Origin of the sequence: Agromyces sp. NPDC058104 (assembly GCF_042884835.1) — a bacterium.
Classification (GTDB): domain Bacteria; phylum Actinomycetota; class Actinomycetes; order Actinomycetales; family Microbacteriaceae; genus Agromyces.
Window position 1 is genome coordinate 1 of the sequence record NZ_JBHVTD010000003.1, and the last position, 54,121, is coordinate 54,121.

A 54,121-nucleotide genomic window follows, 5' to 3' on the forward strand; every position below is an offset into this window, starting at 1 on the left:
ACCCTGTGGGAGAGTAGGACACCGCCGGACAAACATTACGAAGAGCCGCCCACCACGTGGGCGGCTCTTCGACTTTAACAACCACGAACACCCGACCGGCAACGGCGGGCGCTCGGTGGCACCGATGAGGGCCCGCTCGAACACGGGCGCCGGCCGCTCGTCCTGGGTGATCAGGTCCGCGGGGAGAGACCCGCAGTACGGTTGAGTCTGACGAGACTCCCAATGACAGGAACAGCGTGAGCGATTCGAGGCAGGACTCGGCCGACCAGAACCGACCCGATCGGGCCAAGCAGGGCGACAGCGCCCGCGGTGCAGCGCGGAAGACGACGAGGTCTTCGAGCGCAGGGGCATCGAGCGGCGATCGGGGGCAGAAGCGCCAGTACGAACAGCGCGACGATCGGAAGTCGCACGGCGACCGTGACCAGAAGCGTTCGTACGGTTCGCGTGACGACCGCAAGCCCTACGGCGACAAGAAGCAGTATGGCGACAAGAAGCCGTATGGCGACCGTGACGGGCAGCGTTCGTACGGTTCGCGTGACGACCGCAAGCCCTACGGCGACAGGAAGCCCTATGGTGACCGCGGTGACCGCAAGCCCTACGGCGAGAAGAAGCCCTATGGGGATCGGAAGCCCTCTGGCGACCGTGACGGGCAGCGCTCGTACGGTTCGCGTGACGACCGCAAGCCCTACGGCGACAGGAAGCCCTATGGTGACCGCGGTGACCGCAAGCCCTACGGCGAGAAGAAGCCTTATGGGGATCGGAAGCCCTCTGGCGACCGTGACGGGCAGCGCTCGTACGGTTCGCGTGACGACCGCAAGCCCTACGGCGAGAAGAAGTCCTATGGGGATCGTGACGGGCAGCGCTCGTACGGTTCGCGTGACGACCGCAAGCCCTATGGCGACCGCGGCGGACGTGATGATCGGAAGCCGTACGGCGACCGCCGGGATGCCCCGCGCTCGGGCGGACGTCGCGACGATGAGGCGCCCCGCGAGCGGCACGGCGCGGCCGATCTCGCGGTGCGCGCACGCCACGACGACCCCTTCGTTCCCGAGCGCATCGACGCGCGCGATCTCGACAAGGGCGCCCGCGCCGAGCTGAAGACGCTCAGCAAGGAGAACGCCGACTGGGTCGCCCGGCATCTCGTCGCGGCATCCGAGCTGCTCGAGACCGACCCCGAACTGGCGCACCGTCACGCGACCTCCGCGGCCCGTCGTGCCGGCCGCATCGCGGTCGTGCGCGAGACGCTCGCCATCACCGCGTACGCGACGGGCGACTTCGCCCTGGCGCTCCGCGAGCTCCGCACGTACCGGCGTATCTCGGGCAGCAACGACCAGCTGCCGCTGATGGTCGACAGCGAACGCGGCGTCGGGCGCCCCGACCGGGCGCTCGAGGTCGGTCGTGCCGTCGATCGCAGCGAGCTGCCGGCCGCGGTGCAGGTCGGTCTGGCCATCGCGATGTCCGGTGCGCGTCTCGACCTCGAGCAGCCCGAGCTCGCGCTCTCCGAGCTCGAGATCCCGCAGCTCGACCCCGACCGCGCGTTCTCGTACAGCCCCGCCCTCTTCTCGGCGTACGCCGAAGTGCTGGAGGAGCTCGGCCGGGGCGCCGAGGCCGCCGACTGGCGTGCCCGCGCCGCCCGTGCCGAAGCCGCACTCGGCGGTCCGGCCGAGGCCGAGCTCGTCGAGATCTTCGAGCTCGAGGACGACGAGTCGGAGTCCGCGGTCGCGGACGAGCCGTCGAGCGAGCGCATGGACACGGCGATCCCCGAGGGTGAGGCCGCGGCGGAGGAGTTCGAGGAGACGCCCGAGGCGCCCGAGCTCGCGGAGCTCGAGGATCCGGGCGCGGTGCTCGAGGACGACGTGGCCGCGGTGCTCGCCGAGGGCGAGGCGCTCGAAGCCGAGGCGAAGTCGGACGGGGGCGACGCCGATGGCGCTGTTCCGGGCGAAGACTGAGCCGGTGACCCCGCTCGACGGCGTCGACGCGGTGTTCGCCGACCTCGACGGCGTCGTCTACGCGGGCGCCGGGGCGATCCCGCACGCCGTCGAGAGCCTCAATCGCGTCAAGCACGACCGCGCACTCGGGTACATCACGAACAACGCCTCCCGCAGCGACGCCTCCGTCGCCGGGCACCTCGCCGAGCTCGGCCTCGACGTCGTGCCCGAAGAGGTCGTGACGTCGCCGCAGGCCGCGATGCAGCTGCTCGGCGGCCAGGTCGACCCCGGTGCGCTCGTGATGGTCGTCGGCGGCGAGGGCATCGAGGTCGAACTGCGCAAGCGCGGATACCGTGTGACCCGGTCGGCCGACGACGCGCCCGACGCGGTCGTGCAGGGCTTCACGCCCGAGATCGGCTGGAAGGAGCTGGCGGAGGCGGCGTTCGCGCTCAACGCGCACGGCGGTCCGGATGCCGCGACGCCGGGAATCCCGTGGATCGCCACCAACATGGACTGGACGATCCCCGTCGCCCGTGGCATCGCCCCGGGCAACGGCACCCTGGTGTCGGCGGTGCACACCGCGGTCGGACGCTTCCCGCTCGTCGCCGGCAAGCCCGAGACCCCGATCTTCGAAGAGGCGCGTCGGCGCTTCGAGGCCGCGACGCCGCTCGTGGTCGGCGACCGGCTCGACACCGACATCCTCGGGGCGAACCGTGCCGGCATGGCCAGCGCCATCGTGCTGACCGGCATCGACCGGGCGAAGCAGTTGCTCGCCGCCGACGCGAAGAGCCGTCCCGACTTCATCCTCGCCGACCTCCGCGGACTGCACGAGCCGTACCCGGCGGTCGAGCAGCGTCGGGGCGGTGCGATCCGCGTTCGCGACGCGAAGGTCCTGGTCGACCGCAATCGCGTCGAGATCCTGTCGGAGGGCGGCGACGCGCTCGACCTGCTGCGGGCCGCCTGCGCGGCGATCTGGGGCTCCGGGATCGCGATCCACGCACTCGACGTGCCGACGCGCCTCTACGCATGATGATCGCCCCGGTGTGGGCGGCCCGGGGTACCGTGGACTCGTGAGCACTGACGACGACACCGACTTCGGCGCCGACGAGCCGGCCGTCGCCCTCGGCGAAGAGGCGCGGGCGGCGCTGTCCGAGATCGACGACCTGCCGCTCGCCGAGCGGGCGCCCGCGTTCGACGCGCTCGCCGCGCGACTGCGCGAGGAGCTCGAGCAGTCCGACCCGTCGCGGGTCGCACCCCGGTGATGACCGAACAACGACTCGACGCCGCACTCGCGAGCCGTGGCCTCGCCCGATCGCGCACGCACGCCGCGACGCTCATCGCCGGCGGGCTCGTCACGGTCGACGGCAGGCCGATCGTGAAGCCCTCGGCGAAGGTCTCGCCCGAGGCCGCGCTCGAGGTCGCGGCATCCGACCACTACGTGAGCCGAGCAGCGCACAAGCTCATCGCCGCGCTCGACGAGTTCGGGGTCGAGCCCGGCGGGCGGGTGGCACTCGACGCCGGTGCGTCGACCGGCGGGTTCAGCCAGGTGCTGCTCGAACGCGGTGCGCGCGCAGTGCTCGCGGTCGACGTCGGGCACGGTCAGCTCGCCGCCGAGCTCGCCGACATCGACGCACTCGTCCTCGTCGAGGGGTGCAACGTGCGCCACTTGACCGCCGAGTCGCTCGCGGCGGCCACGGGCGTCGTCGAGCGCCCCTCGCTGGTCACCGCCGACCTCTCGTTCATCTCGCTCACGACCGTGCTGCCCGCGCTCCGCGAGACGGCGGCGCCCGACGCCGACTTCGTGCTGCTCGTGAAGCCGCAGTTCGAGGTCGGCCGCGGGGGAGTGCGCGAGGGAATCGTGCACGACGCCGCGCTCCGCTCCGAGGCCGTGATGAACGTGCTGTGGGCGGCGCACGACCTCGGACTGCGCACGGCGGGCGTCTCCTCCTCCCCAATCGCCGGGTCGCACGGCAATCGCGAGTTCCTCGTGCATCTCAGCGCTGCGGCCGGGTCCGATCCGTCAGAATGGTCGGGTCGGGTCGACGAGCTGACAGGAGGAGCGCACGGGTGAACGACGCACGGCATTTCCTCGTGGTCTCGCACACCGGCCGACGGGCTGCGCTCGAAGCGACGGGCGAGGTGTGCACCCAGCTGCTCGACGCCGGCGCGATCCCGGTGATCGCCGCCGAGCACTGGGACGACGTGCACAGCTTCGTCCCTGCGCTCAACGGCGGCGTGGTCCGCTTCGAGGACATCGACCCCGGACTCATCGAACTCGTCATCGTCCTCGGGGGCGACGGCACCATCCTGCGGGCGGCAGAGCTGATCCGCGACTCGCCCGTCCCGCTGCTCGGGGTCAACCTCGGCCACGTCGGCTTCCTGGCCGAGAGCGAACGCGACGATCTCGGCTACACGGTCTCCCGCGCGCTGGCGCGCGACTACACGGTCGAAGAGCGCATGACCCTCTCGGTGCGCGCCAAGGTGGGCGACGACGTCGTGTACGAGAGCTGGGCGCTCAACGAGGCGACGGTCGAGAAGGCCGAGCGCGAGCGCATGCTCGAGGTGGTCATCGAGGTCGATCGTCGACCGCTCTCCTCGTTCGGCTGCGACGGGGTCGTGATGTCGACGCCCACCGGGTCGACCGCGTACTCGTTCTCGGCGGGCGGCCCGGTCGTGTGGCCGAGCCTCGAGGCGCTGCTGCTCGTTCCGCTCAGCGCGCACGCGCTCTTCGCGCGTCCGCTCGTCGTCGGGGCCGACTCCTCCCTGGCCGTCGAGATCCTGCAGCGCACCGAGACCTCGGCGGTCATCTGGTGCGATGGGCGACGCACCTTCGACCTGCCGCCGGGGGCCAGAGTGATCGTCCGCAAGTCCGACGTGCCGGTGCGGCTGGCGCGCCTCCACGAGGCGCCCTTCACCGATCGGCTCGTCAACAAGTTCCAACTGCCCGTGACGGGCTGGAGGGGGCCCGCAGGCCGTGAGTGAGGATTCGATGAGCGAGGGTGCCCGATGATCGAAGAACTGGGCATCCGCGACCTCGGCGTGATCGCCGAGGCGACGCTGCCGCTCGGCGCGGGCTTCACCGCGGTCACGGGCGAGACGGGTGCGGGCAAGACGATGGTCGTGACCGCGCTCGGCCTGCTGCTCGGTGCTCGGTCCGATGCCGGCGCGGTGCGCTCCGGCGCGAAGCAGGCCTGGGTCGAGGGCCGCTGGCTCGTCGCCGACGAGGGCGCCATCGCCGAGCGCGTCGCCGACACCGGGGGCGAGATCGAGGCCGGCGAACTGCTCCTCGGCCGCTCGGTGTCGTCCGAGGGGCGCAGCCGCGCGGTGGTCGGCGGTCGCAGTGCCCCCGTCGGCGTGCTGGCCGAGCTCGGCGACGAGCTCGTCGTGGTGCACGGCCAGGCGGACCAGCAGCGGCTGCGTTCTGCCGTCGCGCAGCGCGAGGCGCTCGACCGCTTCGCGGGCCCGAGCCTCGCGGCGACGCTCGACCAGTACCGCGCGGTGTTCGAGTCGTGGCGTGCCGATGCCGCCGAGCTCGCTCGGCTCCGAGACGATCACGAGGCGCGGGCTCGCGAGGCCGAGGCGCTGCGCGCCGACCTCGACGAGATCGAGTCCGCCGATCCCCAGCCGGGCGAAGACGCCGAACTCTCCGAGCGCGCCGATCGGCTCTCGAACCTCGAGGAGCTCCGGCTCGAGGCCGCGCAGGCGCGCGGGCTGCTCTCCGCCGACGAGGTCGTCGACGACGCCCCCGACGCGGTGACGCTCGTCGAGGCGGCCAGGCGCCACCTCGACCGGGTCGTCGCCCATGACGCCGCGCTCGCACCGATCGCCGAGATCCTCGCGAACGCCGGCTTCCTGCTCGCCGATGCGTCCGCCGAGCTCGCGGGGTATCTCGCCGGGCTCGACGCCGACGGGGCTCGCGAGCTCGAGGTCGTGCAGGAGCGACGGGCCCTGCTCGGCGCGCTCATCCGCCGGCACGGCGGCGAACTCGACGAGGTCCTGGCGTTCCGCCGCGACGGCGGGCTTCGGCTCGTCGAGCTCGACGGCGACGACGACCGCATCGCCGTGCTCGAGGCTGCGGTCGAAGCCTCGGCAGCCGAGGTCGATCGGCTCGCGGGTCTGATCACCGAACAGCGCACCGAGGCCGCGGCGCGACTCGCCGAGGCGGTCACGAGCGAGCTCGCCGCCCTCGCCATGCCCGATGCCGTGCTCACGGTGAGCGTGGAGCCGGGTGCCGAGCCGTCGGCGCACGGGCGCGACCAGGTCGCGATCCTGCTGAGCCCGCATCCCGGCGCCGAGCCGCGATCGGTCTCGCGCGGCGCATCCGGCGGCGAGCTCTCGCGGGTCATGCTCGCGATCGAGGTCGTCATCGCCGGCACCGATCCGGTGCCGACCTTCGTCTTCGACGAGGTCGACGCGGGTGTCGGCGGTGCGGCGGCGATCGAGATCGGTCGGCGACTCGCCCGGCTCGCCGAGCGCTCCCAGGTCATCGTCGTCACGCACCTCGCGCAGGTCGCCGCCTTCGCGTCGAACCACTTGAGCGTCGTGAAGGGCACCGACGGCGCGGTGACCGCGTCGAGCGTCAAGCAGCTCGTCGGAGCAGAACGAGAGGCCGAGATGGCGCGCCTGCTCTCGGGTCTGGCCGATTCCGAGAGCGGGCTCGCGCACGCGCGCGAACTGCTCGAGATCGCCTCGGAGCGCGCGGCCTGAGCGGGCCGCCGTGGAGCGGGAACGACGGAGCCGGAGCGGCTTCGAACGAACGAAGGGGGAACGCGTGGGGCAGTCGGGGTCGACGGGTCAGGAACGTGGGTTAGAATATAAGCCCGTGGTGGATGAACGCGGAACAGCGCAGAGCGCAGACAACAACGACACGACCAAGCACATCTTCGTGACCGGTGGTGTCGTTTCTTCATTGGGCAAGGGACTCACCGCCGCGAGCCTGGGCAATCTGCTGACGGCCCGGGGGCTCCGAGTGGTCATGCAGAAGCTCGACCCGTATCTCAACGTCGATCCCGGAACGATGAACCCGTTCCAGCACGGCGAGGTCTTCGTGACCGACGACGGCGCCGAGACCGACCTCGACATCGGGCACTACGAGCGATTCCTCGACATCGATCTGAGCCAGGCGGCGAACGTCACCACCGGTCAGATCTACTCGACGGTCATCGCGAAGGAGCGCCGCGGCGAGTACCTCGGCGACACGGTCCAGGTGATCCCGCACATCACCGACGAGATCAAGCGGCGCATGCGCCTGCAGGCGACCGAGACCCCGAAGCCCGACGTGATCATCACCGAGATCGGCGGCACGGTCGGCGACATCGAGTCGCAGCCGTTCATCGAGTCGGCCCGCCAGGTGCGTCACGAGCTCGGGCGCAAGAACGTGTTCTTCGTGCACGTCTCGCTGGTGCCCTTCATGGGCGCCTCGGGCGAGCAGAAGACGAAGCCGACGCAGCACTCGGTCGCCGCGCTCCGTTCGATCGGCATCCAGCCCGATGCGCTCGTGCTGCGCAGCGACCGTCCGGTCACCGAGGCGAACAAGCGCAAGATCGCGCTCATGTGCGACGTCGACGAGGGCGCAGTCGTGAACGCGGTCGACGTGCCGTCGATCTACGAGATCCCGACGATGCTGCACGAGCAGGGCCTCGACGCCTACATCATCGACGCCCTCGGCCTCGACGAGAAGTCGAACGCGGTCGACTGGTCGGGGTGGAGCGATCTCCTGCGAGTCGTGCACGACCCGAAGCACGAGGTCACGATCGGCCTCGTCGGCAAGTACATCGACCTGCCCGACGCGTACCTTTCGGTCACCGAGGCGCTGCGCGCCGGCGGCTTCGCGAACGACGCGAAGGTCAAGATCGAATGGATCCCGTCCGACGAGTGCAAGACGCCCGAAGGGGCGCAGAAGCACCTCGCCCACCTCGACGGCATCTGCGTGCCGGGAGGCTTCGGCGTGCGCGGCATCGAGGGCAAGCTCGGCGCGCTCCACTTCGCGCGCGAGAACGGCCTGCCGGTGCTCGGCCTCTGCCTCGGCCTCCAGTGCATGGTCATCGAGTACTCGCGCAACATGGCCGGACTGCCCGGCGCCTCGTCGAGCGAGTTCGACCCCGACACCCAGTTCCCCGTCATCGCGACGATGGAGGAGCAGGTCGAGATCATCGCCGGCGGCGACCTCGGCGGCACCATGCGCCTCGGGCTCTACCCGGCGACCCTCGGGGAGGGCACCATCGCCGCCGAGCTCTACGGCTCGACCGACGTCAGCGAGCGCCACCGTCACCGCTACGAGGTGAACAACGCGTACCGCGACCGCATCGCCGAGGCCGGGCTCGTGTTCTCGGGCCTCTCGCCCGACCGCAACCTCGTCGAGTTCGTCGAGCTGCCGCGCGACGTGCACCCCTTCTACGTGGGCACCCAGGCGCACCCCGAGCTGCGCAGCCGTCCGAACGACGCGCACCCGCTCTTCCGCGGCCTCGTGGGCGCCGCCATCGAGCGCCAGCAGGCGAGCCGGCTGTTCGACGTCAACAATGGCTGATTCCCCTGACACGGTCGTCGGCGAGCAGGGCGAGCTGCTGGCCGACGACCGCGTCGCCCTCCCGATCGTCTCGAGCGAGCGGGTGTTCGAAGGCCGGGTGTGGAACATCCGGCGCGAGAGCTTCGAGCTCGCCGGCGAGGAGATCGTCCGGGAGTTCATGGACCACACCGGCGCCGTCGGCGTGCTCGCCATCGACGAGCGCGATCGGGTGCTGCTGATCAAGCAGTACCGCCATCCCATCCGCATGCGCGACTGGGAGATCCCCGCCGGACTGCTCGACGTCGAGGGGGAGTCCCCGCTCGTCGGCGCGCAGCGCGAGCTGGCCGAAGAGGCCGACCTCGTGGCATCCGAGTGGGCGGTGCTCGCCGACTTCGCCCCGTCGCCCGGCGGCAGCGACGAGGTGATCCGCGTGTACCTCGCCCGCGGCCTGCAGGCCGCGCCCGAGGTGTTCGCACGCGAGGCCGAGGAGGCCGAGCTGGAGGTGCGCTGGGTGCCGCTCGACGACTGCGTCGATGCCGTGCTCGCCCGGCGCATCCACAACGGTCCCCTCTCGATCGCCGTGCTCGCGGCCCACGCGGCACGTGCCCGCGGATGGCGGGGGCTCGGCGAACCCGAGGCGCCGTGGCCGAGCCGCACCGCCCCGGTGCGGGGCGCGACGGGGTCATGACGACGGCCGCGCTCGTCGACGGGTACCTGCGGCACCTGACCGTCGAGCGCGGACTCGCGCGGAACACGACCGCCTCGTACCGCCGCGACCTCGCGATCTACGCCGACTGGCTCGAGGCCCGCGGCGCAGAGCCGGCCCGGGTGAGCGAGGGAGACCTCGCCGACTTCGTCCGCTTCCTCGGCGCCGAGCGCGAGCCCGTGCTCGCGACGTCGTCGATCGCCCGGGTGCTCTCGGCGGTTCGCGGACTCCACCGTTTCCTCGCCGAGGAGGGCGAGGTGTCGGCCGACGTGTCGAAGGAGCTCCGGCCGCCGAAGCTGCCGACGCGGCTGCCGAAGGCGATCCCCGTCGAGGACGTCGAGGCGCTGATCGCCGCCGCCGGCGGGGAGGAGCCCGCCGAGCTGCGCGACCAGGCGCTCCTCGAGCTGCTCTACGCGACGGGCGCCCGCGTCTCGGAGGCGGTGTCGCTGAACGTCGACGACCTCATCGACGACGAGGTCGTACGACTGTTCGGCAAGGGCGGCAAGCAGCGCGTCGTCCCGCTCGGCAGCTACGCCCGGCGCGCGGTCGACGCGTACCTCGTGCGCGCGAGGCCGCTCTTCTCCGCGCGCGGGCAGGCGACGCCGGCGCTCTTCCTCGGCGTCCGAGGCCGTCGCATGTCGAGGCAGGCGGCGTGGGACGCGATCACCGCGGCCGCCGAGAAGGCCGGCCTCGAGGCATCCGTCTCGCCGCACACGCTGCGCCACTCGTTCGCGACCCACCTCCTCGAGGGGGGCGCCGACGTCCGCGTCGTGCAGGAGCTCCTGGGGCACTCCTCGGTCGCGACGACGCAGATCTACACGCTCGTCACAGCCGATACACTCCGGGAGATGTACACGGCAGCACACCCGCGTGCTCGCTAGAATCGACCAAGCCCGAATCGACCAGGCACCGCGCCGCCCCAGGAGAGAAGACGACACGTGACGCAGCACCAGCAGGACTCGGCGGTCGGAACCACCTCGCCCGGGCCCGAGCTCGGTCCGACCGGTCGACCTCATCGCGAGTTCCCCGATCCTGCGCCGCTCGCCTCGCACGGCCCCGCGCGCATCGTGGCGCTCTGCAACCAGAAGGGCGGCGTCGGCAAGACCACGACCACGATCAACCTCGGCGCGACGCTCGCCGAGTACGGTCGCCGCGTGCTCGCCATCGACTTCGACCCCCAGGGTGCGCTCTCGGCCGGCCTCGGCGTGCAGACGCACGACGTGCCGACGATCTACGACCTCCTGCTCTCGCGCCAGTTCGAGCCGAAGGACGCGATCCAGCGCACGAGCGTCGACGGGCTCGACGTCATCCCCGCGAACATCGACCTCTCGGCGGCCGAGGTGCACCTCGTCACCGAGGTCGCCCGCGAGCAGATCCTGGCGAGCGTGCTCCGCCGCGTCTCGGCCGACTACGACGTCATCCTCATCGACTGCCAGCCCTCGCTCGGCCTGCTCACCGTCAACGCGCTGACGGCGAGCCACGGGGTCATCATCCCGCTCGAGTGCGAGTTCTTCGCGCTGCGCGGCGTGGCGCTGCTCATCGAGACCATCGACAAGGTGCGCGATCGCCTCAACCCCGCGATCGAGCTCGACGGCATCCTCGCCACGATGTACGACGCACGCACGCTGCACTCGCGCGAGGTGCTCGAGCGCGTCGTCGACGCGTTCGGCGACAAGGTGCTCGAGACGGTGATCACACGCACGGTGAAGTTCCCCGACGCGACGGTCGCCGCGACGCCCATCACCGAGTTCGCTCCCGAGCACCAGGCGTCGAAGGCGTACCGGCAGCTCGCCAGGGAGCTGGTGTTCCGTGGCGCGGTCGCCTGAGGCGTCGGCCTCAGCGCACGAGCCGGTGACGGATGCCCCGGAGGGCGGCTCGGAGCCTGGGTTCCGCGTCGCGCTCACCAACTTCGAGGGTCCGTTCGACCTGTTGCTCTCGCTCATCGCGAAGCACGAGCTCGACATCACCGAGGTGTCGCTGTCGAAGGTCACCGACGAGTTCATCTCGTACCTGAAGGGGCTCGACTCCGAGGAGGAGCTCGATCGCGCGAGCGAGTTCCTCGTGGTCGCGGCGACGCTGCTCGACCTCAAGGTCGCGGGGCTCCTGCCGCAGGGAGAGCTCGTGGACGCCGAGGACGTCGCGCTGCTCGAGGCGCGCGACCTGCTCTTCGCCCGCCTGCTGCAGTACCGCGCCTTCAAGGAGGCCGCCCGCTGGTTCAGCGGAAACCTCGAGGCCGAGTCGTCGCGGCACGCCCGCACGGTGCGCCTCGAGGAGCAGTTCCGCCAGCGCGCGCCCGAGCTCGTGTGGTCGCTCTCCGCCGAGGACTTCGCGGCGCTCGCGACGCTCGCCCTGACGCCGCGCGAGATCCCCGTCGTGGGACTCGACCACCTGCACGCGCCGCTCGTGTCGATCCGCGAGCAGGCCGCGCACGTCGTCGCCATCCTGCGCCGGGGCGAGCCGGTGACCTTCCGACAGCTGATCGCCGGAGTCGGGCGGCCGGGCGTCGTGGTCGCCCGCTTCCTCGCGGTGCTCGAACTGTACCGGCACGCCGCGATCGGCTTCGACCAGCTCGAACCGCTCGGCGAGCTGACCCTGCACTGGGCCGCCGAGAGCTGGTCCGACGCGAACCTCGAGAGCCTGGGGGCCGACTATGACGAATGACGCCGACACCGTGGAGGCGTTCGAGCCGCTCGACGAGACCGTCGACGGCGTCGAGGCCGGCCACCCGGCCGATGCCGTGGCGGACGCCGGCGGCACCGACGACGGGGAGCGGCAGCCGGGCGCCGACGACGACGCCGGCGGCCCCGAGCTCTCGGTCGCGACTCCGCTCGACGTGCCGGGCCAGCCCCGCCTCGACCTCGACCGGGCGATCGAGGCGATCCTCTTCATCGCCGACGAGCCCCAGAGCGTCGTGCACCTCGCGGCGGCGGTCGCCCGCCCGGTCGCCGAGGTGCGGGCGTCGATCGCCCGCCTGCGCGCCGACTACGACGGGGAGGCCGTCTCGGGGGAGCCGCGCACCGATGTTCCCGCCGACGAGGGTGCGGCACGCAGCATCCGTCGCGGGTTCGAGCTTCGCGAGGTGGGCGGCGGCTGGCGCTTCTACGTGCGCGCCGACTACGACGCCCTGGTCACTTCGTTCGTCGTGACGCAGTCGTCGACGAGGCTCTCGCAGGCCGCCCTCGAGACGCTGTCGGTGATCGCGTACAAGCAGCCGATCTCGCGTTCGCAGGTCGCGTCGATCCGCGCGGTGAACGTCGACTCCGTCGTCCGCACGCTGCTCGGCCGCGGGCTCGTCACCGAGGTGTCGAGCGACCCCGAGACCGGCGCCATCCTCTACGGGACCACCGAGCTGCTGCTCACGAACCTCGGCATCAACTCGCTCGACGAACTGCCGCCGATCTCGCCGTTGCTCGACGACGGCCAGGAGGGATTCGACCTTGACCGATGAACGAGGCGCCGTGAACGACGGCGCGGATGCCACGCGGCAGCGCCTGCAGAAGGTGCTCGCCGCAGCCGGCGTGGCCTCCCGCCGCGTCGTCGAGGAGTACATCGTGCAGGGCCGCATCGAGGTCAACGGCGAGGTCGTCACCGAGCTCGGCACGCGCGTCGACCCCGCGACGGACCTCGTCTCGGTCGACGGGGTCGCCGTGCAGCTCGACACGGCGAAGCGCTACTACATGCTGAACAAGCCGACCGGGGTGGTCTCGTCGATGCGCGACGAGCAGGGCCGGCCCGACCTGCGGCGCTTCACCGACGAGCTCGACGAGCGCGTCTACAACGTCGGGCGGCTCGACGCCGAGACGAGCGGGCTGCTCGTACTGACCAATGACGGCGAGCTCGCGCACGTGCTCGCGCACCCGTCGTTCGGCGTCGAGAAGACCTACATCGCCAAGGTGCGCGGGCGGGTGACGCCGCAGACCCTCCAGCAGTTGAAGAACGGCATCGTGCTCGACGACGGCCCGATCAAGGCCGACCGGGCCCGTCTGCTGCAGGCGCAGGGCGATTCGCGGCACTCGATGGTCGAGCTCACGCTGCACTCGGGCAAGAACCGCATCGTGCGCCGCATGCTGCAGGCCGTCGGGCACCCCGTCGTCGAACTCGTCCGCCGTCAGTTCGGCCCGCTGCACCTCGGTACACTGAGGGCCGGCCAGCTGCGCGAGCTGACCAAGACCGAGCGAGGCCAGCTGCTCACCATCGCCCGCGATGCGAAGGCCCCCCGCGGCGAGTCACGAGCCGACGAGGAGAACTGAGATGGTCGAGTCACGACTCACCGGTCCCGTGCGCGTCGTCGGCGCGGGCCTGCTCGGCACGAGCGTCGCGCTCGGGCTCCGGGCGCGCGGCATCGACGTGATCCTCGCCGACGCCTCGCCGACGCACGTGGCGCTCGCCGTCGACCTGGGCGCCGGTCGCCCGGCCGAGCCGGGCGACGCACCCCAGCTCGTCGTCGTGGCCGTGCCGCCCGACGTGACCGCGCGGGTCGTCGCCGACGAGCTCGCCGCCTTCCCCGACGCGATCGTGACGGACGTCGCGAGCGTGAAGGCCGGGATCCTCGCAGAGCTCGAGGCCGCCGGCGCCGACGTCGGCCGCTACATCGGCTCGCACCCGCTCGCCGGGCGCGAGCGCGGCGGCCCGTTGGCCGCGCGCGCCGACCTCTTCGTCGGCCGGCCGTGGGTGGTCGCCGCGCACGACGCGATCAGCTACCAGCGGGCGGGCGCCATCGACGACCTCATCCTCGACCTCGGCGCCACCCTCGTCGAAATGACCCCCGACGAGCACGACCGCGGCGTGGCGCTGATCTCGCACGTGCCCCAGGTCGTGTCGAGCGTGATGGCGCGCCGGTTCATCGACGCCCCGAACGCCGCGCTCGGCCTCGCCGGCCAGGGCGTGCGGGACGTCACCCGGATCGCGGCGAGCGACCCCGACCTCTGGGTGCAGATCCTCGGCGCGAACGCGGCGCCCGTGCGCGACATCCTCGTCGCCGTGCGCGACGATCTCGACCGCTTCATCGACGCGCTCGGCGACCCCGTCGCGCCGGGTGCCCGGCGCCGCGTCGCGGAGGAGCTCACGGGCGGCAACACCGGCGTCGCCCGGCTCCCCGGCAAGCACGGCACCGACAAGCGCTTCACGACGGTGATCGTGATGGTCGACGACCGGCCCGGACAACTCGCCCGGCTGCTCGCCGAGATCGGCGAGATCGGCGTCAACCTCGAAGACCTCCGGCTCGAGCACTCGCCCGGCCGCCAGGTCGGCCTCGCCGAGGTGCAGGTGGTGCCCGAAGCCGCCGAACGACTGACCAACGAGCTGGCCGAACGCGGCTGGCGCATCGCCGGCTGAGTCGGCACAGACGCACAACACCCTGGAGGCAATCCGTGCAGTTCCCCTTCGTCGTGGCCGTCGACGGCCCAGCAGGCAGCGGCAAGTCGAGCGTGTCGAAGGCCGTCGCCCGGCGCCTCGGCTACGGGTTCCTCGACACGGGCGCCGCCTATCGCGCCCTCGCGTGGCACGCCGAGGCCGCGGGAGTCGACCCCGAGGACGCGGCCTCCGTCGTCTCGTGCCTCGCGAGCTTCGACTACCGCATCGGCACCGATCCCTCGGGATATCGGGTGCACGTCGGCGCGACCGACGTCACCGACGCCATCCGCGACCCGCAGATCTCGTCCGTCGTGAGCCTCGTGGCCCGCGTGCCCGAGGTGCGCACCCACCTCATCGAGCTGTTCCGCTCGATCATCGCCGCTGAGGCCCGCCCCGGAATCGTCGTCGAGGGTCGCGACATCACGACGGTCGTCGCTCCCGACGCACCGGTCCGCCTCCTGCTCACCGCCTCCGAAGAGGTGCGGATGTCGCGGCGGGCCGCTGAGCTGACCGGCCACGACGCAGGCAAGACCGGCGAGCAGCTGCGCGCACGCGATCGCGCCGACTCGAAGGTCGTGGACTTCACGAACGCCGCCGAGGGCGTCACCGTGGTGGACTCGACCGAGCTCGACTTCGAGCAGACGGTCGACGCGGTGATCGCGGTCGTCGAGGCGGGCGCCGCCGCCTGACCGCGATGCGGCGGCCCCGGGCGGGAGCCGCAGCATCCGATCTTCACAGCATTCATACGGCAGACTGGGAGTCGCGCGCATTCGCGCCCACGACGTTCTGCAGGAGACAATTCATGACCGATCAGCGCGACGAGTACGACGACGTCGCCGACGACCTGGCCGAGCGACTCTCGGTCGTCGACGACGACCTCGCCGAGCAGCGGGCCGCAGCGCTCCGCTCCGGCCTCAGCGACTACGAGCTCGACGAAGACGACCTCGAGGTCCTCGAGATCTCCGAGGGCGGCGAGGAGGGCATCCGCTACCTCCCCGCGCTGCCGGTGATCGCGATCGTCGGCCGGCCGAACGTCGGCAAGTCGGCGCTCGTGAACCGCATCCTCGGCCGCCGCGAGGCCGTCGTCGAAGACACACCCGGCGTGACGCGCGACCGCGTCTCGTACAAGGGCGAGTGGCTCGACCGTCGCTTCACGCTCGTCGACACCGGCGGCTGGGAGCCCGACGCGAAGGGCATCGACGCCTCGGTGGCCGCGCAGGCCGAGGTCGCGATCGACCTCAGCGACGTCGTGCTGTTCGTCGTCGACGCGATGGTCGGCGCCACCTCGACCGACGAGCACGTGGTCCGTCTGCTCCGCAAGACGAAGAAGCCGGTGTTCCTCGTCGCCAACAAGGTCGACGACGCCCGCCAGGAGGCCGAGGCGACCGCGCTCTGGAACCTCGGCCTCGGCGAGCCGTACCCGGTCTCGGCGCTGCACGGCCGCGGCGTCGCCGACATGCTCGAGGCGGTCTTCGAGGTGCTGCCGCAGGTCTCGGCCGTCGCGAAGGAGGAGTTCGGCGGGCCCCGCCGCGTCGCGATCCTCGGCCGCCCGAACGTCGGCAAGAGCTCGCTGCTCAACAAGGCCGCGGGCGAAGAGCGCGTCGTCGTGAACGAGCTCGCGGGCACCACCCGCGACCCCGTCGACGAGCAGATCGAGCTCGGCGGCAAGATCTGGCGCTTCGTCGACACCGCAGGCATCCGCCGACGCGTGCACCTGCAGCAGGGCGCCGACTTCTACGCGTCGCTGCGCACCCAGGCGGCGCTCGAGAAGGCCGAGGTCGCGGTCGTGCTGCTGGATGTCTCGCAGCCGATCTCCGAGCAGGACGTGCGCATCATCGACCTCGTGCTCGAGTCGGGTCGCGCGCTCGTGCTCGCGTACAACAAGTGGGATCTCCTCGACGACGACCGTCGCCGCTACCTCGAGCGCGAGATCGAGCAGGACCTGCACCACGTCGCCTGGGCGCCTCGCGTGAACATCTCGGCGCGCACCGGCCGTCACCTCGAGAAGCTCGTGCCCGCCCTCGAGACGGCGCTCGAGTCGTGGGACACCCGCATTCCCACGGGCAAGTTCAACGCGTTCCTCACCGAGCTCACCCAGGAGCACCCGCACCCGGTCCGCGGCGGCAAGCAGCCCCGCATCCTGTTCGGCACGCAGGCGGCGAGCCGCCCGCCGACATTCGTGCTCTTCACGACCGGGTTCCTCGACCCGGGGTACCGCCGCTTCATCCAGCGGCGACTGCGCGAGATCTACGGCTTCGAGGGTTCGCCGATCGTCGTGAACATGCGCGTGCGCGAGAAGCGCCAGCGCTGACCGACCGAGCGGGCGGGCGAGTGATCGCCCGCCCGCGCTCGTCTCCGCGGTCTCGACCGAGGAGCTCGCAGTCGGGACGAAGCTCCCAGCTGAACGGAGTCGGTGTGGAGATCACGATCCGGGTGAAGCCCGGCAGCCGCAAGGGACCGCTCGTCGAGGCGACGCCCGACGATCCCGCCGCGTCGCTCACGGTGTTCGTCCGTGAACGCGCGGTCGACGGCGCCGCGAACGCGGGCGTGGTCGCCGCGGTCGCGGCGCATTTCGGCGTGGCCCGTCGCGACGTCGAGATCGTGCGCGGCACGACGTCGCGGGTGAAGCGCGTGCGAGTGGACGGCGTCGACCGCGAGGCCACGTGGAATCGCGGCGCCCGGGGTGATGTCGACTTCAGACGTCGCGGATGATCGCCTGGCGCTGCGCCTCGTGCTCGGCCGGGGTGATGAGCCCGCGATCGCGAAGCGAGTCGAGTTCGCGCAGGCGCGTCTCGACCGTGCGCGGTGCCGCCGGCGCGGCGGTTGCGTACCCGACTGCCGACGTCGGGTCGTGCGGGGCCTGCGGCGCGGAGGGCGGCGCCGTGCGCCGCGTGACGAGCACGATCGGCACGACGATCGCGGCGATGATGAGGGCGAACACCAGCAGCACGCCGATGACCATCAGGAAGTGCCAACCGCCGAAGCTGGAGTACATGAGGCGAGTGTAGCCCCGTCAGTCGACGAGGCGCCGTTGCATGATCGCGCGGTCGGCGTTGGGGCGTGCGACCTCGCTGAACCCTGCGCCGACGAACATCGACACCGTGCCGTGGAAGAGATCGGCGGCGGGGATCTTCGGATGCGCCGTCGGGTCGATGGCGTAGCCCTCGACGAGTCGGGCGCCGTTCGCCCGCGCGAACTCGACGGCCGCCTCGGCGAGTGCCTTGCCGACGCCGCGCTTGCGGTACGCACGCGGCACGACGAAGCAGGACACCGCCCAGACGCCCGGGTCGGAGAGGTCGGGGTTCGGCGTCGAGCCGGTCACGAGTCGGCTCTGCTGCAGGCGGGTGAGGTTTGCGCGTGGTTCGACAGCGCACCAGCCCACCGGCACGTCGCCGTCATAGGCGAGCAGGCCCGGACCGGACTCGGGGGCGTCGATCTGCTCGTGCAGCCGGTCGCGCAGCGCCTCGTCGCCGATGCCGCGCCAGTCTCTGCCCGGGATCTTGTACCACTGGCACCAGCAGTGGGCGGGGTCGCCCTTCGTGCCGAAGACCGCCTCGACGTCGGCGAACGGCGCGTCGGCTGCGGAGACGACGCGCAGGGGAGCAGGTTCGAGATCGTCGGTGAGCTCGCTGATCATGGGGCAACCGTATCGCCGGCCACCGACATCGGAGCGACCGCGGGCGTGCGTCGCCCGGAGATCCGGGGATGGGGGCGGTGGATCATGAACCAAGGTAACAATGAAGTATCATCATGATATGGACGTGACCGTGCTCGACCGCCTGCTCCAGATCGGCGAACTCTTCCAGCGCGACATGGCGCGCGCCTTCGCCGGCACCGGCTTCACTCCGGCCCGGCTCCGCGTGCTCTGGGTGCTCCAGCACGACGGGTCGATGACGCAGCAGGCGCTCGCGGCCGAACTCGACGTGACCCCCCGCAACGTCAGCGGGCTCGTCGACGCGCTCGAGACCTCGGGCCATGTGCGCCGAGCGCCGCATCCGAGTGACCGGCGCGCGGTGCTCGTCGAGCTCACGCCGCGCACCGCGCGCATCATGTCGCGGATGCAGCGCGAGCACGCCGAGCTCTCGGCGACCCTGCTCGACGCCGTCGCCCCCGCCGACCGCGCCGCGGTCGAGCGCGGCATCGGGGCGATCGCCGACCGGCTCGCCGTGCTCGTCGAGGACGCCGACGCATGAGCACGACGACGCGGGCCCCGGCCGAGGCATCCGTCTGGGTGCGCCTCGGCCGCGTCGCGAAGCGAGCGCTCGCGATGGAGCTCGCGGTCTACGCGAGCATCGGGCGGTTCGTCGCGCGCAGGCCCGCGGTCCCTCGCGGCGCCGTCGGTTTCGGCTACCACCGTCCGGTGCTCACGATCCTCGTGATCTTCATCGTGCTGTCGGCCGTCGAGATCCCGATCTTCGACCTCATCGTGCACCGTTGGCCCGCGGTGCGCATCACCCTGCTCGTGCTCGGCATCTGGGGGCTCACCTGGATGCTCGGCCTCCTCTGCGCCTACCTGATGCGCCCGCACACCGTCGGCCCCGACGGCATCCGCGTGCGCGCCGGCCTCGAGACCGACCTCGCGCTCAGTTGGGACGACATCGCCTCCGTCGCGCGGCGCCCGCGGGTCGACGAGCCGAAGTCGCCGAAGATCGTCGAACAGGATGCCTCGCGCACGCTGTTCGTGCGCCTCAACAACGAGACGAACATCGAGATCGAACTCGAGGGTCCGACCCCGGTTCGCCTGCCCGGTCACGCCGCCGCCGGGGGAGTCCAGGAGGTCACCGCGGTGCGGATCTGGGTCGACGATCCTGCGGCCTTCATGGACGAGGTTCGGCGTCATCTCGCCCCGGTGCGCGAGTAGCGGAGTGTTTCGGGGGCCCGACGAGGCCGTGTGTGCAAAAGCACCCCTCCGGATACCGCTATGATGGTCAAGTTGCCTCGGAGAGACACCGGAGCATCGGGCTGTGGCGCAGCTTGGTAGCGCACTTGACTGGGGGTCAAGGGGTCGCAGGTTCAAATCCTGTCAGCCCGACCAGAAGAAAGCCCCGGTAGATCGCGAGATCTGCCGGGGCTTTCGTCGTGTCTCGGGGGCGAGCCGGGGTTACGCGACGCCGGTCAGCGCCTCGAGCGCGGCCAGCCGCGAACCCCGGTCGCCCGAGAGTTCGACCACCCTGAGATGCTCGGCGACGACGTCGGGATCGTCGACGAGTTCGAGCAGCCACTGGTTCATGGCCTCGCGGAGTTCGAGGTCCTCGTCGCCCCCGACGTGGATGGGGTCGTCGGCGGCGAGCGGCAGGACCACCAGCAGGTCGACCGTGCCGAGGGCGTCGAGCGTCGTCGCTGTGGCCCGAGCGATGAGCTCGTCGGGAACGGTGCCGCCGCTCAGCTCGTCGAGCGCGTTGAGATAGGCGAGGAAGTCGATGGGGCCGCGCTCGGCGATGAACCGGTCGCCGTGATCGTCGCCGTGGAGGCGGCCGGCCGCGATGCGCAGCTGGGCGGCGAACATGGATGCACTCGGGGCATCCCAGCCCTCGTCGATGAGCTCGAACGGGTCGGGCAGCACCGCGAACTCGGGATGTGCGAGCACGAAGTCGGAGATCAGGGTGCTCTTGCCGCTCGCGTGGGTTCCCGACACGACGATGCGCATGCTGCGAGTGTAGCCAGGACCGAACACGGCGCCCACGATCCGATGGCCGTCATCGGAGCCTCTGAGATACTGCCGAGGTGAGGGGAATCGACGGACGTGCGCTCGGCACGTGGAGTCTGCGCCTCGATGCGATCTACTGCGTCCTCCTCGGGACCGCCGTCGTGCTCAGCGCCGGTCCTCTCGCAGAGCTCGTCAGGATCCCGGGGGTCCTGATCTCCACCGCAGGGCTCGTGATCGTGCTGTGGGCGGGTGTGGTGATCTGGTTGCTCGCGAAGCTCCGCATCCGGACCGCCCTGCGGATGGTGATGGGTGTGAACGTGCTCGCTGCGCTGCTGGTCGCCCTCTGCGCGGTCGCGGCCGCGACCCTGCTCGCCGTGGTCGGGGTGCTCGCGGTCGCCGTCGACGTCGCGGCTTTCGCCGTCAGCCAGGCGCTCGCGCTGCGAACGCTTCCGGGCCCCCAGGGCGCCTGACTGAGATCCTGGTGGGGCGGGCCGCCGATAGGCTGTCCTGGTGGAACCCGGTCTGATCTTCGCCCTCGCGTGGGCCGTGCTCGCGCTCGTCGGAGGTGCCGTGCTCGTCGTGCGCCGCCGCTGGCTCGCCGATGCCATCACGGCGGAGCGCCGGGCGGGTGCGGGGCGGGCCGGAGCACGCGGTGCGAGTCCGACGACGTTCCTCGCGGTCGGCCTGGTCTTCGTCGCGATGGGGATGTTCATCATCGGCTGGTGGGTGTCGACCGCGTTCTGATCGAGGGCGGCCGGTGTCGATCGCGGCGGTCGCGGCATCGCGCAGCGGCGGAACCCGGGTGTTCCCGGAGACGACCAGGGCGGATACCATCGCTCATCGGCAATCCCCACCGATGCACGCTTCTCCCCACCCGACGGCCCCGGCCGGCAAGGAGCATCCCACCCATGAACATCGACGGCAAGGTCTTCGTCGTCACCGGCGCCGGCAACGGCATCGCCCGTGAAGTCACCCTCCAGCTGCTCGCGCGCGGCGCCTCGGTCGCCGGAGTCGACCTCAGCGATTCCGGTCTCGCCGAGACCGCGCGCCTCGCCGACGTCGGCGGCCGCTTCTCGCAGCACCTCGTGAACATCACCGACCGTGACGCGGTCGCCGCGCTGCCCGCCGCCGTCGAAGCGGCCCACGGCCAGGTCGACGGCATCCTGAACATCGCCGGCGTCATCCAGAAGTTCGTGAAGGTGAACGAGCTGCCGTTCTCCGAGATCGACAAGGTCATGGCCGTCAACTTCGGGGGCGTCATGAACATGTGCAAGGCGTTCCTGCCGGTGCTGCTCACGCGCCCCGAGGCCGCGATCCTGAACGTCGCGAGCATGGGCGCGTACGCGCCGGTCCCGGGACAGGCGGTCTACGGAGCGTCCAAGGCCGCGGTGAAGCTCGTCACCGAGGCGCTCTACGCCGAGCTCCTCGACACGAACGTGCAGGTAAGCGTCGTCTTCCCCGGGGCGATCGGCACCGACATCGCGGCGAACTCGGGCGTCACGCTCGCGGGCGGCGAGACGAAGGAGTCGGCAGCCGAGGCCTCCTCGTACAAGATGACGAGCCCCGACGTCGCGGGCAGGGTGATCGTCGACGCGCTCGCGAAGGGCAGGTTCCGGGCAACGATCGGTTCGGATGCCGCGGCGATGGACCGGATCTCGCGGATCAACCCGAAGTACGCGACGACGCTCATCGCGAAGCAGATGGGCAGCCTCCTCGGCTGAGTCGTCGGTGGCCGGGCGGCGGCGTGGTGAGCCGCCGCTCGACCCCGGCCGCGCGCCTTCCGACGAGAGTCGTCGAGACGGTAGATTCCCTCCCACGGAGCGCGGCGAGGTCAGCTGCCGCTGCCGTCGCGAATGAGCACCCCGTCGAGGAATCGCCGGAGCACCGCCGACACCGCGTCCGGCGCGTCGAGCGTGACGACGTGGCCGGCGCCCTCGATGACGACCTCGTCGACCCCCTCGGCGGCGGCCCAGCGGGGCATCGCCGTCGCGATGTTGCCGGTGCGATCGGCGGCGCCGCGGACCAGGAGCAGCGGGACCGGCACGCGATACCCCGAGTCGGGCTCGACGAACTCGGTCGTCGCCCGCCACACCGCGATGAACTCGGCCTTCGACTGCACCGCGAACACACGTGCGAGCTCGGTGCGCGCGGACGGCGTGACGGCGGAGGCATCCGCCATCATGCGTGGAAGCGAGCGCGCAGGGACGAGGCGCAGCACCGGAGCGGCGGACCGCAGTGCGAACCGTTCGAGGCCCGTGATCGGGCCGGCGTTCCAGGTCGAATCGAGCACCGCGATCGCCGCCCAGCGATCGGGGTCCCGTCGCACGAGTCGTTGCGCGAGGTTGCCGCCGAGCGAGTGCCCGACCAGTACGGGCCGGTGCAGGCCGAGGTGCGCGACGAGCGCCTCGATGTCGCTCGTGAGCAGGTCCGCGGTGAGCGGCGCCGTGTTCGGCCGCGAGGCGCCGTGCCCGCGCAGGTCGACGAGCACCACGCGGTACCCCGCCCCGACGAGGGCATCGCGTTGCGCCGCGAACATCGTGCGATCGACCCCGGCGCCGTGCAGGAAGACGATCGGATGGCCGTCGCCGCCGCTGTCGGCGTAACGCAGGGAGACTCCGGGCAGGGGCAGTCGCGCGTCGAGCTTCGGCATCCTCCGAATCTAGGGCGAACGGCCGGTGGATGCCTCGGGCCGCGCCCGACGGCGGACGACCGCACCGGCTCGGGACATGCGAAAGGCGGGAGGACCTCCCGCCGTGTCCATGATATCGCGGGGTGGGGGGCTTGCGGCAAGGGCCCCCGGGAGGCGCATGATTGACGCTTCCGTCGACCTGGAGCTGATCGTTTGACCTCACCGCGCACCACTGCCTTCGCCCTGCCCGAACGACTCGCCGCGAAGGCGGCGCCCGAGCTGATCGCCGCCGACGAGCGGCACTTCGCCGCCATCGCCACGAGCCTCGAACGGCAGATCGCCGAACTCACGGTCCGGCTCGACGAACAGCGCAGGGCGCGCGGCGGCGGCGGACAGGCCGCGCTCGAGCGGGACCTCGAGATCCACCGCGTCACCGCCCGGCTGCGGTTGCTGCGCCGATTCGGCCTCGACCTCTGCCTCGGCCGGATGGTCGCCGCGCCCGGGGGCGACGGCGAGGATCGCCCGGTCGAACCGGTGTACATCGGCCGGCTCGGGCTGAGCGACGAGGAGGGCGAACCGCTGCTCGTCGACTGGCGCGCCCCCGCGGCGGAACCCTTCTTCGGCGCCACCCACGCCGACCCGATGGGGATCGCCAGCCGGCGCCGCTACCGCTGGACGCGCGGCCGCATCACCGACTACTGGGACGAGGCGTTCACCGCCGACGCCGCGGGCGGCACCCTCGCGCTCGACGACCAGTCGGCGTTCATCGCGAGCCTCGGCTCGAGCCGCTCGCCCCGCATGCGCGACGTGCTCGGCACCATCCAGGCCGACCAGGACGCGATCATCCGGGCGAGCTCGCGCGGCCAGCTCGTCGTCGACGGCGGGCCGGGCACCGGCAAGACGGTCGTCGCCCTGCACCGCGCGGCGTACCTGCTGTACTCCGATCGCCGGCTCGACGTGCGGCGCGGGGGCGTGCTCTTCGTCGGGCCGAGCCACGCCTACATGGCCTACGTCGACGACGTGCTGCCGAGCCTCGGTGAAGAGGGCGTGCAGATGGCCACCCTGCGCGACCTCGTCGACGAAGGCGCCGAAGCCCGCTCCGAGACCGACCCCGCCGTCGCGCGGCTGAAGTCCTCCGGCGGACTCGTCGACGTCGTCGAGCGCGCCGTGGCGGCGTACGAGGTGCCGCCGCGCGCCGAACTCCTCCTCGAGACCTCCTCGGGCGAGCTCCGGCTGACCGCGGCCGACTGGGCCGAGGCCTTCGCCACGCCCGAGCCGGGCACGAGCCACAACGACGCCCGCGAAGAGGTGTGGGAGGCGCTCCTCGCGATCCTCCTCGACCAGTACGAGGACGACGAGGTGCCGACCGCGCTGCTCCGCCGCGCCCTCGAGCAGCACGAGGAGCTCGTCAGCACGTTCAACCGGGCCTGGCCGCTGCTCGACCCGGCCGGTGTCGTCGCCGACCTCTGGTCGGTGCCCGCCTACCTTCGGCGGTGCGCTCCGGCACTCGGGCCCGAGGAGGTCGACGCGCTCCAGCGCGCCGACGCCCGCGCCTGGACGACGGCCGACCTGCCGATGCTCGACGCCGCGCGTCGCCGCATCGGCGACCCGGGAGCGACCCGGCGCCGCCGCACGCGACGGCTGGCCGCTGCCAGGGAGCTGGAGCAGCGCGAGCGGGTCAGGGAGGAGCTCGTCGCGGCCGACGACTCCGAGATGGCGATCATGTCGATGCTCGGCGGACAGGACGTCCGCAACACCCTCGCCGAGGAGATCGCAGCGCCCCGCACCGATCCCGAAACTCTTGGCCGGCCCCTTCGCCCACGTGATCGTCGACGAGGCGCAGGAGCTCACCGACGCCGAGTGGCGGATGTTGCTCGCGCGCTGCCCGTCGCGCAGCTTCACGATCGTCGGCGACCGCGCCCAGGCGCGGCACGGCTTCGCCGAGTCGTGGCAGGAGCGGCTCGCCCGCATCGGACTGCCGGACGCCCGGATCGCCTCGCTCGGCATCAACTACCGCACGCCCGAGGAGGTCATGGCGGTCGCCGAACCGGTCATCCGTGCGGCGCTGCCCGATGCCAACGTGCCGACCTCGATCAGGAGCAGTGGCGTGCCGGTGCGCCGCGGCACGCGTGACGAGCTGTCGGCGATCATCGAGGGCTGGCTCGCCGAGCATGCCGAGGGCACCGCGTGCGTGATCGGCGACCCCGGGTTCACGGGCACCCCGCGCGTCCGCTCGCTCACGCCCGTGCTCTCGAAGGGGGCTCGAGTTCGACCTCGTCGTGCTCGTCGACCCCGAGCGGTTCGGCGGGGACGCCGACGCCGGGGCCGGGACGGCGCCCGACGGCATCGCGGCCGCGGTCGACCGCTACGTCGCGATGACCCGCGCGACGCGAGAGCTCGTCATCCTGGTCGATGAATGAAGCGGTGAACGGTCGACGCGGTGAACGATCCCGACGAGGCTGCCTGGGAACGCGCGGAACCTACCGGCGGGCCTCCAGTGCCGCCTCGACCCGGTCGAAGATCGCCGCGTCGCGTGCGACGATCGCCGCCTGCTCGACGCGCGTGTCGGCATCCATGATGGTCTCGATCGCGACGGCGATCGCATCGTCGAGCGGCCACCCGTACACGCCCGCGCTCACGAGCGGGAAGGCGATGGTGCGCACCCCGAGCTCGTCGGCGACCGCGAGCGAGCGCCGGTAGCACGAGACGAGGAGCGATCGATCGCGCTCGCCGGCGGCGTGGTTCGGCCCGACGGTGTGGATGACCCAGGTGGCGGGCAGCTCGCCCGACACCGTCCACCCGGCGTCGCCGGTCGCCAACCCGTACGGGAAGCGGGCGATGCAGTCGCTGAGGATCGCGGGGCCGCCCGCGCGGTGAATGGCGCCGTCGACCCCGCCCCCGCCGCGCATGGCGTTGTTCGCGGCGTTGACGATCGCATCGACGCGCTGCTCGGTCAGGTCGCCGTGGACGGCGATGACATCGGCCATGCACTCCAGTGTGACACCGTGGCAACCGTTCGGCGTGGAGGCCGCGGACCCGGGTCGGCCGCTGGAAGCCGGTATCCGGCATTCACTCGGCCGGGCCGCGTACCCTTGGAAGGTGACGAACTCGACCGATCAGACCGCCGCCGACGCGGTGCGCCGCACGAAACCCCGCCAGGTCCGCCCTGCGACCGAGGGCTGGGAGCAGAAGAAGGGCCCCGACGGCCGGCCCATGCTGCAGTTCGCCTCGCCGAAGCGCGGCAAGCCGCCCGTGCACCTCGCCGACATCGCCCCCGCCGACCGCAAGGCGCACGTGGCCGAGCTCGGGTTCCCCGGGTACCGCGCCGCCCAGCTCGCCACCCATTACTTCGTGCACCACACCAACGACGCCGACGAGATGAGCGACCTGCCGGCCTCCTCCCGCGACGGGCTCGTCGCGGCGGTGCTGCCGCCGCTGCTCACCGAGGTGCGGCGATTCACGACCGACAACGGCGACACGATCAAGTTCCTGTGGAAGCTGCACGACGGCGCGCTCGTCGAGTCGGTGCTCATGCGCTACCCCGGGCGCATCACGTTGTGCGTCTCGAGCCAGGCCGGCTGCGGCATGAACTGCCCGTTCTGCGCCACCGGTCAGGCCGGGCTCACGCGCAACATGTCGGCCGCCGAGATCGTCGAGCAGGTCGTCATGGCGAACGCCGCCCTCGGCCGCGGCGAGCTCGGCGGGCGGAAGAAGGGCGACCACACGCCCGACCGCGTCTCGAACATCGTGTTCATGGGCATGGGGGAGCCGCTCGCCAACTACGCGCGTCTGATGTCGGCGGTGCGCACGATGCTCGCCCCCGCACCCGACGGCCTCGGCATGTCGGCCCGCGGCATCACCGTCTCGACGGTCGGCCTCGTGCCCGCGATCAGGAAGCTCGCCGACGAGGACCTGCCGGTCACCTTCGCGCTCAGCCTGCACGCGCCCGATGACCAGCTGCGCGACGAGCTCATCCCCGTGAACTCGCGGTGGAAGGTCGACGAGGCCCTCGATGCGGCCCGCGCCTACTTCGACAAGACCGGTCGACGCGTGTCGATCGAGTACGCCCTGATCAAGGACATGAACGACCACGGCTGGCGTGCCGACCTGCTCGCGGAGAAGCTCAACGAGCGGGGCCACGGCTGGGTGCACGTGAACCCGATCCCGCTGAACCCGACGCCGGGCTCGATCTGGACGGCCTCCGAGAAGGACGTGCAGCAGGAGTTCGTGCGTCGCCTCGAGGCGGCGGGCATCCCCACGACGATCCGCGACACCCGCGGCAAGGAGATCGACGGCGCCTGCGGGCAGCTGGCCGCGGCCGACGGCTGACCGTCAGCCGGTGCGGTCGGCGATCGCCCGGCGCGTGGCCGCGGCGGCGTCGGCCGGGCTCATGCCGCTCGCGACCGCGAGGCCGATGAGGTAGGTCGTGAGCGGCCCGGCCGGACGGGTGACGCCGTGCGCCGCCTCGCGGGTGAGGTCGAGCAGCAGCGCCGTCGGCACCTCGGGCTGGTCGAGCCCCAGCTCCGCGGCGAGGTCGGCGACCCAGGTGTCGAGCCCTTCGGGGGTGTCGGTCATGCTCCGATAGTGCTCGATGGCCGCCCAGGTATCAAGGTCGAGCGCGGCGCCGTCGGGGTCGGGAAGGGTCTCGATCCGCAGCGGCGCGAGGAGCGCACCCATCGAGGCGCCGTCGACCGTCGGGAGCCCGGCGGCCGCGTCGCGCAGCGCGGCGACCCGGTAGCGCCCGGCGAGCCATTGGGTGCGCCCTTCGGCGTCGACGAGGGCGAGGCCGTCGACGCCGAGCGGCAGCGGCCGGTCGGCCAGGAGTTCGACGATTCGCGCGGCGCGCGGTAGATCGCAGGCGAGCAGCCACACCTCGTCGACGGATGCCTCGAGCACGCCGAGTGCCGCCGCGATCGCGGCGACCGGGCCCCCGAAGGGCGGGTCCTCCCGCACCAGTTCGATGCCCGGGCGCGCGAGCGCCGGCGGACCCACGACGACGAGCCGCGGGCAGCCCTCGAGTGCGGCCAGGACGTGGTCGACGAGCGCACGCCCGTCGACCTCGACCGAGGCCTTGTCTGCGCCGCCGAGCCGCGAGGCCCGGCCGCCTGCGAGCACGATCGCCGCCCGCGGGGTGCTCGCCTCGCGGGGCCCGTCGTTCATCCGCACAGCATCACCTCGACGAGGTCGCCGGTCTCGACCCGCTCGACCTCGGGCGGCACGATGGCGAACGCGGTCGCCTCGGCGAGCGAGCGCACCCGGTGCGAGCCGCTCGCCCGCCCGGTGACCGGGGCGACGCCGTGCGCCTCGACCACGACCGGCACGACCTGGGTGCGACCGGCGGGCGACGCCCACCCGGTGACGGCGGGCAGCCGGAAGCGCGGTCGCTCGGGCTGGGCGTGCCCCGCCATCGCGCGCAGGGCCGGGCGCACGATCAGCTCGAGCGAGACGGCGACGGCGACGGGGTTGCCGGGCAGGCAGAAGACCGGGGTTCCGCCGATCATCCCGAAGCCCTGATGACGGCCGGGCTGCATCGCGACCGCGTCGAACCGCACCGAACCGTCCGCGCCGAGCACCGCGCGCACGGGGTCGAAGGCGCCGACCGCGGCCCCGCCGGTGAGCACCACGGCATCCACGCCGAGCCGCTCGCCGTCGAGTGCGGTCGCCGCGTCGCCGAGCCGCTCACCGTCGAGTGCGGTCGCATCGCCGAGCGTCCGTTCGACCTCGACCCTGAGCGCGTCCTCGTCATCGGGCACGACCGTCGCGCTCACCACGGCAGCACCGGCGGTGCGCAGGGCCGCCGTCACGAGCACCGAGTTCGACTCGGGGACCTGACCGCGCCCCGGGTCGGCTCCGGGCGCCACCAGTTCGGAACCCGTCGAGAGCACGGCGACCCGGGGCATCCGCCTGGCGACGACGTGCTCGTGTCCGGCGGAGGCGATCGCGGCGAGCTGCCACGGGCCGAGTTCACGGCCCGCCACGACCGCGGGATCGCCGACCGAGGCATCCTCACCGGCCATGCGGACGTTCGCGCCGACGAGCGGTGCGCGCGTGATCGTCACCCACGCGGGCGGTGCGCTGCCCGGCAGCGCTCCGCCGAGCCCGAGCTCGGTGTGCTCGAGGGGCACGACGGCGTCGGCCTGCGACGGCATCGGGGCGCCCGTCATGATGCGGGCGGCCTCGCCGGGCGCGAGCGGCGGGTCGTCGGGGGAGCCGGCGGCGACGTCGGCGACGACCCTGAGCCTGGCACCCGCCTGCGCATCGGCGGCGCGCACCGCGTACCCGTCCATCGCCGAGTTGTCGAACAGCGGAATCGGCCACCGCGTGACGACCGTCCCGGCGAGCACGGTGCCGAGCGCCTCGTCGAGCGGCAGGCGCACCGTCTCGAGCACCGGCAGTCGCGATGCGACGTGCTCGCGGTACTCGTCGAGGTCGAGTGCGGCGGCGCTCACCGCGCGGGTGCTTCCGACGGGCGGGACATGCTCCCACGCTAGCGCCAGGGCCGCCCGCGAGCGGCGACTCAGCGCTGCAGCGCGGCGATCACGGCGCCGACCCCGACGAGGGCGATGATCGCGACGAGACCCCAGCGGCGGATCTGCACCGCCAGGAGGGCGTGCGAGAGGCGCCGGCGGGGCCGCCGACGCCGCTTCGCACGTTCAGTGGACATACTCAGACGATACCGGGCACGATCAGGCCGCTCGTCGCCGTGCGGGCGCGCTCGAAGCGGGCGGCGACGTCGGCCCAGTTCACGAGCTCCCAGAACGCCTTCACGTAGTCGGCGCGCACGTTCCTGTAGTCGAGGTAGTAGGCGTGCTCCCAGACGTCGAGCTGCAGCAGCGGCGTCACGCCGAGCGGGGCGTTGCCCTGCTGGTCGAAGAGCTGGAAGACGACGGGGCGGGCCCCCACCGAGTCCCACGCGAGCACCGACCAGCCCGAACCCTGGACGCCGAGCGCCGTCGCACCGAAGTGCGCGCGGAACGCGTCGATCGAACCGAACGCGTCCTCCAACGCGGCCGCGAGCTCGCCCTCGGGGGCGCCGCCGCCGTCGGGCGACATGTTCTGCCAGAACACGCTGTGGTTGATGTGGCCGCCCAGGTTGAAGGCGAGGTCCTTCTCCAGCTTGTTCACGTTCGCGAGGTTGCCCGTCGCGCGGGCCTCGGCGAGCTGCTCGAGCGCGGTGTTCGCCCCCGTCACGTACGCCTGGTGGTGCTTCGAGTGGTGCAGCTCCATGATCGTCGCCGAGATGTGCGGGGCGAGCGCCGCGTAGTCGTAGGGCAGGTCGGGCAGGGTGTACGTCGACATGTGGATGTCTCCTTCTCACGGGGTGACCGCGCACGGGTGCGCGCGGCCGTCATTCAGAGTTCGGACGCCTCGGGATCGAGGCTGAGGAAGCGGCGGTCGTGGTAGACGAGCGGGGGAGCGGCCGGGCCGGGGATCACCTCGAGCACCTCGGCGACCACGAGGGTCGAGCTGCCGACCGGCACGAGCTGCAGCGCGCGGCAGCGGAAGGCCGCCCGGGCATCGGCGAGCACCGGCTCGCCCGTCGGCAGTCGGGTCCACCCCTGCTCGGGCGTGAAGCGCGGCGCGCCCGAGCGGGCGAACGCCCGTGCGACATCGACCTGGTGGTCGGCGAGGAGCTGGACGACGAAGGTGTCCGCGCCGAGCAGCGCGCCCGCAGAGCCCGTCGCACGGGTCACCGAGAACGACAGCACCGGCGGGTCGGCCGCGACCGAGGCGAGGCTCGAGGCCGTGAGGCCGACGGGGCCCGTCGCGCTCGCCGCGGAGACGAGGGCGACGCCGGCGGGATGCACGCGGAACGCGGCCTTGAAGTCCTCGCCCCGTGCGGCGATCGCGGGATCGACCGGTTCGGCGAGCGCGGTGTGCCTCGCGGCGTTCACTCGTGGCCGCCCTGCGGCGCCAGCGCGGCCACGATCGGGTGGTCGTACGGCAGGGGGCCCGTCTTCGCGGCGCCGCCGGGGGAGCCGAGGGGAGCGCGACCGTCGACGGAGATCTCGAAGAACTCGACGTTCGCCTTGTAGTAGTCGGCCCACTCGTCGGGCAGGTCGTCCTCGTAGTAGATCGCCTCGACGGGGCAGACCGGCTCGCAGGCTCCGCAGTCGACGCACTCGTCGGGGTGGATGTAGAGGGAGCGCTCGCCCTCGTAGATGCAGTCGACGGGACACTCGTCGATGCACGCCTTGTCCTTGAGGTCGACGCACGGGAGGGCGATGACGTAGGTCACAGGATCACTCCGGGGAAGCAACGCATGCGACCAGCCTAAAACCTCAAGTAGCCTTGAAGTCCAATCGAGGGGAATCGCGGCATGACCGAGCATGAGGCCGAGGACGGGCGCGAGGCATCCGCCGCGCTCGCCGCAGTCGAGGACGAGGGGATCGACCCTGCCGACCGGGCCCAGCCGAAGCACGCCCCCGATGAGCTCCTCACCGTCGGCGAGATGAGCCGGCGCACCGGCGTCGCGCCCTCGGCCCTGCGCTTCTACGAGGAGCTCGGGCTCATCGCGTCACGGCGCACGGCGGGCAACCAGCGCCGCTACCCGCGGCACATGCTGCGCCGGGTCTCGCTCGTCGTCGTCGCGAAGCGCCTCGGCATCCCGCTCGGCGACGTGCAGCAGGCCTTCGAGCACGTCCCCCTCGATCGCACGCCGAGCCACGAGGACTGGCAGCGCGCCTCGCGCCGCTGGAAGCGGCGCTTGGAGGAGCGGCGGCTGGGCATCGAACGGCTCGAGCGCGAGCTCACGGGCTGCATCGGCTGCGGATGCCTCTCGATGAAGGCCTGCGGCCTCCTCAATCCCGATGATGCGCTCGGCGACGGCGGGGCCGGTCCTCGGCGGCTCGACGTGCCCGACGGCGGCGAACCCGTGGGGTGAGCGGCGCTGCGCACCGACCGGGCCCGATCCGGTCGCATCTCGGTGGCGTTCATCGCGATATTCACCCACTGATCTGGTGTTTCCTCGGTGCGCCGCCATGCGGCACCGAGGTGCGGTGCGACCGTCGGGCGAATACCGAACGATGCTCGCTTTCGGAGGGGTTTCACAGGAAGAAGTGAGGTTCCGTCCAGAACCTCTCGGCAGACTGGCCACTTCGCCCGGGCGCCCCCGCGTCCGAGGAACGTCGACCGAAGGTCGGGCCGCGCTCGCGCAGGCCGGCCGCCCATGTGAAAGTCATGCAGAACCAGTCCTCCTCCTCCAACACCCCCGAACTCCCCACCCCCGAAGCCCCCGCCGTCACCAGGCGCGAGCGCCGTGCTCGCCGCAGCTGGCGCAAGGGCCCGATCATCGCCGCCGGTGCCGTCGTGGCCGTCGGTGCGCTGGTCGGCTCGGGCTTCGCCCTGCAGTCGGCCGTCGCCGCGCAGAACGAGAGCATCGCCGCGACGGCCGCGCTCAGCGCCGCCACCGACCTGCGGGTCGAGCAGCTCGGCTCGCACTCGAACATCCTCGAGGCGCGCGCGGTCAAGGCCGCGGAAGACACCCTCAGCGGCGCGAAGGACACCATCTCCGCTGCGAAGGGCAAGGCCGATGCCACCGAGCTCGCCTCGTCCGTCGCGGCGCTCGAGGACTTCCGGCTCCTCGCGCCCGAGCGCGTGTTCGAGCTCGCCGAGACGACCGCCGCCCACACCGGCACGGTGAAGAAGGCCATCGCGACGGCCGACCGCGTCGCGGCCGAGAAGAAGAAGGCCGCCGAGGCCGCCGCCCGCGCCGCGGCGGAGGCCGCCGCAGCCGAGCAGGCTGCCGCCAGCGGGTCCGAGTCGTCGGGCGGTTCGCGTCCGAGCGGGCCCGCCAACCCGAGCGGCGCCCAGGCCATCGCCCGGGACATGCTCGCGGCGCGCGGCTGGGGCGACGATCAGTTCGGATGCCTCGTGGCCCTCTGGGACCGCGAGTCGGGCTGGAACGTCTACGCCGAGAACCCCTCGAGCGGCGCCTACGGCATCCCGCAGGCCCTGCCCGGCTCGAAGATGGGCTCGGCCGGCTCGGACTGGGCGACGAACCCCGCCACGCAGATCGCGTGGGGCCTCGGCTACATCGCCGACCGCTACGGCAGCCCCTGCGGCGCCTGGGACCACTCGGAGTCGAACGGCTGGTACTGATCCCGACCGACCCGGCGCGATGAACGCGAGAAGGGCCGCGGCAGACGTCGGTCTGCCGCGGCCCTTCTGCGCCCGCTCGGGTTACGCCACGGACTCGGCGTCGCGCTTCGGCAGCTTCCAGCCGGGACGCACGAAGTGGCAGGTGTAGCCGTTCGGGTAGCGCTCGAGGTAGTCCTGGTGCTCGGGCTCGGCCTCCCAGAACGGCCCGGCGGGCGACACCTCGGTGGTCGCCGGCCCCGGCCAGAGCCCCGAGGCGTCGACGTCGGCGATCGTGTCGCGCGCGATCCGCGCCTGCTCGTCGCTCGTCGGGAAGATCGCCGAGCGGTAGCTCGTGCCGATGTCGTTGCCCTGGCGGTTCTTCGTCGACGGATCGTGGATCTGGAAGAAGAACTCGAGCAGCTCGCGGTAGCTCACGGTCTCGGGGTCGAACACGATCTCGATCGCCTCGGCGTGCGTGCCGTGGTTGCGGTAGGTCGCGTTCGGCACGTCGCCGCCGGTGTAGCCGACCCGCGTGTCGAGCACGCCGGGGCGCTTGCGGATCAGATCCTCCACGCCCCAGAAGCACCCGCCGGCGAGGATGGCGGTCTCGGTACGTGCGCTCATGGTGTTGCTCCTGATTCTCGAGGGGACGGGCGTGCTCGACGCCCGATATCCACAACAACAAGGGGGTGGCTGCTGTTCCGCGCCACTCGATAGCCTGACACACGTGGTGCAGCGGGAGGGTTCGTTCTGGCGGTCGACGGTCCGTCGCGGCGAACGCGTGTGGGCCTGGGCGCAGGGCCTCGTCCCCGTGCAGGCGCTCATCCGGTACTTCTCGCTCCACGGGCCGATGCTCGCCGACAGCGTCACCTACCGCGCACTGTTCTCCGTGTTCGCGGGCGTCTTCCTCGGCTTCGCCGTCGCCGGGGTCTGGCTCGCAGGACGCCCCGACGCGATGGAGGCCCTCGTCAGGGCGATCGACGCCGTGATCCCGGGGCTCGTCGGCGAGGACGCGCTGATCAGCCCCGAGCAGCTCGTCCAGCCCGTGGCGCTCAGCGTCGCCGGGGTGATCGCCCTGGTCGGGCTCGTCGGAGCCGCGATCGGCGTCGTCGGGTCGCTGCGCGTCGCCTTCCGGGACCTCGCCGAGCAGCCCGACGATCCACGGTTCTTCGGGTGGCTGATGCTCCGCGACTTCGTGTTCGCGGTCGTCTTCGGTGCGGCGTTCGCCGTCTCGGCCGTGATCATGGTGGGCAGCACCGCCGCCCTCGGCACGGTCTTCGACTGGATCGGGGTCTCCACGAGATCGCCCTGGTTCGACGCGCTCACGCGCACGCTGTCGGTGGTCCTGGTCTTCGCGATCGATGCCGGCGCGATCGCCGGGATGTTCCGGCTCCTCTCCGGGATCCGGGTCCGGGCCCGCTCGCTCTGGCGGGGAGCCGTCATCGGCGGCATCGCACTCACCGGGCTGCAGGTGCTCTCCGGACTGTTCGTCGGGGGAGCGATGGCGAACCCGCTGCTCGCCTCGTTCGCCGCCCTCATCGCCCTGCTCATCTGGCTCAATCTCTCGAGTCAGGTCATCCTCATCGCCGGCGCCTACATCGTGGCCGACCATCGGGCGACGGCGGTGCGCGCCGGGGCCGATCCCGACGATCTCGGGTAGCACCCGACCGGCCCTCGGCCGATCGGGTGCTCGCACCGCGTCCGGCGGGGCTCAGAGCGGGATCTGCCGCCCCGGGGGCACGATCGCATCGGGCGACACGATCTCGACCTCCACCTCGTCGTCGTCCGCCTCGTCGACGTCGCGTTCGACCTCGTCGTCCGTCGCGCGCTCGTCGTCGGCACGCTTCGGCAGCTCCGCGTCGAGCGGCAGCTCGGAATCGGTGTACTCGCCCTCGGCGGCTTCGCCCGGGAGGATCGGATCCGACATGGCCTCTCCGTTCTCTCGTCCGGCCGCCGTGCGGCGGCCCTGATCCCACGCTAGGCCGGTCGACGCGATCGGCAAGGGGGTTGACCGCAGCGGCCGGCGCCGCCCGCGTCGACGTCTCGACGCCCGCGCGGGCGCCCGGGCAGAATGGGGCGCATGCCGACCGTCCTGCACCTCGTCCGCTCGATCGTCTCGCCGCTGACCCGCACGAGGGCCTTCCGCTGGGCGGCCCCGCGACTGCTGCCGCCGATCGAGCGGGCGATCGCCGCGCTGAGCGGCGGACGGGTGCAGCTCAGCGCCCTGCTGGTGCCTTCGCTCGTGCTGCACACCACGGGGGCGAAGTCCGGCGAACCGCGCGAGCGCACTCATGTACACCCCCGACGGCGCGGGCCGGGCGATCGTGGCCGGCACGAGCTTCGCGCGCGATCGGCACCCAGCATGGACGTACAACCTGCTCGCCCACCCCGACGCGTCGATCACGGTGCGCGGGCGCCCGATGCGCGTTCGGGCGAGCCTCATCGACGACGAGGGCCGAGACGCCGCCTGGGCGCGCATCGAGGCGCAGTGGCCCGGCTATCGAGCCTACGAACGCGAGTCCGGGCGGGTCGTGCGGCTGTTCCTCCTGCAGCCCGTGCCCGAACCTCGAAGCTGAGCGCGCCTCGAGATCCAGGCGTAGGCTCGGGGCATGTGCAGGAACATCCACACCCTCCACAATTTCGAGCCGGCCGCAACCGATGACGAGGTGCATGCCGCCGCGCTGCAGTTCGTGCGCAAGGTGAGCGGCTCGACGAAGCCGTCGAAGGCGAACGCCGAGGCCTTCGACCGGGCGGTCGCCGAGATCGCGCACATCACGCAGCACCTGCTCGACGAACTCGTCACGAACGCGCCGCCCAAGGACCGCGAGGTCGAAGCGGCCAAGGCGCGGGCGAGGGCCGCGGTCAGATACCAGCGCGTTCCGGCCTGAGCGCCGTGCACGTCCGGGCGCGGCGCGTGCCTGCTGCGCCGGCGGCGTCGACGGAGTAGCGTCGCAGCCATGGCCGGCGACGCGATCGAGCTCACTGTTCCAGGACCGCACGGCGCGCGGGCGGTGCGACTCTCGAGTCCGACGCGCGTGATCTGGCCCGAAGCGGGCGTCACCAAGCGCGAACTCGCCGAGTACCTCGTCGCCGTCGGGGCGGCGTTCATCGAGGCGAACGGCGACCGGCCCGTGTCGTTGCAGCGATTCCCCGGCGGCGTCGACGGCGAGCAGTTCTTCTCGAAGAACCCGCCGAAGGGGGCTCCCGAGTGGGTGCGGTCGGTGCCGGTCACCTACCCGAGCGGGCGCACCCATCCCCAGCTCGTGCTCGACGAGCCCGCTGCGGCCGTCTGGGCCGCGCAGATGAACACGATCGTCTTCCATCCCTGGGCGTCGCGCGCTGATCGCTCCGACCTCCCCGACGAGCTCCGGATCGACCTCGACCCGCAGCCGGGTACCGGGTTCGCCGAGGCCGTCCCCGTGGCGCTCGAACTGCGGGAGCTGCTCGGGGAGGTGGGCCTCACCGGCTTCGTCAAGAGCTCGGGCAGCCGGGGCATCCACGTCTTCGCACCGATCGATCCCGAGCACGAGTTCCTCGACGTCCGCCACGCGGTGATCGCCCTCGGCCGCGAGCTCGAACGCCGTCTGCCCGCCGCGGTGACGACGAACTGGTGGAAGGAGGAGCGCGGCGACCGCATCTTCATCGACTACAACCAGGCGAACCGCGATCGCACGATGGCCGGTGCCTACAGCCCGCGCCCGACGCCCGGGGCGACCGTCTCCTGCCCGCTCGAGTGGAGCGAGCTCGAGCGCACCGATCCGGCCGAGCACACGATCCGCACCGTGCCCGCCCGGCTCGCCGAACGCGGCGACCCGTGGGCGGGCATGCACGACCGCCCCGGTCGCATCGACGTGCTGCTCGAGTGGTGGCGGCGCGACCTCGACGACGGATTCGGCGAGCTGCCGTTCCCGCCCGACTTCCCCAAGATGCCGGGGGAGCCGACGCGCGTGCAGCCGAGTCGGGCGAAGAAGGCCGACGGCGACTCAGCCCGATGACGACGGGCCGTCGCCGAGGGCGGCGGCCGCTGCGTAGCCCGGGATCTCGAGCGCCGTCGTCCCCGGCGGGGTGCCGCGACGGACCTCGTCGAGCACGGTGGCGGCGGCGCCGAGCGCGGCGCGGAAGAGCAGCGATCCGGTGCTCACCCGGGCGACGCCGAGCTCACCGAGCTCGCGGACGGCACGGCCGGGTCGCGCGAGCACGTTGAGCGGGGCGGGGATGCCTCCGGCGAGGGCCGCGACGGTGCGGTCGTCGAGTGCGCCCGGCACGAACACGCCGGATGCGCCCGCATCGAGGTACCGTCGTGCCCGCTCGAGCGACACCGTCGTCCGCGCGGCGATCGCGTGAGGGTCGTCGGCCGGGGGAGGATCCGCCCAGAATGCGTCGGTGCGCGCGTTGAGGTACAGCTCGGGCGCGGCTGCGGCGACCGCGGCCAGCTTCGCGGCGAAGGCCGCGGCATCGACGAGGCGGCCGTCGGTGGCCGAGTCTTCGAGGTTGATGCCGACGACCCCATCGCGGGCGAGCTCGGCCGCGAGCTCGCCGACCGCGACCGGATCGTCGGAGAAGCCCGACTCGAGGTCGACCGTGACGGTGATCCCCGCCGCGGTGAGGCGGCGAGCGAGCGCGACCGTCGGAACACGTGCTGCGCCGGTCCCGTCCGCCATGCCCGCGGCGACCGCGACGCCGAGGCTCGTCGTGCCGACGACCTCGGCCCCCTGCTCGACGAGCCAGCGCGCCGAGGCCGCGTCCCACGCGTTCGGCAGGAGCAGCGGATCGCCGGCACGGTGCATGGCGCGGAATCGGGCCGCGGTCAGCACGCGGACTCCCGGAGCACGTCGACGACGGCGGCGGCGATCGCGATGGCGTGGCCCGACGCCGGACACCGGCGCGGGCCGGCGCCGAATGCGAGCGCGCGCGGCGGAGCGCCGCCGGTCGCCTCCCGGTCAGGACCGTCGAGTCGGAGCTCGACGAGGCGATCGGCGAGGCGATCGGCGGCGTCGGCGGGCTCGGTGGCCCGGGCACTCCCGGCGGCCGGAGCGACACGGCGGGTCGACCTCACGGGCGGCGCATCGCGGAGCACCGTCTCGATCAGCTGCCGGGTCGGTACGCCCGGCGAGCCGGCTGCCCGGCGCAGCACCTCGACGACGAGTCCGCCCGTCGCGGCGTGGGCCTGCACCAGCAGCTGGGCGTCGAGGACGGCGCTCGCGCGGCGATGCCCGGCCGCGTCGGGACCCAGCCGTCGCGCCGCCGCACGATCCACGGCGTCGGCGTCCGGATCGACGACGCCGGTCGCGTAGGGCGCCGCCAGTGCCGCCGCGTCGACCGGCGCGGAGACCGGATCGGGGGCGTCCAGCGCGGCGGCGAGCACCCGGACCGGAACCTGTCGCGCGGCCTCCGCGGGATCGACGTCCGCGGCGAGCAGCTCGCGGGTCGCGGCCGCGGCCGCGCGCCCGAGCGACGCGGGATCGAGCTCGGCGAGCCGGGACTCGAGCCGGGCCCGTCGCTCGTCGTGGGCCGGGCCGTTGACGAAGCGGGACGCTCCGCCGCGGAGGCGTCGGAAGGGGGAGGCGCCGGGCACGGCCTCGGGCACGAGCCAGGCGGGGTCGTCGAGGATCCGGGCGACGTCTGATCGATCGTGGATGACGGACATGCTCCGACGCTACGTCGCCGATGCTTCGTCGGGCGTCGAAGCATCCTCGTCGTATCGTGAAGGCATGGACGGTGACGCCGACATCTCGACCCCGGCCCGGTTGATGGGCGAACCGGCCCGCGCGGCGATGCTCGTGGCGCTCCTCGACGGCCGCACCCTGCCGGCGGGCGAGCTCGCGGCGATCGCGCGAGTGTCCGCGGCGACGGCGAGCGCCCATCTCGCGCGGCTCGTCGAGGGCGGACTGCTCCGGGCGAGGCCGCTCGGGCGGCACCGCTACTTCGAGCTCGCCGGGCCCGAGGTCGCCGATGCGGTCGAATCGCTGCAGCGGCTCGGTCCGCGTCCGCCGGTCACCTCGTACGCCCAGTCCGCGACGGCCAGGCGGCTCGCCGAGGCGCGATCGTGCTACGACCACCTGGCCGGCCGATACGCGCTCGAACTCGCCGACCGTCTCGTCGCGGAACGGACGATCGCACCGCTCGAGGCCGGCGCGCCCGGTGCGATCCTCTCGACCGACGGCCCGCTCGCCCGGCGGTTGCGCCTCCACGAGGCGCCGACGCCCGGCCGTCGCCCCGCCGTGCGCGGCTGTCTCGACTGGACCGAACGGCGACCCCATCTCGCCGGCGCCCTCGGGGCGCATGTGCTGGCCGTGCTGCTCGGCGAGGGATGGGTCGCGCGAGTGCCCGGCGATCGATCGCTCCGCGTCGGCGACGAGCTGCGCGCGGCGCTCGGCGGCTGAGGGGGCACTCCGCCCCGGCCGGCCGGACGCGGGACCGGCGTCGGGTCAGGCCTCGATGTCTCGCTGGACGCGCGGTGGTCGCGGCGCACCGTGCACCTCGCGGTGCAGCCGCTCCATGCGGGCATCGAGCTCGGCCGCGGTGTGCGCCGCGTCCGTGAGCCCGTCGAGGAGCTCCTGCGGCACCTGACGGTGGTACTTGTAGTAGATCTTGTGCTCGAGGCTCGCCCAGAAATCCATCGCGATCGTGCGGATCTGCACCTCGACCGCGACGGGGTGCGGCCCCGTCGAGAGGAACACCGGCACCTCGACGATCACGTGGAGGCTCTGGTAGCCGTTCGGCTTCGGCTCCTTGATGTAGTCCTTCACCTTCAGCACGCGGATGTCGCGCTGCGCGGTGAGCAGCTCGAAGATGCGGTACGCGTCCGAGACGAAGCTGCAGGTCACCCGCACCCCGGCGATGTCGGTCACCGTCTCCCGGATCGTGTCGAAGCTCGGCTCGACGCCCTTCCTGGCCATCTTCTCGATCACGCTGTCGAGGCTCTTGAGCCGGCTCGAGATGTGCTCGATCGGGTTGTAGTCGTGCGTCTGGTTGAACTCCTCGCGCAGGATGGAGAGCTTCGTGATCACCTCGTCCATGCCGAACTTGTAGCGCAGCATGAAGCGCTCGGTCTCATCGCGGAGTGCGCGCATCTCGTCCAGTGTCTGGCCGTCGATCGTCTCGAGCGTGCGCTGCGCGCGAGCGGTCAGCATGGTGGGGGTGTCGGGATGCCTCGTGGGACGAGTGCCGTCGAGCGGAGTCACATGCCTCACCGTAGGCGGCGAATCTCTGCGTTCGCTTTGATTCGCGGCCGCGTTCGCCCCGAGCGGAGCCGGCTGCCGATCAGCCCACGGCGTCGACGTACCTCCAGCCGCCCGTGCCCCGGTCGAAGCGGCTCACCTCGTGCTGCTCGCCGCGCTCGCCGTCGTGGCGGTAGAACGCCGCGAACTCGACGATGCCGTCGCCATCGAGCGGCCCGCCGCGCTCGGTGCGCACGACGTCGAGTCGGAGCCAGCGGATCGACGGGTCGAGGTCGAGCTCCGACGGTCGCGTCGACGGATGCCACGTGGCGAGCAGGTACTCGGCGTCGCCCGTGACGAAGGCGGTGTACCGCGAGCGCATCAGTTGCACCGCCGTCGGGGCCGGCGACTCGCCCGACAGGTGACGACGGCAGCATTCGCCGAAGGTCAGGCCGCTGAGGCAGGGGCAGCGGTCGCCCGGATCGGGGGAGGGGAAACGAGCGGGAGGCGCCTCAGGCATCCACCCAGTATCGCGCTCGCCGGCGGCGCGCTCGCCGCGTTCCACCCATGAAGCGCACAGGTGGAAATGAGGATCTGTTCAGATTCGGCAGGCAGAGTGGCTGACTTGTGCCGTGCTCGGGGCCGTCCCCCAAGACCGAAAGCCAGATGCCGAGCAGCTTCAGACCCTTATGCGAAACCAGACTCCCCCCACTTCAGAGACCACCGCCACCGAACTCACCGAGCACGCCCGCCGTGCGAACCGTCGTCGCCGCGTCTCCCGCCGCCGGCTCCTCGCCGCCGGCGCCGTCACCGGCATCGCCCTGATCGTCGGCACCGGATTCACCGTCCAGTCCGCCGTCGCGACGCAGGCGAGCATCGACGCGACGACGGCCCTCACCGAGGGCAGCGGAGTGCACTCCGAGCAGCTCGGCGCCTACAGCGCGATCGCCGAGGCGCGCACCCGTGCCAACGCGGAGGACACCATCTCCGCGGCCAACGCGACGCTCGCCGCCGTCGACGGCAAGGCCGACACCGCCGGCCTCGCCGCCTCGGTGGCCTCGCTCGGCGACTACGAGCTGCTCGGCGTCGACGAGATCGTCGACCTCGCCAAGCAGACCCGCGCGGAAGCCGCGAAGGCCACCGCCGCGGCCGCCGAGTACGACCGCATCCAGGCCGTGAAGGCGAAGGAGGCCGCCGAGGCCCTCGCCCGTGCCAACACGCCCGACGGCGCGAAGGCCACCGCACGCGAGATGGCCGCGAGCAAGTACGGCTGGGGTGAGGGAGAGTTCCAGTGCCTCGTGCAGCTGTGGCAGAAGGAGTCGGGCTGGTCGTACACCGCCTACAACGCGTCGAGCGGCGCGACCGGCATCCCGCAGTCCCTGCCCGGCAGCAAGATGGCGACCGCCGGTGCCGACTGGCAGACCAATGCCGCGACCCAGATCGAGTGGGGCCTCGACTACATCGCGCGGGGCTACGGCAGCCCGTGCGGCGCGTGGGGCCACTCCCAGTCGGTCAACTGGTACTGAGCCGCCGAACCCGTCTCCTCCGCGAGCCCGACGCCCGAGCGTCGGGCTCGCGTCGTCTTCGGGCGGGCTGCAGCTCGTGGCGCGGGCTCACTCGAGCCGCGGGTCGAGCAGCGCCCGCCGATCCGGGTGGCGGTCGAACCACTCGCCGACGTACCAGCAGCTGGGCACGATGTGCCGATCGGAGTTCGCCTCGACGTCGTCGACCGCGAACCGCACGACCTCGGCCGCGAGCCCGCCGCCGCGGTAGCTCGGGTTCGTGAACGTGCGGGTGAAGGCGACGGCGTCGCCGAGCACGCGGTAGTCGAGCACGCTCGCGATCGTGCCGTCGATGCGGAGCACGTAGCGTCGGGCGTCGGGTTCGTGGCTGAGTTCCTGCTGCACGACCTCAGGCTACGCCCGACGGGCGGACCGGTCGCCGCGGTTCACGGCCTCGGCGTTCGACCGACGTCTCACCGACCGCGCAGACGCTCGATGTCACGCCGCTCGCGCTTGGTGGGCCGGCCTGCGCCGCGATCGCGCACGACGACCGCGGCGACCTCCTCGCGCGGGGGCGGGGCCGGGGTCCGGTCCTCCGCGGCCTCGGCGGCCAGCGTCGCCGAGACGCGCTTGGCGATCGTTCGCCGCACCACCAGTTGCTGGTCGAACCCCGAGATGCGCACGCGGACCTCGTCGCCGGGTCGTACCGGTTGCGCCGCCTTCACGCGCTCGCCGTTGACGCGCACATGCCCGGCGCGGCATGCCGCAGTCGCGGCGGACCGGGTCTTGAAGCGCCGGACCGCCCACAGCCATGCGTCGATCCGCACCGGGGCCTGCTCGTCCATGCGGCAAGCCTACGACCGTGCGGGCCGACGCCGTCGTGTGCGTCATGCTGGAGTCATGGTCGGTGCGAACGGTGACGCCTGGGTCGAAGGCCCCGGCGGGGAGCGGTACTGGGGTCGATTCGGTGCGGCGGGGCTGCTCGCCATCAGCCCGGCCGCAGAGGTTCTGCTGCAGCATCGCGCCGTGTGGAGCCACTTCGGCGGCACCTGGGGCCTCCCGGGCGGCGCGCGGCACGAGGGGGAGTCGGCGGTCGACGCGGCCGTGCGGGAGGCGGGCGAGGAGGCGGGCGTGCCGCCCGAGTCGCTCGCAGTGCGCTTCACGAGCGTGCTCGACCTCGGCTACTGGTCGTACACGACGGTCGTCGCCGACGCGCTCGTCCGATTCGAGCCCGTGGTGAGCGACCCCGAGAGCATCGAACTGCGCTGGGTGCCCGTCGGCGAGGTCGAGCGGATGCCGCTGCACCCGAGATTCGCCGAGTCCTGGCCCCGACTGGCCGAGCGGCTGCGACCGCGAGGCATCCCGACCGACGGATAGGATCGGGAGCGTGGCTGGGGAGCGCGCTGGGGGCGGCGGTTCGGAGATCTGGACGATTCCGAACATCCTCAGCATGCTCCGGCTGGCGCTCGTGCCCGTCTTCCTCGTGCTCATCGTCGCGGGCGACTACGTGTCCGCGCTCGGCGTGCTCATCGTGGCGAGCCTCACCGACCTGCTCGACGGCTACCTCGCGAGGCGGCTCGACCAGATCACGCGACTCGGGCAGCTCCTCGACCCCGCGGCGGATCGGCTCTACATCTTCGCCGCACTCGTCGGGCTCGCCGCCCAGCAGCTCGTCCCGTGGTGGATCGTCGTGGTCATCGTCGCGCGCGACGTGTACCTTCTGGCGCTCGGCGTCGTGCTCGCGAACCACGGGTTCGGCCCGCTTCCGGTGCACCAGCTCGGCAAGGTCGCCACCTTCGCGCTCTTCTTCGGGCTGCCCGTGATCATGCTGGGGCTCGCGTTCCCGGCCGTCGCCCCGGTGAGCGAGCCGGTGGGCTGGGCGATCACGCTGTGGGGCGCGTTCCTCTACTGGTGGGCGGGCGTCATCTACGCCATCGAGACGGCCCGGGTGATTCGTATGCCGCGGGTGGCAGGCGACGCGCGATCCGATACGCTTGAAGAGGGAGGTTAGCCGTGGTTGATTCCGACAACACTCAGGCCGACGGGGCGAGCGAGGTGCCCGAAGAGGCGCACACGTCGTCGCAACCGGTCGTCGACGGCGTCGGCGACGCGACCATCGGGTTCAGCCGCGAGGCGGCTGCGCAGCTCGGCGCGATCGACGCCGACATCACGGCCGAGGAGCACGAGGCGATCGCCGCGTTGCCCTCGGGTTCCGCCCTGCTGATCGTCCGCCGCGGGCCGAACACGGGCGCCCGGTTCCTCCTCGACACCGACGTCACGGTCGTCGGGCGGCACCCCGACGCCGAGATCTTCCTCGACGACGTCACCGTGTCGCGCAAGCACGCCGAGTTCGTGCGTCATCGCACCGCGTTCGAGGTCAAGGACCTGAGCTCGCTCAACGGCACCTACTTCGACGGGGTCCGCATCGAGACGGCGCTCCTGTCCGACGGCGCCGAGGTGCAGATCGGCAAGTTCCGGCTCACCTTCTACGCCTCACGACGCGACCTGGCTCCGGTGGCGAGCGACTAGTGGCGAGCACCGCTGCGTCGTCGCGCGCGAGCGGCCAGACACCACTTCTCGGCATCGGTCAGGTCCTCGCCAGACTTCAGCCCGAGTTCCCCGAGCTGACGCCGTCGAAGCTGCGGTTCCTCGAAGAGCAGCGGCTCGTGGCCCCGGCACGCACGGCGGCGGGGTACCGCAAGTTCTCGCCCGCCGACGTCGAGCGCATCACGGTCGTGCTCTCGATGCAGCGCGACCACTACCTCCCGCTCAAGGTGATCCGCACCCACCTCGAGGCGATCGACGCGGGCGAGACGCCGGCGCTGCCCGGGGCCACGAGGGCGAGTGCCTTCCTCGGTGCTGCGAAGCGGTACGGGCGCGCCGAGCTCGTCGCCGAGGCGGGGGCGACGGCGAGCCTGCTCGACGACGCGGTCTCCGCTTCCCTGCTGCCCGCAGCCGACCATTACGGCGACGAGGCGCTCGGCGTGCTGAGGTCGCTCGTGGCGCTGCGCGCAGTGGGCATCGAACCCCGGCACCTGCGCGGACTCCGCGCCGCAGCCGAGCGCGAGGCGGCGCTCGTCGAGCGCGCGATCGCGCCGTCGCGGCGCGCCGACGCCGCCGACAAGGCCCGAGCCGCCGAGCGCGGGCGCGAACTCGCCGGTCACCTCGCGGCGGTGCACTCGAGCGTCGTCCGCGCGACGCTCGACCGGCTCGGTCGCTGATCGCGCGACACGCCGTGCCGATCGGCCCGATATGTTTGGCGGACGCCCTCGGCGTCGGTAGCGTGGAACTCGCGTCGTCGGGGTGACGGAGCAGAAGAGGGGCGATTCGATGAGTGAGACCGTGCGCTCGCGTTACGACCTCGGCCTGCTGTTCACCGACGGGATGCCCGAGCACGACGACGGCACCGGCTACCGCGGCGCGGTCGCCGCGCGCGCGGCCGGCATCAGCTACCGCCAGCTCGACTACTGGGCGCGAACCCAGCTCGTCGAGCCCACCGTCCGCGGCGCAGCGGGCTCGGGTTCGCAGCGGCTCTACGGCTTCCGCGACATCCTCGTCCTGAAGCTCGTCAAGCGGCTGCTCGACACCGGCATCTCGCTCCAGCAGATCCGCACGGCGGTGACCCAGCTCCGTGAGGCCGGCGTGGAGGACCTCGCCCAGACCACCCTCATGAGCGACGGAGCGAGCGTCTACCTCTGCACGTCCGACGACGAGGTCATCGACCTCGTGAACCGAGGCCAGGGCGTCTTCGGCATCGCCGTCGGCAAGGTGCTGCGCGAGGTCGAGTCGACGCTGGTCGAGCTCGACACGCAGCCGGCCGACCCGATGGACGAGCTGGCCGCACGTCGCGGCGCGAAGTCGCGCAAGATCTCCTGACCGGCCTCCGGCCCGGCTCGATCGTCACACGGCGTCACATTCGACGGCCGATCCTCCGGCCCGTTCCGACGCCGATTCCGGCTGCCGCGGAACGGCAGCCTGATGCTCAGATCGCGTGCGACTCGATCTCGGCGGGCAGCCCGGCGTAGTCGCCGATGCGCGCCGTGCGGAGCACCCGGTCGAGCAGCTGGTCGAAGTTCGCCGACATCTCCTCGGCGCTCTCGCCGGGCCACATGTGGAGCGGCTTCGCGGCGCCCTGCGCCTGCTGCAGCGAGGTGCGCTCGGGCAGCTGGGGCGAGAGCACCAGCGGGCCGAACATGTCGCGCAGCTCCTTGATGCGGAACTGGTGCTCGAGCGACTGCACGCGTGCGCGGTTCACGATGATGCCGAGTGGCTGGAGCCTGGGGGAGAGGCCGCGGCGGATCTCTTCGATGGCGCGCAGCGCCCGGTCGGCCGCGGCCACCGAGAACAGGCCGGGCTCGGTGACGACGGCCACGCGGTCGCTCGCGGCCCACGCGGTGCGGGTGAGGGCGTTGAGCGAGGGGGCGCAGTCGATGAGCACGAGCTCGTAGTCGGCCTCGACGTTGGCGAGCGCCTCCTCGAGCTTCCAGATGTCGCGGATCGACGGGTGCGGCCCGTCGAAGTTGATGGCCGAGGGGCTGCCGATCATGACGTCGATGGTCGACTGCGGGTTCTGCCGCGACCACCCGCTCGGGGCGATCGCCGAGCGCACGATCTTCTCCTTCGGCGAGGCGAGCACGTCGGCGACGTTGAGGTGGCCCGCCACCTGGATGTCCATGCCGGTGGAGACATCGGACTGCGGATCGAGGTCGACGACCAGGGTCCGGACGCCGCGGGCGAAGGCCGCCGACGCGAGTCCGAGCGTGACGGTGGTCTTGCCTACGCCGCCTTTCAGGGAGCTGACGGAGAGAACGTGCACGACCGATACGTTACCTTTAGTGCTCGGGCGATACCTAAACGTTCGCTGTGCGGATTCCGTTCGGAAAGGCTTGCATGTTCACGAAGATCCTGGTTGCCAATCGCGGTGAGATCGCCATCCGTGCGTTCCGTGCCGCAGTCGAGCTCGGTGCGAAGACGGTCGCGGTCTACCCGTTCGAAGACCGCAACTCCCTGCACCGCCTGAAGGCCGATGAGGCGTACCAGATCGGCGAACCGGGCCACCCGGTGCGCGCCTACCTCGACGTGTCGGAGATCATCCGCGTGGCGAAGGAGTCGGGCGCCGACGCGATCTACCCGGGCTACGGGTTCCTCTCCGAGAACCCCGAGCTCGCGCAGGCGGCGGCCGAGGCGGGCATCGCGTTCATCGGCCCTCCCAAGCACGTGCTCGAGATGGCCGGCAACAAGGTGACGGCGAAGGAGCACGCGATCGCGGCCGGCGTCCCCGTCCTGAAGTCGACCCCGCCCTCGCGCGACATCGAGGCGCTCCTCGCCCAGGCCGACGAGATCGGGTTCCCGATCTTCGCGAAGGCCGTCGCGGGCGGCGGCGGTCGCGGCATGCGCCGCGTCGACGCCGCACCCGAGCTGCGTGCTGCGCTCGAAGAGGCGATGCGCGAGGCCGACAGCGCCTTCGGCGACCCGACGATGTTCCTCGAGCAGGCCGTGCTGCGCCCGCGTCACATCGAGGTGCAGGTGCTCGCCGACTCGAACGGCGAGACCGTCCACCTCTTCGAGCGCGACTGCTCGGTGCAGCGCCGCCACCAGAAGGTCATCGAGATCGCGCCGGCGCCGAACCTCTCCGACGAGATCCGCCAGTCGCTCTACCGCGACGCCATCGCATTCGCGCGCTCGATCGGCTACGTCAACGCGGGCACCGTCGAGTTCCTGCTCGACACCGCGGGCGACCGGGCCGGCCAGCACGTCTTCATCGAGATGAACCCGCGCATCCAGGTCGAGCACACCGTCACCGAAGAGGTGACCGACGTCGACCTCGTCGTCGCGCAGATGCGCATCGCCGCCGGTGCCTCGCTCGCCGAGCTCGGCCTCGAGCAGGATCAGATCCGCCTGCGCGGCGCGGCCCTCCAGTGCCGCATCACCACCGAGGACCCGACGGCGGGCTTCCGCCCCGACACGGGCAAGATCACGACGTACCGCTCGCCTGGCGGCGCCGGCATCCGACTCGACGGCGGAACGATCAACCCGGGTGCGCAGATCAGCCCCCACTTCGACTCGATGCTCGCGAAGCTGACCTGCCGCGGCCGCGACCACGTCGCCGCCGTCGCGCGCGCCAAGCGCGCCCTCGCCGAGTTCCGCATCCGCGGCGTCTCGACGAACATCCCGTTCCTGCAGGCCGTCCTGGAGGACCCGGCGTTCGTCGCGGGCGACCTCAGCACCTCGTTCATCGACGAGCGGCCGCAGCTGCTGCGCGGCCGCGTCTCGAAGGACCGCGGCACGAAGATCCTCAACTGGCTCGCCGACGTCACCGTGAACCAGCCGAACGGCCCGGCGCCGATCAGCGTCAGCCCGGTCGAGAAGCTGCCCCCGCTCGACCTCGCGACGCCCGCTCCCGACGGCTCGCGGCAGCGCCTCCTCGAACTCGGGCCCGCCGGCTTCGCCGCGGCGCTGCGCGCCCAGACGCCGCTCGCGGTGACCGAGACGACCTTCCGGGACGCCCACCAGTCGCTGCTCGCGACCCGTGTGCGCACGAAGGACCTGGTCGCCGTCGCGCCGTACGTCGCCAGGCTGACGCCCGAACTCCTCTCGGTCGAGGCGTGGGGCGGAGCCACGTACGACGTCGCGCTGCGCTTCCTCGGCGAGGACCCGTGGGACCGCCTCGCGGCACTGCGCGAGGCGCTGCCGAACGTGAACATCCAGATGCTCCTCCGCGGGCGCAACACGGTCGGCTACACGCCGTACCCGACCGAGGTGACCGACGCGTTCGTGCGCGAGGCCGCGGCGACGGGCGTCGACATCTTCCGCATCTTCGACGCGCTGAACGACGTCTCGCAGATGCGCCCGGCGATCGACTCCGTCCTCGCGACGGGTCACAGCGTCGCCGAGGTCGCGCTCTGCTACACCGGCGACCTGCTCGACCCCGCCGAAGACCTCTACACGCTCGACTACTACCTGCGCCTCGCCGACCAGATCGTCGGCGCGGGTGCGCACGTCCTCGCGATCAAGGACATGGCGGGCCTGCTCCGTCCGGCCGCGGCGGCGAAGCTCGTGGGCGCCCTGCGCGAGCGCTTCGACGTCCCCGTGCACCTGCACACCCACGACACCGCGGGCGGCCAGCTCGCGACGCTGCTCGCCGCGAGCGCCGCCGGCGTCGACGCCGTCGACGTCGCGAGCGCCCCGATGGCGGGCACGACGAGCCAGCCCTCGGCCTCCTCGCTCGTGGCCGCGCTCGCGCACACCGAGCGCGACACCGGCATCTCGCTCGACGCGGTCAGCGACCTCGAGCCCTACTGGGAGGCGGTGCGTCGTCTCTACAAGCCGTTCGAGTCCGGGCTGCCGGGTCCCACCGGGCGCGTCTACCACCACGAGATCCCGGGCGGCCAGCTCTCGAACCTGCGCCAGCAGGCGATCGCCCTCGGCCTCGCCGACGACTTCGAGCTCATCGAGGACATGTACGCCGCCGCCGACTCGATCCTCGGCCGAGTGCCGAAGGTCACGCCCTCGTCGAAGGTCGTCGGCGACCTGGCGCTGCACCTCGCGGCCGTCAAGGCCGATCCGGCCGACTTCGCCGCGAACCCCGAGAAGTACGACGTGCCCGACTCGGTGATCGGCTTCATGGCCGGCGAGCTCGGCGACCTGCCGGGCGGCTGGCCCGAGCCCTTCCGAACGAAGGTGCTCGCCGGCAAGGATGTGCGCATCGGGGTCACCGAGCTCACGACCGAGCAGCGCGCCGCGCTCGAGGCCGACAGCGCGACCCGCCGTGCGACGCTCAACGCTCTGCTCTTCCCGGCGCCGACCCGCCAGTTCGAGCAGATCCGCGAGCTCTTCGGCGACCTCTCGGTCGTCGACACCGCCGATTACCTCTATGGTCTGCGCCCCGGGGCCGAGCACGTCGTCGAGATCGCGAAGGGCGTCAAGCTCTACGCGGGCCTCGAGGCGATCGGCGAGGCCGACGACAAGGGCATGCGCACCGTGATGACGATCCTCAACGGCCAGCTCCGCCCGGTCTTCGTGCGCGACCGCAGCATCACGGTCGACACTCGAGCAGCAGAGAAGGCGGATGCCTCGCAGCCCGGACAGATCGCCGCGCCCTTCTCGGGCGTGGTCACGCTGCAGGTCGAAGCGGGCACCGAGATCGCAGCCGGACAGAGCGTCGCCTCGATCGAGGCGATGAAGATGGAGGCCGCGATCACCTCGCCCGTCGCGGGCGTCGTGGAGCGCGTCGCCATCCCGAAGACCCAGCAGGTGGAGGCGGGTGATCTGCTCGTCGTCGTGCGTCCGCGCTAGGCTTGGCGTGGATGGGCACTGATGAGGAGGGGATTCGGTGGCTGAAGAGACGCATGAAACGGGCCCGGTGACGCGGCGCGGAGTCGGGGTCCGCACGGGTCCGGTCGACCGGGTCGGCCCGTCGACCTCGACCGGCGCCCACGCCGCGGTGCCCACGCCCGACCTCGACCTCCGGGTCGACCTCCCGCCCGCACCGGTGCGAGAGGTTCCCGAAGACGAGGTGGCCGTCGCGATCGACGATGTCTCGGTGAACCCCGGAGCGATCAGCGGCGGTGGCGACACGAGCACCCGCTCGGTCGACGTCCTCGCCGGGGGCCTGCCCAGCAGCTCCTACCGCAGCGCGGCCCGCCGCGAGGCGTCGCCCTACAGCGCGCTCCTCGCCGCGGATGCGACGAAGGCGGCCCGCGAGGTCGATCGGGTCGATGCGGCGTCGCCGGGCGGCGCGTCCCAGGTCGCGCTCGCCTCCGACGACGGCCATGACGTCGCGCTGCCGGCCGAGGTGCCCGAGGCGCCCGAGTCGCTGACGGCCGATCGGCTGATCGACCTCAACCGCACGACGCGGCCCGCTCCCCAGGGCGGGTTCAACCGGTTCCTCTACGAGGCATCCCTGCATCTCGTGAACCTCGGCGACTCGGCGAAGGCCCGCGCCCACAAGGCGATGAACCAGCGCATCCAGAAGCGGTTCGAGGGCGGCGCGAGGTTCGTTCCCGTGCTCACCCGCAAGGGCGGCGTCGGCAAGACGACGATCACCGCACTGCTCGGCATGGCCCTGGCCGACGCCCGCGACGACCGCGTCATCGCGATCGACGCGAACCCGGATCGCGGCACGCTCGCCGAACGGGTCGACCGCCAGACTCGCGAGACGGTGCGCGACGTGGTCGCCAAGGCGTCGTCGATCGGCGGCTACACCGACTTCTCCCGATTCGTGTCGCGCGACGAGACGCGACTCGACATCCTGGCCTCCGACACCGATCCGACGCTCTCCGAGGCGTTCGACGACAACGACTACAACGTCGTCGCCGGGCTCGCGGCGCGGTACTACTCGCTCGTGCTGACCGACTGCGGCACGGGCATCGTCCACTCCGTGATGCGTGCGACGCTGCAGCGCGCCGACTCGATCGTGATCGTCTCGGGCGGCAGCGTCGACGAGGCCCGACTGGCCTCGGAGACGCTCACCTGGCTCGAGGCGAACGGCTACGGCGAGCTCGTCCGCAACGCGGTCGTCGCGATCAACCTCGCGACGCAGGGAACGCACCTCGTGAAGGTCGACGAGATCGAGGCGCACTTCCAGTCGCGCGTCCGCGAGATCGTGCGCATCCCCTACGACCCCCAACTCGCGGCCGGTTCCGTGGTCAACTGGCACGAGCTGCGCCCGGTGACCCAGCACGCGGCCCGCGAACTCGCCGCCCTCGTGGTGGAAGGACTGCCCGCCGAGCGCGGGCACTGATCGGAGAACATTGCCAGAGCGTCCCATTCGCCTGTTCGGCGACCCCGTCTTGAAGACCGTCTCAGCCCCCGTCGAACAGGTCGATGATCGCGTGCGCGCGCTCGTCGCCGACCTGCTCGACAGTGTTCGGCTGCCGGGTCGCGCCGGGGTCGCCGCATCGCAGATCGGCGTGAACGTCCGCGCCTTCAGCTACAACATCGACGGCGAGGTCGGGTACGTGCTGAACCCCGAGCTCGTCGAGGTGTCGGGCGAGAAGGAGGCCATCGACGAGGGCTGCCTGTCGGTGCCGGGACTGTGGCGGAAGACGCCGCGCTATCCGTTCGCGCGCGTGCGCGGCATCGACCTCGACGGCAACGAGATCGAGGTCTCGGGCACGGGGCTCATGGCGCAGGCGCTGCAGCACGAGACCGACCACCTCGACGGCCTGCTCTACCTCGACCGTCTCGAGAACGACGAGCGTCGCTCGGCGATGAAGGAGATCCGCGAGTCCGACTGGTTCTGACGAGCGCGGTCGCCCGCCGGCGGCGGCGTCGCGAGCGGATCGGCGAACGAGAAAGCGCCCCACGGGATTCCCGTGGGGCGCTTCGTCGTCGCAGCGGCGTCAGCTGACGATCGAGTGGCCCTCGGTCGCCGGCGCACCCGAGTACATCGCCTCGATGAGGGGGGCGAAGTCCTGCAGGATGATGTTGCGCTTGATGCTGAGCTTGGGCGTGAGGTGCCCGCTCTCCTCGGTGAGTTCGCTCGTGAGGATGGTGAACTTGCGGATCGACTCGGCACGCGAGACGTTCTCGTTCGCCGCGTCGACCGCGCGCTGCACCTCGGCGAGCACCGCCGCGTTCGTGGAGGCCTCCTCGAGCGTCATGCCGGCGTCCTCGCCGTTGTTGTTCAGCCAGACCGGCAGCATCTCGGAGTCGAGCGTGACGAGCGCCGAGATGAACGGCTTCTGGTCGCCGACCACGACGACCTGCCCGACGAGCGGGTTCGCGCGGATCGGATCCTCGAGGGCGGCCGGGGCGACGTTCTTGCCGCCGGCGGTGACGATGATCTCCTTCTTGCGGCCGGTGATCGTGAGGAACCCGTCGGCGTCGAACGAGCCGATGTCGCCGGTCTTGAACCACTCGCCGTCGAAGGTGTCGGCCGTCGCCTCGGGGTTCTTCCAGTACTCCTTGAACACGGCGACGCCCTTGACCTGGATCTCGCCGTCGTCTCCGAGGCGGATCGCGTTGCCGGGCAGCGCGGGGCCGACGGTGCCGATCTTCGACTTCGACGGCAGGTTGACGCTCGCCGGTGCGGTCGTCTCGGTGAGACCGTAGCCCTCGAGGATCGTGATGCCGAGCGCGTGGTAGAAGTGTCCGAGGCGCGGCCCGAGCGGTGCGGAGCCCGACACGGCGTACTTGACGTTGCCGCCCATCGCCTCGCGGAGCTTCGAGAAGACGAGCGCGTCGAACAGCTTGAACTTGAGCTTCAGGCCGAGCGGCACCTTGCCCTGCTCGAGGGCGATCGAGTACGCGACGGCGGTGTCGGCCGCGGCGCGGAAGATCTTGCCCTTGCCGCCGGCCTCGGCCTTCTGCTCGGAGACGTTGTAGACCTTCTCGAAGACGCGCGGGACGGCGAGGAGGAAGGTCGGCTTGAAGCTGCCGAGCGAGGGGAGGAGCTGCTTCGTGTCGGGCTGGTGGCCGACACGCACGCCCGCGTGCACGCAGAGCACGGCGATGAACCGGGCGAAGACGTGCGCGAGCGTGATGAAGAGGAGCGTCGAGGCGCCGTTCGGGTCGAGCACGACCTCGTCGAGGGCCACGGCCGAGTTGCGCGAGAGCTCGACGAAGTTCGAGTGGGTGAGCACGCAGCCCTTGGGCTTGCCGGTCGAGCCCGAGGTGTAGATGAGCGTCGCGATGTCGTCGCCGTCGGCGAGCTTGCGACGACGCTCGATCTCGTCGTCGGGCACCTCGGTGCCGCCGGCAGCGAGCTTCTCGAGGTCGCCGAGATCGATCTGCCAGGTGTTGCGGATGCCGGGGAGGTCGGGGTGCACCTCGTCGAAGCGCGCGAAGTGGTCGGCGGTCTCGACGATGATCGCGATGGCGCCCGAGTCGCTGAGGTTCCAGCGCACCTGCGCGGGGGAGCTCGTCTCGTAGACGGGCACCAGGACGGCACCGGCGAACCAGGTGGCGAAGTCGATGAGCGTCCACTCGTAGCGCGTCTTGCACATGAGGCCGATCTTGTCGCCCGGCTGGATGCCGGCGGCGACGAGCCCCTTCGCGAGCGCGATGACCTGATCGTAGAACTCGCGCGTCGTCACCGGCGACCAGCCGCCGTCGGCGGTGGGCACTGAGAACAGCACCGAGTCGGGCGTCGCGGCGAGCCGGTCGACGAGCAGGTCGGTGGTGTTCGCCGTGGGGTCTGGTGAGACCACGGCGGGCGTGGAGAATTCGGTCACGGTAGCTCCTTCGGCACCGGGAGGATCGCGCCCGGCTCGGGTACCTGCGCGACCTCGGCATTGGGGTCGATTACACTCTAGTCGTTGCTCGCGTGGCCACGGTCCCGGCACGAATCAGCCTCGTACCTCTTTGTCCCAGAAAGGCGGCGTCCGCGTGCACGCGATCGGAATCGACATCGGGGGGACGAAGATCGCCGGAGCGGTCGTCGACGAGCTCGGCGGCATCGTCCGCAGCGACCGCGTTCCGACGCCCGCCGGCGACGCCGCGAGCCTCGAGACCGCCGTCGTCGAGATGATCGAGGGCCTCCGCGCCGGCGAGGAGATCGGCGCCGTCGGCGTCGCCGCGGCCGGCTTCGTCGACGCCGCGCAGTCGACGCTCTACTACGCGCCGAACATCGACTGGCGCAACGAGCCGTTGCGCGAGAAGCTCGAGGCG

General features: G+C 71.9%; 63 protein-coding genes and 1 tRNA gene (1 of these 64 cut by a window edge). 43 read left to right on the top strand and 21 right to left on the bottom strand.

Annotated elements, in window-relative coordinates:
* Positions 1-236 precede the first annotated feature (236 nt).
* From ACFVTH_RS13730 to ACFVTH_RS13810, 17 genes are all read left to right on the top strand, one after another.
* On the top strand, positions 237-1,949 hold the full coding sequence (locus tag ACFVTH_RS13730) for a primosomal protein (RefSeq protein ID WP_387091897.1): 1,713 nt from the start codon (positions 237-239) through the stop codon (positions 1,947-1,949).
* Positions 1,924-2,958 (top strand): HAD-IIA family hydrolase, encoded by a 1,035-nt coding sequence (locus ACFVTH_RS13735; RefSeq protein ID WP_387091900.1) that lies wholly within the window; start codon positions 1,924-1,926, stop codon positions 2,956-2,958. The genes ACFVTH_RS13730 and ACFVTH_RS13735 overlap by 26 nt, the downstream gene beginning before the upstream one ends.
* A 40-nt stretch (positions 2,959-2,998) precedes the next feature.
* Entirely contained in the window at positions 2,999-3,190 is a 192-nt protein-coding gene (locus tag ACFVTH_RS13740) for a hypothetical protein (RefSeq protein WP_386941549.1), read from the top strand.
* Entirely contained in the window at positions 3,190-3,999 is an 810-nt protein-coding gene (locus ACFVTH_RS13745; protein ID WP_387091903.1) for a TlyA family RNA methyltransferase, read from the top strand. The genes ACFVTH_RS13740 and ACFVTH_RS13745 overlap by 1 nt, the downstream gene beginning before the upstream one ends.
* Positions 3,996-4,910 carry an NAD kinase gene (locus ACFVTH_RS13750; protein ID WP_387091906.1) on the top strand — a complete coding sequence of 305 codons (915 nt, stop codon included), beginning with the start codon at positions 3,996-3,998 and terminating at the stop codon, positions 4,908-4,910. Before ACFVTH_RS13745 ends, ACFVTH_RS13750 begins: the two co-directional genes overlap by 4 nt.
* Positions 4,911-4,934: 24 nt before the next feature.
* A complete protein-coding gene (gene recN, locus ACFVTH_RS13755; RefSeq protein ID WP_387091909.1) occupies positions 4,935-6,635 on the top strand; it encodes a DNA repair protein RecN in 1,701 nt (566 codons plus the stop codon).
* Positions 6,636-6,753: 118 nt separating this feature from the next.
* Positions 6,754-8,454: a CTP synthase gene (locus tag ACFVTH_RS13760; RefSeq protein ID WP_387093625.1), complete on the top strand. Its 1,701-nt coding sequence runs from the start codon at positions 6,754-6,756 to the stop codon at positions 8,452-8,454.
* A complete protein-coding gene (locus ACFVTH_RS13765; protein ID WP_387091911.1) occupies positions 8,447-9,121 on the top strand; it encodes an NUDIX domain-containing protein in 675 nt (224 codons plus the stop codon). Before ACFVTH_RS13760 ends, ACFVTH_RS13765 begins: the two co-directional genes overlap by 8 nt.
* Complete coding sequence (gene xerD / locus ACFVTH_RS13770; protein ID WP_387093628.1) at positions 9,118-10,020, top strand: site-specific tyrosine recombinase XerD; 903 nt, start codon at positions 9,118-9,120, stop codon at positions 10,018-10,020. Before ACFVTH_RS13765 ends, xerD begins: the two co-directional genes overlap by 4 nt.
* Positions 10,021-10,077: 57 nt before the next feature.
* Positions 10,078-10,965, top strand: a complete 888-nt coding sequence (locus ACFVTH_RS13775) for a ParA family protein (protein WP_387091914.1) — start codon at positions 10,078-10,080, stop codon at positions 10,963-10,965.
* Positions 10,949-11,800 (top strand): segregation and condensation protein A, encoded by an 852-nt coding sequence (locus tag ACFVTH_RS13780; protein ID WP_387091917.1) that lies wholly within the window; start codon positions 10,949-10,951, stop codon positions 11,798-11,800. The genes ACFVTH_RS13775 and ACFVTH_RS13780 overlap by 17 nt, the downstream gene beginning before the upstream one ends.
* Positions 11,790-12,587, top strand: a complete 798-nt coding sequence (scpB, locus tag ACFVTH_RS13785) for an SMC-Scp complex subunit ScpB (protein WP_387091920.1) — start codon at positions 11,790-11,792, stop codon at positions 12,585-12,587. Before ACFVTH_RS13780 ends, scpB begins: the two co-directional genes overlap by 11 nt.
* A gap of 10 nt (positions 12,588-12,597) precedes the next feature.
* The gene (locus tag ACFVTH_RS13790; protein WP_387093631.1) at positions 12,598-13,389 is read left to right on the top strand and encodes a pseudouridine synthase; all 792 of its coding nucleotides are present in this window, start codon (positions 12,598-12,600) and stop codon (positions 13,387-13,389) included.
* 1 nt (position 13,390) lies between these two features.
* Positions 13,391-14,473, top strand: coding sequence for a prephenate dehydrogenase (locus ACFVTH_RS13795; protein ID WP_387091923.1), 1,083 nt, complete (start codon positions 13,391-13,393; stop codon positions 14,471-14,473).
* A 35-nt stretch (positions 14,474-14,508) separates the two neighbouring features.
* Positions 14,509-15,180: a (d)CMP kinase gene (gene cmk / locus ACFVTH_RS13800; RefSeq protein ID WP_387091926.1), complete on the top strand. Its 672-nt coding sequence runs from the start codon at positions 14,509-14,511 to the stop codon at positions 15,178-15,180.
* 113 nt (positions 15,181-15,293) lie between these two features.
* Positions 15,294-16,802 carry a ribosome biogenesis GTPase Der gene (der, locus tag ACFVTH_RS13805; RefSeq protein WP_386941559.1) on the top strand — a complete coding sequence of 503 codons (1,509 nt, stop codon included), beginning with the start codon at positions 15,294-15,296 and terminating at the stop codon, positions 16,800-16,802.
* 104 nt (positions 16,803-16,906) lie between these two features.
* Entirely contained in the window at positions 16,907-17,203 is a 297-nt protein-coding gene (locus ACFVTH_RS13810; protein ID WP_387091928.1) for a DUF167 family protein, read from the top strand.
* On the opposite strand, the gene ACFVTH_RS13815 is transcribed toward ACFVTH_RS13810, so the two are convergent.
* Both ACFVTH_RS13815 and ACFVTH_RS13820 read right to left on the bottom strand, forming a co-directional pair.
* Entirely contained in the window at positions 17,187-17,486 is a 300-nt protein-coding gene (locus tag ACFVTH_RS13815) for an SHOCT domain-containing protein (protein ID WP_387091930.1), read from the bottom strand. The genes ACFVTH_RS13810 and ACFVTH_RS13815 overlap by 17 nt on opposite strands.
* Positions 17,487-17,504: 18 nt before the next feature.
* A complete protein-coding gene (locus ACFVTH_RS13820) occupies positions 17,505-18,128 on the bottom strand; it encodes a GNAT family N-acetyltransferase (protein WP_387091932.1) in 624 nt (207 codons plus the stop codon).
* A gap of 118 nt (positions 18,129-18,246) precedes the next feature.
* Here ACFVTH_RS13820 and ACFVTH_RS13825 point away from each other — a divergent pair, with 118 nt between their 5' ends.
* The 3 genes from ACFVTH_RS13825 (at position 18,247) to ACFVTH_RS13835 (ending at position 19,526) form a co-directional block, all read left to right on the top strand.
* On the top strand, positions 18,247-18,684 hold the full coding sequence (locus tag ACFVTH_RS13825) for a MarR family winged helix-turn-helix transcriptional regulator (protein WP_387091935.1): 438 nt from the start codon (positions 18,247-18,249) through the stop codon (positions 18,682-18,684).
* On the top strand, positions 18,681-19,352 hold the full coding sequence (locus ACFVTH_RS13830; protein ID WP_387091938.1) for a hypothetical protein: 672 nt from the start codon (positions 18,681-18,683) through the stop codon (positions 19,350-19,352). Before ACFVTH_RS13825 ends, ACFVTH_RS13830 begins: the two co-directional genes overlap by 4 nt.
* 97 nt (positions 19,353-19,449) lie before the next feature.
* A tRNA-Pro gene (locus ACFVTH_RS13835) sits at positions 19,450-19,526 on the top strand.
* Positions 19,527-19,592: 66 nt separating this feature from the next.
* On the opposite strand, the gene ACFVTH_RS13840 is transcribed toward ACFVTH_RS13835, so the two are convergent.
* Positions 19,593-20,138, bottom strand: a complete 546-nt coding sequence (locus ACFVTH_RS13840) for a hypothetical protein (RefSeq protein ID WP_387091941.1) — start codon at positions 20,136-20,138, stop codon at positions 19,593-19,595.
* A 77-nt stretch (positions 20,139-20,215) separates the two neighbouring features.
* On the opposite strand from ACFVTH_RS13840, the gene ACFVTH_RS13845 reads away from it, so the two are divergent.
* From ACFVTH_RS13845 to ACFVTH_RS13855, 3 genes are all read left to right on the top strand, one after another.
* Positions 20,216-20,608 (top strand): hypothetical protein, encoded by a 393-nt coding sequence (locus ACFVTH_RS13845; RefSeq protein WP_387091944.1) that lies wholly within the window; start codon positions 20,216-20,218, stop codon positions 20,606-20,608.
* A 40-nt stretch (positions 20,609-20,648) separates the two neighbouring features.
* Positions 20,649-20,882: a hypothetical protein gene (locus ACFVTH_RS13850; protein WP_387091946.1), complete on the top strand. Its 234-nt coding sequence runs from the start codon at positions 20,649-20,651 to the stop codon at positions 20,880-20,882.
* Between the two features lie 164 nt (positions 20,883-21,046).
* On the top strand, positions 21,047-21,859 hold the full coding sequence (locus ACFVTH_RS13855) for an SDR family NAD(P)-dependent oxidoreductase (protein WP_387091948.1): 813 nt from the start codon (positions 21,047-21,049) through the stop codon (positions 21,857-21,859).
* A gap of 110 nt (positions 21,860-21,969) precedes the next feature.
* Here ACFVTH_RS13855 and ACFVTH_RS13860 read toward each other — a convergent pair whose 3' ends face one another.
* Positions 21,970-22,788: an alpha/beta fold hydrolase gene (locus tag ACFVTH_RS13860; RefSeq protein WP_387091951.1), complete on the bottom strand. Its 819-nt coding sequence runs from the start codon at positions 22,786-22,788 to the stop codon at positions 21,970-21,972.
* A gap of 192 nt (positions 22,789-22,980) precedes the next feature.
* Here ACFVTH_RS13860 and helR point away from each other — a divergent pair, with 192 nt between their 5' ends.
* Both helR and ACFVTH_RS13870 read left to right on the top strand, forming a co-directional pair.
* Positions 22,981-24,900 (top strand): RNA polymerase recycling motor ATPase HelR, encoded by a 1,920-nt coding sequence (helR, locus tag ACFVTH_RS13865; RefSeq protein ID WP_387091954.1) that lies wholly within the window; start codon positions 22,981-22,983, stop codon positions 24,898-24,900.
* A 146-nt stretch (positions 24,901-25,046) separates the two neighbouring features.
* Complete coding sequence (locus ACFVTH_RS13870; protein ID WP_387091957.1) at positions 25,047-25,187, top strand: hypothetical protein; 141 nt, start codon at positions 25,047-25,049, stop codon at positions 25,185-25,187.
* A gap of 60 nt (positions 25,188-25,247) precedes the next feature.
* On the opposite strand, the gene ACFVTH_RS13875 is transcribed toward ACFVTH_RS13870, so the two are convergent.
* Positions 25,248-25,754 carry an O-acetyl-ADP-ribose deacetylase gene (locus ACFVTH_RS13875; RefSeq protein WP_387091960.1) on the bottom strand — a complete coding sequence of 169 codons (507 nt, stop codon included), beginning with the start codon at positions 25,752-25,754 and terminating at the stop codon, positions 25,248-25,250.
* Positions 25,755-25,866: 112 nt separating this feature from the next.
* Between ACFVTH_RS13875 and rlmN the strand changes: the two genes are divergently transcribed.
* Entirely contained in the window at positions 25,867-27,096 is a 1,230-nt protein-coding gene (rlmN, locus tag ACFVTH_RS13880) for a 23S rRNA (adenine(2503)-C(2))-methyltransferase RlmN (RefSeq protein ID WP_387091964.1), read from the top strand.
* 3 nt (positions 27,097-27,099) lie between these two features.
* On the opposite strand, the gene ACFVTH_RS13885 is transcribed toward rlmN, so the two are convergent.
* The 6 genes from ACFVTH_RS13885 to fdxA all read right to left on the bottom strand — a co-directional run bounded on the left by ACFVTH_RS13885 (position 27,100) and on the right by fdxA (position 31,006).
* A complete protein-coding gene (locus ACFVTH_RS13885) occupies positions 27,100-27,927 on the bottom strand; it encodes an NTP transferase domain-containing protein (RefSeq protein ID WP_387091967.1) in 828 nt (275 codons plus the stop codon).
* On the bottom strand, positions 27,924-29,216 hold the full coding sequence (locus tag ACFVTH_RS13890; RefSeq protein WP_387091970.1) for a molybdopterin molybdotransferase MoeA: 1,293 nt from the start codon (positions 29,214-29,216) through the stop codon (positions 27,924-27,926). The genes ACFVTH_RS13885 and ACFVTH_RS13890 overlap by 4 nt, the downstream gene beginning before the upstream one ends.
* Before the next feature lie 68 nt (positions 29,217-29,284).
* Positions 29,285-29,431, bottom strand: a complete 147-nt coding sequence (locus ACFVTH_RS13895; protein WP_387091974.1) for a hypothetical protein — start codon at positions 29,429-29,431, stop codon at positions 29,285-29,287.
* Positions 29,432-29,433: 2 nt separating this feature from the next.
* Complete coding sequence (locus ACFVTH_RS13900; protein WP_387091977.1) at positions 29,434-30,066, bottom strand: superoxide dismutase; 633 nt, start codon at positions 30,064-30,066, stop codon at positions 29,434-29,436.
* Between the two features lie 53 nt (positions 30,067-30,119).
* Complete coding sequence (locus ACFVTH_RS13905) at positions 30,120-30,614, bottom strand: flavin reductase family protein (protein WP_387093634.1); 495 nt, start codon at positions 30,612-30,614, stop codon at positions 30,120-30,122.
* Positions 30,615-30,658: 44 nt separating this feature from the next.
* Positions 30,659-31,006, bottom strand: a complete 348-nt coding sequence (gene fdxA, locus ACFVTH_RS13910) for a ferredoxin (protein WP_387091980.1) — start codon at positions 31,004-31,006, stop codon at positions 30,659-30,661.
* Positions 31,007-31,219: 213 nt separating this feature from the next.
* Between fdxA and soxR the strand changes: the two genes are divergently transcribed.
* Both soxR and ACFVTH_RS13920 read left to right on the top strand, forming a co-directional pair.
* Positions 31,220-31,651 (top strand): redox-sensitive transcriptional activator SoxR, encoded by a 432-nt coding sequence (soxR, locus tag ACFVTH_RS13915; RefSeq protein ID WP_387093636.1) that lies wholly within the window; start codon positions 31,220-31,222, stop codon positions 31,649-31,651.
* Positions 31,652-31,947: 296 nt separating this feature from the next.
* Positions 31,948-32,868: a lytic transglycosylase domain-containing protein gene (locus tag ACFVTH_RS13920; protein WP_387091983.1), complete on the top strand. Its 921-nt coding sequence runs from the start codon at positions 31,948-31,950 to the stop codon at positions 32,866-32,868.
* A gap of 81 nt (positions 32,869-32,949) precedes the next feature.
* Here the strand turns inward: ACFVTH_RS13920 and msrA are convergent, their stop codons facing one another.
* On the bottom strand, positions 32,950-33,471 hold the full coding sequence (msrA, locus tag ACFVTH_RS13925) for a peptide-methionine (S)-S-oxide reductase MsrA (RefSeq protein ID WP_387091986.1): 522 nt from the start codon (positions 33,469-33,471) through the stop codon (positions 32,950-32,952).
* A gap of 103 nt (positions 33,472-33,574) precedes the next feature.
* Here msrA and ACFVTH_RS13930 point away from each other — a divergent pair, with 103 nt between their 5' ends.
* Positions 33,575-34,507 carry a YihY/virulence factor BrkB family protein gene (locus ACFVTH_RS13930; protein ID WP_387091989.1) on the top strand — a complete coding sequence of 311 codons (933 nt, stop codon included), beginning with the start codon at positions 33,575-33,577 and terminating at the stop codon, positions 34,505-34,507.
* Between the two features lie 51 nt (positions 34,508-34,558).
* On the opposite strand, the gene ACFVTH_RS13935 is transcribed toward ACFVTH_RS13930, so the two are convergent.
* The gene (locus ACFVTH_RS13935; protein WP_387091992.1) at positions 34,559-34,774 is read right to left on the bottom strand and encodes a hypothetical protein; all 216 of its coding nucleotides are present in this window, start codon (positions 34,772-34,774) and stop codon (positions 34,559-34,561) included.
* 364 nt (positions 34,775-35,138) lie between these two features.
* On the opposite strand from ACFVTH_RS13935, the gene ACFVTH_RS13940 reads away from it, so the two are divergent.
* The 3 genes from ACFVTH_RS13940 (at position 35,139) to ligD (ending at position 36,842) form a co-directional block, all read left to right on the top strand.
* On the top strand, positions 35,139-35,423 hold the full coding sequence (locus ACFVTH_RS13940) for a nitroreductase family deazaflavin-dependent oxidoreductase (protein WP_387091996.1): 285 nt from the start codon (positions 35,139-35,141) through the stop codon (positions 35,421-35,423).
* A 33-nt stretch (positions 35,424-35,456) separates the two neighbouring features.
* Positions 35,457-35,735 (top strand): DUF2277 domain-containing protein, encoded by a 279-nt coding sequence (locus ACFVTH_RS13945; protein ID WP_386941586.1) that lies wholly within the window; start codon positions 35,457-35,459, stop codon positions 35,733-35,735.
* A gap of 69 nt (positions 35,736-35,804) precedes the next feature.
* Positions 35,805-36,842, top strand: a complete 1,038-nt coding sequence (gene ligD / locus ACFVTH_RS13950) for a non-homologous end-joining DNA ligase (protein WP_387091999.1) — start codon at positions 35,805-35,807, stop codon at positions 36,840-36,842.
* Here ligD and ACFVTH_RS13955 read toward each other — a convergent pair.
* Positions 36,831-37,661, bottom strand: a complete 831-nt coding sequence (locus ACFVTH_RS13955) for an isocitrate lyase/phosphoenolpyruvate mutase family protein (protein ID WP_387092003.1) — start codon at positions 37,659-37,661, stop codon at positions 36,831-36,833. The genes ligD and ACFVTH_RS13955 overlap by 12 nt on opposite strands.
* Positions 37,655-38,494 carry a hypothetical protein gene (locus ACFVTH_RS13960; protein WP_387092005.1) on the bottom strand — a complete coding sequence of 280 codons (840 nt, stop codon included), beginning with the start codon at positions 38,492-38,494 and terminating at the stop codon, positions 37,655-37,657. The genes ACFVTH_RS13955 and ACFVTH_RS13960 overlap by 7 nt, the downstream gene beginning before the upstream one ends.
* A 64-nt stretch (positions 38,495-38,558) precedes the next feature.
* Between ACFVTH_RS13960 and ACFVTH_RS13965 the strand changes: the two genes are divergently transcribed.
* Positions 38,559-39,230, top strand: coding sequence for an ArsR/SmtB family transcription factor (locus ACFVTH_RS13965; protein ID WP_387092007.1), 672 nt, complete (start codon positions 38,559-38,561; stop codon positions 39,228-39,230).
* 45 nt (positions 39,231-39,275) lie between these two features.
* On the opposite strand, the gene ACFVTH_RS13970 is transcribed toward ACFVTH_RS13965, so the two are convergent.
* Positions 39,276-39,980: a GTP pyrophosphokinase family protein gene (locus ACFVTH_RS13970; protein ID WP_387092010.1), complete on the bottom strand. Its 705-nt coding sequence runs from the start codon at positions 39,978-39,980 to the stop codon at positions 39,276-39,278.
* 130 nt (positions 39,981-40,110) lie between these two features.
* Positions 40,111-40,527, bottom strand: coding sequence for a YchJ family protein (locus ACFVTH_RS13975; RefSeq protein WP_387092013.1), 417 nt, complete (start codon positions 40,525-40,527; stop codon positions 40,111-40,113).
* Positions 40,528-40,696: 169 nt separating this feature from the next.
* On the opposite strand from ACFVTH_RS13975, the gene ACFVTH_RS13980 reads away from it, so the two are divergent.
* The gene (locus ACFVTH_RS13980) at positions 40,697-41,533 is read left to right on the top strand and encodes a hypothetical protein (RefSeq protein ID WP_387092015.1); all 837 of its coding nucleotides are present in this window, start codon (positions 40,697-40,699) and stop codon (positions 41,531-41,533) included.
* Positions 41,534-41,620: 87 nt separating this feature from the next.
* Here the strand turns inward: ACFVTH_RS13980 and ACFVTH_RS13985 are convergent, their stop codons facing one another.
* The gene (locus ACFVTH_RS13985) at positions 41,621-41,914 is read right to left on the bottom strand and encodes a GNAT family N-acetyltransferase (RefSeq protein WP_387092018.1); all 294 of its coding nucleotides are present in this window, start codon (positions 41,912-41,914) and stop codon (positions 41,621-41,623) included.
* A gap of 68 nt (positions 41,915-41,982) precedes the next feature.
* Positions 41,983-42,354, bottom strand: coding sequence for an RNA-binding S4 domain-containing protein (locus ACFVTH_RS13990; protein WP_387092021.1), 372 nt, complete (start codon positions 42,352-42,354; stop codon positions 41,983-41,985).
* A gap of 55 nt (positions 42,355-42,409) precedes the next feature.
* On the opposite strand from ACFVTH_RS13990, the gene ACFVTH_RS13995 reads away from it, so the two are divergent.
* The 5 genes from ACFVTH_RS13995 to ACFVTH_RS14015 all read left to right on the top strand — a co-directional run bounded on the left by ACFVTH_RS13995 (position 42,410) and on the right by ACFVTH_RS14015 (position 45,385).
* Positions 42,410-42,886 (top strand): NUDIX domain-containing protein, encoded by a 477-nt coding sequence (locus ACFVTH_RS13995; protein ID WP_387092023.1) that lies wholly within the window; start codon positions 42,410-42,412, stop codon positions 42,884-42,886.
* Positions 42,887-42,896: 10 nt separating this feature from the next.
* Entirely contained in the window at positions 42,897-43,520 is a 624-nt protein-coding gene (locus ACFVTH_RS14000) for a CDP-alcohol phosphatidyltransferase family protein (RefSeq protein ID WP_387092025.1), read from the top strand.
* Positions 43,521-43,522: 2 nt separating this feature from the next.
* A complete protein-coding gene (locus ACFVTH_RS14005) occupies positions 43,523-44,038 on the top strand; it encodes an FHA domain-containing protein (protein ID WP_387092027.1) in 516 nt (171 codons plus the stop codon).
* A complete protein-coding gene (locus tag ACFVTH_RS14010) occupies positions 44,038-44,730 on the top strand; it encodes a MerR family transcriptional regulator (RefSeq protein WP_387092029.1) in 693 nt (230 codons plus the stop codon). The genes ACFVTH_RS14005 and ACFVTH_RS14010 overlap by 1 nt, the downstream gene beginning before the upstream one ends.
* Before the next feature lie 109 nt (positions 44,731-44,839).
* Entirely contained in the window at positions 44,840-45,385 is a 546-nt protein-coding gene (locus ACFVTH_RS14015) for a MerR family transcriptional regulator (RefSeq protein WP_157424316.1), read from the top strand.
* Between the two features lie 106 nt (positions 45,386-45,491).
* On the opposite strand, the gene ACFVTH_RS14020 is transcribed toward ACFVTH_RS14015, so the two are convergent.
* The gene (locus tag ACFVTH_RS14020) at positions 45,492-46,325 is read right to left on the bottom strand and encodes a ParA family protein (RefSeq protein WP_386902045.1); all 834 of its coding nucleotides are present in this window, start codon (positions 46,323-46,325) and stop codon (positions 45,492-45,494) included.
* 74 nt (positions 46,326-46,399) lie between these two features.
* On the opposite strand from ACFVTH_RS14020, the gene ACFVTH_RS14025 reads away from it, so the two are divergent.
* Genes ACFVTH_RS14025 through def form a run of 3 tightly spaced genes read left to right on the top strand, consistent with a single transcriptional unit; the run spans position 46,400 to position 51,753 of the window.
* Entirely contained in the window at positions 46,400-49,804 is a 3,405-nt protein-coding gene (locus tag ACFVTH_RS14025; protein WP_387092032.1) for a pyruvate carboxylase, read from the top strand.
* 37 nt (positions 49,805-49,841) lie between these two features.
* Complete coding sequence (locus ACFVTH_RS14030; protein ID WP_387092035.1) at positions 49,842-51,251, top strand: MinD/ParA family protein; 1,410 nt, start codon at positions 49,842-49,844, stop codon at positions 51,249-51,251.
* Between the two features lie 10 nt (positions 51,252-51,261).
* A complete protein-coding gene (gene def / locus ACFVTH_RS14035) occupies positions 51,262-51,753 on the top strand; it encodes a peptide deformylase (protein WP_387092038.1) in 492 nt (163 codons plus the stop codon).
* Positions 51,754-51,852: 99 nt separating this feature from the next.
* On the opposite strand, the gene ACFVTH_RS14040 is transcribed toward def, so the two are convergent.
* Positions 51,853-53,685 (bottom strand): AMP-dependent synthetase/ligase, encoded by a 1,833-nt coding sequence (locus ACFVTH_RS14040; RefSeq protein ID WP_387092041.1) that lies wholly within the window; start codon positions 53,683-53,685, stop codon positions 51,853-51,855.
* A 154-nt stretch (positions 53,686-53,839) separates the two neighbouring features.
* Between ACFVTH_RS14040 and ACFVTH_RS14045 the strand changes: the two genes are divergently transcribed.
* Positions 53,840-54,121 carry the 5' portion of an ROK family glucokinase gene (locus ACFVTH_RS14045; protein WP_387092043.1) on the top strand. It continues 669 nt past the right edge of the window, so the window shows 282 of its 951 coding nt (coding positions 1-282); it begins with the start codon at positions 53,840-53,842; its stop codon lies beyond the right edge, outside the window.

Coding starts and splice junctions, on each gene's coding strand:
- msrA (WP_387091986.1), bottom strand. CDS start 33,471: ATGAGCGCACGTACCGAGACCGCCATCCTCGCCGGCGGGTGCTTCTGG.
- ACFVTH_RS13735 (WP_387091900.1), top strand. CDS start 1,924: ATGGCGCTGTTCCGGGCGAAGACTGAGCCGGTGACCCCGCTCGACGGC.
- ACFVTH_RS13940 (WP_387091996.1), top strand. CDS start 35,139: ATGTACACCCCCGACGGCGCGGGCCGGGCGATCGTGGCCGGCACGAGC.
- recN (WP_387091909.1), top strand. CDS start 4,935: ATGATCGAAGAACTGGGCATCCGCGACCTCGGCGTGATCGCCGAGGCG.
- scpB (WP_387091920.1), top strand. CDS start 11,790: ATGACGAATGACGCCGACACCGTGGAGGCGTTCGAGCCGCTCGACGAG.
- ligD (WP_387091999.1), top strand. CDS start 35,805: ATGGCCGGCGACGCGATCGAGCTCACTGTTCCAGGACCGCACGGCGCG.
- ACFVTH_RS13820 (WP_387091932.1), bottom strand. CDS start 18,128: ATGATCAGCGAGCTCACCGACGATCTCGAACCTGCTCCCCTGCGCGTC.
- ACFVTH_RS13935 (WP_387091992.1), bottom strand. CDS start 34,774: ATGTCGGATCCGATCCTCCCGGGCGAAGCCGCCGAGGGCGAGTACACC.
- ACFVTH_RS13965 (WP_387092007.1), top strand. CDS start 38,559: ATGGACGGTGACGCCGACATCTCGACCCCGGCCCGGTTGATGGGCGAA.
- ACFVTH_RS13920 (WP_387091983.1), top strand. CDS start 31,948: ATGCAGAACCAGTCCTCCTCCTCCAACACCCCCGAACTCCCCACCCCC.
- ACFVTH_RS13980 (WP_387092015.1), top strand. CDS start 40,697: ATGCGAAACCAGACTCCCCCCACTTCAGAGACCACCGCCACCGAACTC.
- ACFVTH_RS13840 (WP_387091941.1), bottom strand. CDS start 20,138: ATGCGCATCGTCGTGTCGGGAACCCACGCGAGCGGCAAGAGCACCCTG.
- ACFVTH_RS14015 (WP_157424316.1), top strand. CDS start 44,840: ATGAGTGAGACCGTGCGCTCGCGTTACGACCTCGGCCTGCTGTTCACC.
- ACFVTH_RS13995 (WP_387092023.1), top strand. CDS start 42,410: ATGGTCGGTGCGAACGGTGACGCCTGGGTCGAAGGCCCCGGCGGGGAG.
- xerD (WP_387093628.1), top strand. CDS start 9,118: ATGACGACGGCCGCGCTCGTCGACGGGTACCTGCGGCACCTGACCGTC.
- ACFVTH_RS13900 (WP_387091977.1), bottom strand. CDS start 30,066: ATGTCGACGTACACCCTGCCCGACCTGCCCTACGACTACGCGGCGCTC.
- ACFVTH_RS13860 (WP_387091951.1), bottom strand. CDS start 22,788: ATGCCGAAGCTCGACGCGCGACTGCCCCTGCCCGGAGTCTCCCTGCGT.
- ACFVTH_RS13795 (WP_387091923.1), top strand. CDS start 13,391: ATGGTCGAGTCACGACTCACCGGTCCCGTGCGCGTCGTCGGCGCGGGC.
- ACFVTH_RS13975 (WP_387092013.1), bottom strand. CDS start 40,527: ATGCCTGAGGCGCCTCCCGCTCGTTTCCCCTCCCCCGATCCGGGCGAC.
- ACFVTH_RS13970 (WP_387092010.1), bottom strand. CDS start 39,980: ATGCTGACCGCTCGCGCGCAGCGCACGCTCGAGACGATCGACGGCCAG.
- ACFVTH_RS13830 (WP_387091938.1), top strand. CDS start 18,681: ATGAGCACGACGACGCGGGCCCCGGCCGAGGCATCCGTCTGGGTGCGC.
- soxR (WP_387093636.1), top strand. CDS start 31,220: ATGAGCCGGCGCACCGGCGTCGCGCCCTCGGCCCTGCGCTTCTACGAG.
- ACFVTH_RS13885 (WP_387091967.1), bottom strand. CDS start 27,927: ATGAACGACGGGCCCCGCGAGGCGAGCACCCCGCGGGCGGCGATCGTG.
- ACFVTH_RS13945 (WP_386941586.1), top strand. CDS start 35,457: ATGTGCAGGAACATCCACACCCTCCACAATTTCGAGCCGGCCGCAACC.
- ACFVTH_RS13875 (WP_387091960.1), bottom strand. CDS start 25,754: ATGGCCGATGTCATCGCCGTCCACGGCGACCTGACCGAGCAGCGCGTC.
- ACFVTH_RS13825 (WP_387091935.1), top strand. CDS start 18,247: ATGGACGTGACCGTGCTCGACCGCCTGCTCCAGATCGGCGAACTCTTC.
- ACFVTH_RS13895 (WP_387091974.1), bottom strand. CDS start 29,431: ATGTCCACTGAACGTGCGAAGCGGCGTCGGCGGCCCCGCCGGCGCCTC.
- der (WP_386941559.1), top strand. CDS start 15,294: ATGACCGATCAGCGCGACGAGTACGACGACGTCGCCGACGACCTGGCC.
- ACFVTH_RS13815 (WP_387091930.1), bottom strand. CDS start 17,486: ATGTACTCCAGCTTCGGCGGTTGGCACTTCCTGATGGTCATCGGCGTG.
- ACFVTH_RS13960 (WP_387092005.1), bottom strand. CDS start 38,494: ATGTCCGTCATCCACGATCGATCAGACGTCGCCCGGATCCTCGACGAC.
- ACFVTH_RS13765 (WP_387091911.1), top strand. CDS start 8,447: ATGGCTGATTCCCCTGACACGGTCGTCGGCGAGCAGGGCGAGCTGCTG.
- ACFVTH_RS13990 (WP_387092021.1), bottom strand. CDS start 42,354: ATGGACGAGCAGGCCCCGGTGCGGATCGACGCATGGCTGTGGGCGGTC.
- ACFVTH_RS13745 (WP_387091903.1), top strand. CDS start 3,190: ATGACCGAACAACGACTCGACGCCGCACTCGCGAGCCGTGGCCTCGCC.
- ACFVTH_RS14025 (WP_387092032.1), top strand. CDS start 46,400: ATGTTCACGAAGATCCTGGTTGCCAATCGCGGTGAGATCGCCATCCGT.
- ACFVTH_RS13855 (WP_387091948.1), top strand. CDS start 21,047: ATGAACATCGACGGCAAGGTCTTCGTCGTCACCGGCGCCGGCAACGGC.